Here is a 57671-nt window from a genome sequence, read left to right as displayed (position 1 = left end):
CTTGTGGTATAGAAGATCCAATACGTTCTGATATTTTAGCTACAATTGAAAAATGTCAAAAAGCTTTTATAAAAATTATTATGATAACAGGAGATCATATTCAAACAGCCATTAAAGTCGCTTCAGAATTAAAAATTTTTAATCCTTCTAAAGATTTAGTTATCGAAGGGAAAACATTAGATATTTTAAGCGAAAAAGAATTAGATGATAAATTGACTTCAATTAAAGTTTATGCTAGAACTAATCCTGAACATAAATTAAAAATTATTAAAGCTTGGCAAAAAAAAGGTCAAATTGTTGGAATGATAGGAGATGGTGTTAATGATGCTCCAAGTATTAAAAAAGCTGATATAGGTATTGCAATGGGTATCTCAGGAACTGATATCACTAAAGAATCCTCAGATATTATTTTAACTGATGATAATTTTCAGACTATAACAAATGCTATCGAAGAAGGTAGAAATATTTTCGATAACATAAAAAAAATTATTATCTTTTTATTAAGTTGTAATATTGGAGAAATTATTGTTATTCTATTAAATACTTTGTTTGGAAGTATCTTTTTTAATAAAAATTTTATTATTTTAAATACTTTACAAATTCTTTGGATTAATTTAGTAACCGATTCCTTAGTAGCTATTGCTTTAGGATTAGAATTACCTGAAAAAAATATTATGACAAGAAAACCACGTGTAATTAAAGCATCTTTATTAAATAAAAAAATAATTTGGAAAATTTTAAATGAAGGCATAATTATCGGTTTAGGAGCGTTTATAGCTGCTTTAATAGGATATCAAATAAATAAAAATAATCAACCTAATCAATATGGACAAACTTTTGCTTTCATGGTTTTATCTTTATCTCAATTAATTCATGTATTCAATTTAAGAAGTTTGGATAAATCTATTTTTCGTTTAAGAACCAATTTCTATTTAATAATTTGTTTTATTATTAGTTTATTTTTACAAATAATTATTTTTATAATACCTTTTTTTAGAAAAACTTTTAAATTATCTCCGTCTTTATCTTTTTTAGACGTAATTATTATTTTTGGATTTTCAATAATACCTTTAATTATTGTAGAAATAAAAAAAATAAGGAAAAAAATAATTAACTAATTAACTAAAATAATTTCAAAATTCAATTATTCAAATTAATAACAAAAATATTTTTTAACAATGGCGAGTTACTTTATTTCAAATATTTTAAATATTTATATTATAATTGAATAGTATTATAATTACAAATAAAGGAGTAGTACTCAAGTAGGTTATAAGAGGCGTCCCTGCTAAGGACGTAGTCCAAATATTGGTGCAAGGGTTCGAATCCCTTCTACTCCGCCATTTTTTTAAAAAAATAAAAATTTCATTTTCATAAAATAAAATATAAAAAAATTATTTTGATAATTTTTTTATATTTTATTTTGTATTTGAAGGAATATTAGACAATTTTTTTTAAACTCAACCAAATTTTATATATTAAAATAGATAATTTTTTTTAATATAACAATATACTCAAAATTTCAAAAAGAAAGAAAATATTTTTATGCATATTAAAACAATTAGAACATTTGAAAAAAATCATAAAATATCACATGAACAATGGTTAAAAATTTTCGATGATATCCGTTATACCCCTTCTTCTTTTGATTTACAACCTTGGCGTTTTTTTATAATCGAAAGTGAACAAAATAAAAACAAATTAAAAACAATTTTACAAGGGAATGCAATACAATTAGAAACTAGTTCTGCTATAGTTTTAGTATGCGGTGACTTAAATAAAAAAAATTCAAGTCAATACATTTATAATCAAAAATATTTAAATAAAGAAATAGATAACGAAACAAAAGATATTATCATTCAAAAAATAAAAAACCATTATAATCAAATGAATACTCAAAAATTACAAAATGAAATTTTTTTGGAATGCGGCATTATTTCTTTAAATTTAGTTTTAACAATGCAAAATTTAGGATATAATTCGTGTTTTATGGGAGGTTGTCTTTTTGAAAAAATTAATGATCTCTTCCAAATACCTAATAATTATGCTCCAATCATTTTAATTGCCGTAGGCAAAACTGAAAAAAAAATTATAAAAAAAGAAAAAAAAATTAAGCTAAAACCTAATGAATTAATATCTTTTTTATAAAAATAATATATTCAAAATAAATTTTTTTATATCTATTTAATTAAAAAAAGTATTTACAAAAATAAAAAAAGATCATAATTAGAATTATGATCTTTTTTTCAGATTAATCTTTATTTTCATTATTATTTATTATTAATAATATTGATAGGTTTTTTATAAGCCCAACGCAAAACAATAGGTAAAATAACTAAAATAGAAATAATCAAATTATAAATAAATGCTACAAAAATCAAAAAAGAAAATCTAACTAAAGGACTGAAAGCCATAAAAGGTAAGAAAATATACATATAAACTGCAATGAATGGATTTATATCCCATCCTCCCGTTATATTGAACCAATCAACTTCTTTCAAATGACGTAATGTTTTTGCTGATAATGTGACAGACTTAATATCTGAAGATTTCATTATTGAAATTTCAGAAAATATGAAATTATAACCTGAAGATTTAAGCAACAGCAATAGAAATGAGCTTAAACAAAAGATTGAAAACACTTGAATTATAACGAATAAAAAACCTTCAGCAAAAAAAATTTTAGCAATATTTTGACCATTAGAACCTAAAGCCCTTAAAATACCTATTTTTTTACTTTGTAATTTAGCGCTCATGTTAAAATATAAAAAATTAATTACACAAGGAATTAATAAAAACCCAAAATAAAATCGAAAACTTGTAACAAAACCTAGAAATAATTCAACTTTTTCGAAACCTTCTGCTAATTCGAATGGATAATATTTCGATTGCTCCAATAATGTATTAATATGTTTAATTAAACTTGGAACTTCAAAATATTTATAAGGGATAACATATAAACCCATTATTATGCTTAATAAAATTGTAAAAAAGCCAGTTAAAACTATAGAAAAATATAACAAAGGCTTCTTATTTTGGAAACTTTTTAAAGCATTACTTAAAATAAAAGAAAAAGGTAAACCGATAGAATGAGAATAAAATTTTTGTTGTCCTCGTAAAATTTTGCTTTCATCTGTAGTTATAAAATTATTATCATCAAAAGTCTTTTTTTGAGTTAATTTTTTAATCATATCAGCCGTTAATACTTGGCCTTCCTTTAATTCTTCTTCTTCTGTTGTACTTTTTTCTTTTCGAGTAATATCAGAATGAATTAATCCATTATCTAATTCTATTATACGATCTCCATATTGATAAGCATTTAATTTATCATGAGATACTATAATAACTAATTTTTCCAAAGATAACTCTTTTAATAAATCAAAAATAATTCGACTACTTTCGTGATCAAGATTACCAGTGGGCTCATCAGCAACAATAACATGAGGATTTTTAATCAAAGCACGAGCTATTGCAATTCTTTGTTTTTGACCTCCTGATAATTCATTAATGTTTCTATATAAAAAAGAATCATCTAAATTAACTTTTTTCAAAAAATAACTAACTAAATCAATATCTACTTTTTTGCTTTGTAATTTCAAAGATAAAGAAATATTATCCAATACATGCATATCTTCTAAAAGATTAAATTCTTGGAAAATAAAACCAATCATACCATTTCTATAATTATCTAATAATTTTTGGGATAAATTACTAATATTAATTCCGTTTGTTTCGATAAAACCATAATCAACTTTATCTAAACCAGTTAAAAGATTTAAAAAAGTTGATTTACCTGAACCAGACTTGCCTAAAATAAAACACATACCTTTATCAGGTAAGGTCAAAGAAATATTTTTTAAAGCATGAGTAATAAATTTTTTTTTTGTTATATATCTTTTACTCAAATTAACTATTTTAAACATGATTAACCCTAATTATACTTTTCTCCTATTTTCTAATATAAACAAATTAAACATAAAAAACTTTATATATCTTTTTTATTGTAACATAATACTTAAAAAAAATTATTTTTATTTCAATATTTTTTTAAGTATTATTATATGAAAAAAATACATCAATAAAACATATCTTCTTCTAAAACAGATAAAAAATCCTTATTAGAAGCGTTCAAAATATAATTTTGGATATCAATATTTTTCAAAATTTGTCTTATGCTTTCTTTATTATAAGAAACATTTATAAATTTACTTAAAAATTCTTCTAAATTATCTTCTTTATGAAAGAAATCTCCTTTTAGATTTATTTCTGTTATTTGTCCTTTATCCAAAGATAAAAAAATTTCTAAATTGCCCCAATCAAATCTTTTTTTTAATTTTTTATTATATTGAGGATGTTCTTGAAAAATCCATTCTTTAGAAGAATATTTTTGAGCCATTTTTTCTATTTTTAATATTTCATCAGAAGTTAAACTATATTGTTCATTTGTTAAAGAATTATTTAAATAAGTCATTAATTCTGTTTGAGTCATTCCGTTTAAATATTGTTTTAAATTATCTACTCTTGCAGAAACACTTGAAATACCTTTAGAAATTAATTTCTCATTATCAGGAGTAATACATCTCACCATAGTATTTATATCACAATCGTAAAGAAAAGTACCATGTATAATCATTCCATTTTGATTTTTCATAAAAGCGTTACCTGATACTTTTTTACCATTTAACATAATATCATTTCTTCCGCTTAAATATAAATTAACCCCTAAATTTTTAAAAACTTCAATAATTTTAATTAAATATGGCTTAAAAGTAAAATCTTGGACTCTACAAGAAACAATAATACTAAAAAGAGGAGTTTGAGGATCATTATAAACGCACCCTCCTCCTGTTGGTCTACGAAAAAAATCAATTTTATTTTTACGCACAAAATCTAAATTAATTTCGTTTTCGATAATTTGATTCTTGCCTAAAACTATACCTTTAATTTGCCATTGAAAAAAAAATATTTTATTTTCCTTCAAAAGATTATTTAAAATATATTCTTCAAGAGCAAAATAAAAGTAAGGTTTTAAATCATTAGTCCTATTATGCTTAACTAAAATCATTTTTTTCTTTACTCCTTTTTTATTCAAAAAAATAATTTTGAAAAAGAAAGATAATTTTCTTTTTCAAAAATTTTTTTTCCAAAAAACAAAAATAATCTTTTTAAAAAAATTAAAAAAAGCCCCAAGATTTATTTTTTTTAGTATTTTCTTTAAATAAATCTAATTCTTTAATTTCTTGAATAAGTTTTTTTTGATGACTAGATAATTGAGTAGGAGTTTTTACTTTAACAATAACATAGTGATCTCCTTTACGATAAGAAGTATTTAAATAAGGAACGCCTTTGTTTTTTAATTTGAATTTAGTATGAGTTTGTGTACCTTCTGGTATTTTTAATTCAACTTCGCCATAAATAGTAGGTATATTCAATTCCTTACCTAAAATAGCATCATAAAAATCGATCCAAATAGTTGAAATAATATTTTGCTTCTCTCTTTGAAAAATATCATGAGGTCTAACTTTAAAAGTTATGTATAAATCACTATTTCTAGTATTTAAATGCCCTCCATTGCCTTGTTTGTCAAGTTGCATCGTCATTCCGTCTTCAATTCCTGCAGGAACGGAAATTTTTACTTTTTTAACATTTGAAACTCTTTGTAAACCTTTACATAAAGAACATTTCTTATGAATAGTTTTACCTTGGCCTCTACAGTAAGAACATAACTGTTTTGTAGCAATATTACCTAAAAAAGTTCTTTGATATTTAGTAATATATCCTGTGCCTTGACAATGATAACAAATTTGAATATCTGTGGGGCTTTGAGCGCCCGTACCATTACATTGATGACAATCTTCTTCAAATTCAATTTTAATTTCTTTTTCAGCGCCTAAACAAGCATCTAAAAAATCAATAACATATTCTACATATTTATCTTGAGTTTTATACTTATTATTAGTATTTTTAGTTTGTTTTTCGCCAAAAAAAGTTTCAAAAATATCATTGATACCGCTAAAACCTTGACTACTAAATCCTTGACTAAAACCTTGATTACCAAAATCATTATAATCTTGATGCCCAAAATTATCATAATCACTTCTTTTTTGAGGATTACTTAAAACTTGATAAGCTTCTTGAACTTCTTTAAATTTTTCAGCAGCATTAGATTCTTTAGAAACATCTGGGTGATATTTTTTTACAAGTTTTCTATAAGAAGATTTAATTTCTTCTTCGCTAGCATTACGTGAAACTTGTAAAACATCATAATAATCCTTTTTCATAATAAAACTCCTCTAGCTTTATATTAACTTTTATTCTTTTAATAAAGAAACCAAAAAAAGATAAATCTCTTTTTTTGGTTTCTATTTCGTTAAAAAGAAAATTATTTTTTCTCTTTAAAGTCAGCATCTACTACTTCATCTGGATTAGATTCTGTACTTGGTTCTTGTTTAGAATCATTAGTTCCTGTATTTTCTTTAGATTTTGCTTGAGCTTTTTGATAAGCTTTTAAAGCTATTGCTTGAGCTTCTTTTTCTAAAAGACTATTTTTTTCTTTAATTTCAGAAATATCTTCTTTTTTCAAAGCTTCTTCTAAATTTTTAATTTGTTCTTCCACTTTATCTTTTTCTTCTGGTTTTATTTCATCTTTTAAAGTATCTAAAGATTTTTTAGTTTGGAAAATTAAATTATTTGCTTCATTTATAGTATCAATTTTTTCTTTTTGAATTTTATCAGCTTCTGCATGTTGTTCAGCTTCTTTAATCATTCTTTCGATTTCTTCTTGAGATAAAGAACCACTTCCCGAAATAGTAATTTTTTGTTCTTTGTTAGTGCCTAAATCTTTAGCTTTAACTGAAACAATACCATTTACATCAATATCAAAAGTTACTTCTATTTGTGGCACTCCTCTTTGTGCAGCTGGGATATCATCTAAACGAAAACGCCCTAAAGTTTTATTTTCTTTAGCTAAAGGTCTTTCCCCTTGTAAAACATGAATATCCACTGAAGTTTGATTATCTTCGGCAGTAGAAAAGACTTGTTTAGCTGTTGTCGGAATTGTTGTATTTCTTTCGATTAATTTAGTAAACACATTACCTAAAGTTTCAATTCCTAAAGACAACGGAGTTACATCTAAAAGAACAATATCTTTTACATCACCAGATAAAATACCGCCTTGAATAGCAGCTCCCATAGCAACTACTTCATCAGGGTTAATGCTTTTATTCAAAGCATCTTTATTTAATTCTTTTTTCACTAAATCTTGAACAGCCGGAATTCGAGTTGAACCACCTACTAAAAGAACTTGGTGAATTTGTTCTGGTTTCATATTAGCATCTGCTAAAGCACGTTTTACAGGTATTAAACAACGATCAACTAAATCTTGAGTTAATTCATTAAATTTAGCTCTTGTTAAATTATATTCAAAATGAATAGATTCGCCGATTGAATTACCTTGATCTTGTCTTTGAATCATTGTTAAAAATGGTAAAGAAATTTGAGCAGACATAGCGCTGCTTAATTCTTTCTTAGCGTTTTCAGCAGCACTTTTTAATCTTTGCATTACAGCTTTATCTTTGCTTAAATCTACTAAATGTTCTTTTTTGATTTCTTTTAATAAGAATTCAATAATTTTATTATCGAAATCATCGCCACCTAATAAGTTATCTCCTGCAGTTGATAAAACAGAAAAGTTACCTTCTGCTAAATTCAAAATAGAGACATCAAAAGTACCTCCGCCTAAATCAAAAACTAAAATATTTTGTTCTTTATTAGTTTTATCGATACCATAAGCTAAAGCAGCGGCTGTTGGTTCATTAATAATTCTTTTTACTTCTAAACCAGCAATTTTGCCAGCATCTTTAGTAGCTTGTCTCTGAGCATCATTAAAATAAGCAGGCACAGTAATAATTACATTTTTAACTTCTGCTCCTAAATAATCTTCAGCTTGTTTTTTTAAATTTCTTAAAATCATTGCGCTGATTTCTTGAGGAGTATATTTTTTATCTTTAATATTAACTACAAAATTTTTTTCACCCATATGTCTTTTAATAGATAATACAGTATTTGGGTTAGTTAACATTTGTCTTTTAGCAACTTCTCCAACTAAAATCTCATCATTTCTAAAAGAAACGATCGAAGGAGTAGTTCTTCCGCCTTCAGAATTAATAATAACTTTAGCTTCTTTACCTTCCATAACAGAAACACAAGAATTAGTTGTTCCTAAATCTATTCCAATAATTTTATTTGTTTTCATTTGTTTCATCACTCCATTCATTGATTTTTACCATAACTGGTCTAATAACTAAATCTTTATATAAAAAACCTTTTTGCAAAACTGCTACATTAATACCGTTAGATTGATTTTTGTCTGAAATTTTCTCAACTGCATGATGCAATTTAGGATCAAAAACCTCTCCTAAAGCTTTAATTTCTTGAACACCTTCTTTTTGTAAAATATCTTTTATTTGTTGATAAATCATTTTAAAACCTAACAAAAAATTTTTTAATAAAGGTTCTTTAGGTGACATTTCTAAAACTTTTTCTAATTGTTCTAAAGGAACTAAAAGTTCAGTAATTAAACTAACAGAAGCATACTTTAAAGAATGCATTTTTTCTTTTTGAATTCTTTTTTGAAAATTATCTAAATCAGCTTGATATTTTAATTTTTCATTATTATATGATTCGATTAATTCAGATATTTGTTTTTCTAATTTTTCTTTATCTGTTTCTAATTGATGAATTTTTTGAAAAACATCTTCTTCTTTATTTTTTTGACAATCTGAATTATCTTCTTTGCTGCAAGATCTTTTATCACAAGATTCTTTTTTACAAGATCCTTTTGCCTCTTCTTGAGAACAATTATCTATATCTTTATTTGTTTTGGATTCATCGCCACAACAAAAATTATCTTTTTTAACGTTTTTTTCATTCATATTCCAATGAACTCCTTCATAAATTTATATAAAAAATTATAATTCAAATTTTATTTTTTTCATATAAATGAGATATATGAGCGGATAAATATTCTAAAATAGGTATAATTTCTTGATATTTAATTATATGAGAACTTACAATAGCTATAAAACCTTTTTCATTTTCATTAATATAATAAGGAATAGAAATAAAAATAAATTTTTTATAAGGTATTAAACTAATTTGATTAGCTAATTTACAAATAACTTCTTTTGATTCACAAAAAAAATTACTTAAATTTCCGTTTTTATTAAAAATTTCATAAATATCTTTAATAGTTTCATCTTGTTCTTCATAAGAAGTTAAAAACTTAGAAACACCATAAAAAGAAGTGCTGTTATTTAAAAAATTACGAAAAGCATCCAAAAAAAATTGTATCAATTGTTCTTGATATTGAATATATCTTTTAATTTTAATTTTAAACAGATCGCTTTGAATAATTTGAACAGCTTCATTTAAATATTTATCAACTAATAAATTATTCAAAATATCAATAATTTTTTTGAATTCATCAATTTTGAAATTTTGATACTCATCTGAAAATATATTTTTATGTTGTAAATTACCTTTATTTGTAATTATAAAAATAATAGCTTGTTCTTCATTAACTAAAACTAAATCAATCTTTTTAATTTTACTAGTTTTTAAAATATCAGGTTTTACATTAATAATCGCATGGTTAGTTAAATTACATAATAATTTTAAAACTTCTTGAATAATTTTTTCTTTATTTAAATCTTTTTTTTGAATTATTTTATCTAATAAAGATAAAATTTCCATATTTTCTTGTTTACGAGTTATCAAATTATTAAGATAAAAAATATAACCTTTTAAAGAAGGGATTCTGCCACTTGATTTATGAGTTTTTTTTAAATAACCTTTTTTATCTAATTGCATCATATCATGACGAATAGTAGCACTAGAAAAATTTAAATAAGGTATTTTAGATAATAATTCAGAGCCTATGGGTTTTTTTTCTTTAGAATAATTTTCAACAACAGCTTTTAAAATTAATCTCTCTCGATTCGAAAGCAATTTTGCACCCCTAGTGTTTATTGAGTATTTAAATTAGCAATCTAACATAATGACTGCTAATACTATTCTATTATTTTTTTTTACAAATGTCAATATCAAAATGAAATATTATATAAAAAAAATATAAAAGTAGTTTGAATTAATATATCATTAATAAGCAGAATATTTTTTTTAGATTATAAAAGCTATAAATTATCATTTCTATTTATCATATTCAACATCAAAATTATAATTTCGCAAAATATTAATTTATAAAAAATCTATCTAAATGGCAAAAATATTCTTAAAAATTAAAAAAAATTTAAATATAACTCGATTAGAAATTGGAATAAAAAAATAACTTGAAAAAAATAAATAATATATATTTATTTTTTATAAAAAATATAAAATTATCCCTATTATCTTTTTTTATTATCTTATTATTTTATTATAAATATTTATTTAACCAAAATCAAATTATTCAAAACGATTATAAAAAAAATCAAATTACACTTCAAATAACAGATAAAGATTTAAAAGAAAAAAATAAAATATTAGAAGAAGTGCAAAAAAAAATTCAAAATATTTTCGATGTATCTCAAGAAAAACCATCTTTTGTTATAAAACCTCATAAGTTTAATAAAGGAGATATAGTTTATGCTTTTACTTTAAATACTCTATCTAATATTAAACCTTTTCAAGAAGGAATAATTAGCGCAAACTATAATTTAACTGATACTGATTATTTACCTATTTCTATAAAAGGCAAAAATAATAAAATATTTTTCAATACCAAAGGAGAATTTATAGGAATTTCTTTACCACATCAAGATCCTAACGCCGAAATAAATCATATAATAACCTCTAATTCTATTTTTTATTTCACCCAATGTAAAAAAATACAAGATGAATTAAAATCATCTACTAATAAAAATGTAAATACACCAAATAAATATTATTTTTTCATTGAATTCGATGAAAATATCCAAAAAAATAAATATAAAATTTTTTTAAATCAAGAAGGATTTTTTCTAGGATTATATAATTTAGAAAATCCACAAACTTCTGTAAATTATATTTTAGAATATTTATTATTTACTTATTGTAAACAACAAATAGAAAACAAAATATTAAACACAAAAACATCTGAAATACTAGACGAAACAAATAATCCTATAAATAAACATATACTAAATCTAAATAAAATTACTTTTTTAATTAAAGTAAATTCTTCATTAAATAATATTTTTTTAAATGCAGGTTCTGGTTTTATTTTTTTTGCAGAAGAAATAAAACAAAAAAACAATGACATTATCTATAATTATTATGTTTTAACTAATAGGCATGTTTTACAAATCATTATGAAAAATCCTTCAATTCAAATTGAACTTTTAAATATTTATTTCCATTCAAAAGGAGAATTATTAGGTTTTATAAATAATAATGATTCATATGATGATATCGCTATTTTAACTTTTCAAGATAAAGACCCAAACAAATTTCAAGAAATCCAAACAATTATAAAAAAAGTTTTACCTCCTAAAAAAATCAATGTCGTTCAAGGAGAAACTGTTTATAGTATGGGTTCCCAGATGTCTCACATTCAAGCTCAAAAATTAACTTTTGATGATTTAAAAAATTATTTTTCAAAAATGGATTCATCATCTAATGAAAAATCTTATTTAGAATTTAATTTATTAAAAAAAGGCAATATTGTTTATTTTAATGAAAAAGAAATTGCTTTTGATATTCAAATTGATAATGGTAATAGTGGAGGACCTGTATTTAATATTGATGGCGAAATTATAGGAATGAATAAAAGTGTTCTGACTGATGCTAACGATGTACCAGATAAGATATCTCAATGTATAAATATTGAACATATAAAACAAATATGCAATAAAATCATCAAATTACATAAAAAAAATCCAATTACAAAATTTTTTCAAATATCATCCGAAAATTTTGATTATTTAAAAAATGAATTAAATTCTTTTCTTCCTTTTTCAGAAACAAAAATTTTACCAGGCCAAACTAAAAATAATATTACTATCTCGATTCAAGAATTATTAAATTATTTTAAAAACACAAACACAAAATCCATTAGTTCCCATTTAATAAAAGAAGAAAAAGACATTAAATTAAATATTAAATTAATTATTATTTTTCATAAGCAAGAAGAAATATTTTATTTAAACCCAAAGGAAGAAAAAATTAAAATAATATACAATGAAAACAAAAACGAAATTATTTTTCAAAAAAAGAATCAAAAAAATCTAAGTGAATTTAAATTTTATAACATTAATAATATTCGTTTTCATAATAGTCAAGAACCTTTTTTATCTTTAGAATTAACTTATCCTCATAAAACAAATAACGAGAATAATATAATAAATCAAAAACATAATGTTATGAATTTGCAAAAAATAAAAAATTCTTTAATTATTTGGAAAAAAAACGAAATAATTAGTGGTAATGGCATTATTTTTCAAAAAAAAGCTTTATCCCATGATCGTTTTTTATATTTTGTTTTATCTACTTATACACATTATAATAATAAATTCATTTCAATAATAGAATCAATCAAAAATATTTTTTCCAATGAAGTTGAAATAACTACTTTTTATGATGAAAATTACAAAAAAGAAAAAGGAGAAATAAAAAGTTTTTTATTTGATAACAATAATTTACTTTTATTAAATTTTGAATCTTCTAATCATTATGATATTGTTCCGACTAGGGATGTTCAAAATTTAAATTTAGGAGAAGAAGTCTTTTTTCTAATAAATAATAATAATGATTATTTTCCACAAATGTTTAAAGGTGTCGTAAGTTATAAAACACAAGATTTTTTTCTTTGCGACTCTGTCTTTAATTTAAATCAAAAAAATAAAACTGCTAATCCTAAATTAAATTTTTTATATTTCGACAATGAAGGTCATTTTATAGGAGTGAACAAAGATATTAAAGAAACAAATTTAGATGATGATGTTTTAATAAATTTTAATAAAGTATCTTTATTCAAAAATATAGATATTGTAAATTTACTTCAAAAAGGTAAATTAAAAGAAAGTTTCTCTCTCATTTTTTCTTGTACATTCATTATTATAACCATATTTCTTTTTATTCATTTAGTTGATTTATTTAATAAATTAAAATTAAATTATTCTTAAATAAAAACAAAATATATAAAAAAGATCTAAAACCGAAAGTAACTTTAAAAATCATTTTCGCTATTTCTATAAGTTTATCCAATGCCAACTATCATTAGGATTCAATTCATTTCAGACTATAAGATAAGTAATGTCAATATTTAATATTGACCGATAATATAATATCAAACACATCTATAAAAACGTCTAAAATTTGTTGCAAAAATTAAAATAAAGTTTCAAACATTTTTAAAAAAGTAAAAAAATATTAATCGTTCCAAGATAAAAAAATAATTACTATTATGATGAAAAAAACATATAAAGAAAGAATAAAAAGGTTTGAAAAAAGAAAAAGAGAAAAAATATTTTAAAAATTAAAATTAAAAAAAGGTTTAAATTATCATCATATTTATATTAATTACTTTTTTTTATAAATTAAAAGATTTGATAAAATATTCAATATTTTATCTATGTCTTTATATAAATTGAATTAGTTGAATTTAAAATATGATTTCTTACTTTGTCAATTAATCCGGATTTGGGACTGGAGTTGAATCAACATACTCCGTTTTTGTAACTATTTTCTCAACTGATCTATCAAAACATACTTTATAACCTCTATAGGTCTATTAACATATTTAATTTTTTCTACTGGTTCTTTAATTGCTTTCATTGTTTCTACTGATTTATTATTTTCAATAAAAAAATTCATATATAAAAATATACCAATAAATTACTCCAGTTAAGAAAAAAAGAAAGTTATCAAATAAATTATTTTTTTTCATTTCATTCCTATTTTTTAAAAAGATAATTCTTGTTCTTTTTCTTTATTATTGTTTAAGAAAACAAGTTTTTAAAAAACATCTCTTTCATGATGGTTTTGTCTTCTTGAACGTTTTAGTTATTATAATATGGATAAATTAAACTGAGATTCAACACTGAGATTTGTGTTTCCATTGTGCATATTACAGTCCAGTCTCTATCTAAATCATACAAGCAAATAAAATGTTTGGTTAAGTACACAATTCAATTTATAAAATTTAAAGTCAAATTTTAAGTCAAACTGTTTTTTTTATAATTAATAAAAAAATGGTTTGACTTTTTTTGTTTAAAGAAATTAGTCAAAAACAAAAAGAAAATTTTAAAATGAATAAATATTTATATGATTTTAAAGAAATAATTAATTTTTTAATTCAAAATAATTTTTTTAAGATTTATTTATTTCATCAAAAAAAACCAATTATAACCTTGATCACCAAAATGTATATCTTGATTATGCCGTTCTTTATGAAAAAATGAAGTTTTTCAAAAATGTTAAAAATCCTCCTTTTAAAATTCAAATGGATTTAAAAATGAATAAGAAATATACTTTTGGTCTCCAAAAGAAAATTTTATATCTTAAAGAAGAACCAAAAGTAAATACGATAGTTGATTTAAATAAAAGATTATATCAACAAGTCTTCGAAGAATATTAGTTTTTCGTCATCTTTAATTATGACTTTTAATTAAAATGTCCTTTTTACAATTATAACAAAGAAAAAATGTTATAGAATACCAATCATATTAAATATTAAAAAAGATTGATTTATTTGAAAAGAAAACAAGACAACATTTGATTTTATATTATGATATAGATTAAATAAAAGAGGCAAAAAATGTAATTATCTGATAACGAATTATTTAAAAAAATTATAATAGAAGAAAAAAATTTAAAAAAAATGGAAAAAAGAAAGGAATTTATTAGAACAAAAAAAATTATTGTTGATAGTTTATTTAATTTAATAACTATTCTCAAATAGTTGAATCAATTAAAAATATATTTTTTTATTGAGTTATTTTTTATGTTCACAAACTTCTTTTTATATTAAAAAGTTGGTATTTTATTCTTTTTATAATTATTTGTGTTCATAGTATCATAATTTTTTTATTTTAATTTGTCTTAAATTAGTTAAATTTATTTTTGCCATGAAAAAATTTTTAAAAAAATTTTGAACAAAAAGAAACTATTCTAACAAAATTTTGGAAATTTATGTAATTAGGAAATATTAAAAATATTATTAATGTTGTTAACGAATAAAAAATATATTTAAATCTTTTTTTATAAAGTCCTTTTATTGTTTTTTTTAATTTAAAAATAAAAAAATTTTTGAAATTATATACCTAAATAAAATGTTCGATTCAATAAATTCTATTTGTTTTTCATAATTATCCATTAAATGAAAATATGTTTCTTTTTTATTACATCAATTGATTTAAATATATTCAAAATTTTTATAAATTTTTCTTTCATAAAATGTTTATCTATTTTTGTTTTTTTTGTCTTTTATTTCTTCAATAAATTGAAATAATTTATTTCGTAAAGAATTTACTATAAGAGCTATACCATTTTATCATTATTTAGATAAAGTTTTTGATTCAATTGAAATAAAAAAGTTATAACATATATTAATTCTGTTTCATTATTTTTAATATTGCAAAAATTGATATTAAATATTTCTATATCTAAATAAATTGCTTTATAAATATCTTTTGTATTGCCCCAATTTTTCTTGAGATCTTTTATTAAAACATTTTTGTTTTTTAAAAATTTACGAAATTGATTAATTTTTTTTCCATATCATCCAAACATTTAATTTTTTTTCTATTAAATATATCAAAATTTTTTTAAATTTAATTATGAAAACGAATATTATTTTATAAGTAATTTTATCAATAATTTTGTCTATTTTAGATGTTATAAAAAAACATAATTTTTATCAACAAATAAATAAAAATTATATCTATTATTATTTCTAAGATTAATATTAATTTTTAATATATTCATTATTTATAATCTCTTTTTATGTAAAACGGGCTACACGCCATCAAAAGGAACCGTTTAAAAATTAAATTTGAGGATAAATAAAAAAAATATTTATTTTCAAAATTAAACTATTTATTAATTACTTTTATTCTAGCTGAAAAAATAAATTATCAACAAAAAATAAAAATATTTTTAAAATTTTTATCATTATTTTAAAATAAAGCGCTTTTTTTGTAATAATACAAAAATACTAATTTAGCGACTATTTTCTGTTCTTTAATTTTTTTATTATTTCTGTAAAAAAGAACATAAACACCAATCACACTATAATTTTTTAAAAATACAATTTTAAATTAGCAAATTAATAATTTAATCAGCTAGGAAGAGAGCACATAACGAATTCAAAACTTTTTTTATAAATTCTGTTGCTAAAAAACAATATTATAACCAGCAACTGCAATCAGAATTATTAAAAAATTTAAACAAAATATATATTTTGTTTAAATTTTTTATGTATTTTGTTAATTTTTTTTTCATACTCGCTGTGTAATTTAGGTCTATAATAAATCAATTCTTTTATTTCTTGCGGTAAATATTGTTGATTAACATAATCATTTGGAAAATCATGAGGATATTTATAACCAAAACCAATACCTAATTCACTTGCTGAATTATAACTAGTATCTTGTAAATGTTTTGGTATATTAAAAACATTACCTTTTAGGATATCTTCATAAGCTTTATTAGTTGCTAAATAAGCACTATTTGATTTTTCGCTTAAACACATTTCAATAATTACTAACCCTAAAGGAATACGTCCTTCTGGCAATCCAATTTGACGAAAAGCATCAATTGCTGTTTTTACATGTACAATAATCATTGGATTAGCTAATCCAATATCTTCATAAGCGGTAATTAACATTCTTCTTAATAAAGCTTCATGATCGCCACTGGCTAATAATCTTGCAAAATAATGTAAAGCTGCATCAACATCGCTACCTCGAATAGATTTTTGTAACGCTGATTTTAAATTATGATGTTCATCGTTATTTTTAAAATTTATTAAATTAGCTGATGAAGAAATTTGTTTAATAATTTTTGTTGTAATTTGTTCTTTAGGATATAAATGCAAGCACAGTTCTAACATATTTATAGCAATACGTAAATCTCCGTTAGAAAATTGACAAATTAATAATAAAGAATCTTTTAGAATGTTTAATGGTAATTTTTTATTAATAATCAACTTATTCAAGCCTTTTAACATTTCTTCGATCGTAATTCTTTCTAATTTAATGATATTGGCTCTTGAACGAACGCTTGGATTAATTACAAAATATGGATTTTCAGTAGTACAAGCAAACATAATTAAATGACCGTTTTCTAAGTATTGTAATAAAATATCTTGACGATCTTTATTCATTCTATGAATTTCTTCTACAATAATAATAAATTTTTTAAAATTTAATGCTTTTTGAATAATTTTTTCTAACTTGGTTTTTTTATCAATTGTAGCATTAAAAATATCATATTCAATTTTTAAATCATTAGCTAATGCCTGGGCAAGACTGCTTTTTCCAATACCTGGAACACCATAAAAAATTAAAGAACTGGCATAATTATTTTTTAACATTCTCGAAATAATACCATTTTGATCATTAATAAGATGGCTTTGTCCAATGATATCAGTTATTGTTGACGGGCGTAAAACAAATGCTAATGGTTTTTTAAACATTTTTTTTCCTTTGTATATTCGAATTTTAATTTAAATTTTTTTATAAGTATATTCTATCAAATTTTAATATTAATATTGTAATTATCTGTCCTTTTCTTTTAATGTTGATAAATAATTTGGTTTTCGTTCCTTTGGCTTATTTTTATTCCGTTTTTGTTCCTTTATTTCATTATTATGCTTAACTTTTGGTTTTGGTTTTTTTAGTCGCGTTAATACTTCCAATATAATTAATTATTGATGAAATCTAAGAAGACGGAAGAAAGAGATGTTAATAGCATCATATCTAAAAATAAGAAAAAAATTCAGACACAAAACAAGCAAAATTAATAAAATAATAATTTCCTTTGGCCTCAACCAATTCATTAAACTGTTTTTGGATAATGTTTGTAATATTATTTATCTCCTTTCCTAAATCTTTTTAGGAAAAAACTTTAAAAATCATTGGTGTATTTTTTTTTTTTTTTTTTTTTGATAAAAGACTTGACAAAATATAATTTTTATATTTCAATTAAAAGAAAAGCTGTAATTCTTAGTAAGACATTAAGACATAAGACTTATAAAAGTATAATATATGTTTTATTTTTTTCTTTATTTTAAATTTTTTTGAAAATTTTAAATAAAGAATTTTTTTTTTTTTTGACAATTAATTTTTTTGTCTTAGGATAAGTTTATAAATAAATTTATTAACTAAAAAAACAATTTGTTTTAAAAAAATATAAACACATATAAAATTATATTTTTTTAAACAGAATTGAGTCTTTTTCCTATGGTTCCGTTTCTCTGGAGCTCTTCAATTAGAATTCTTTAGATCGATATAATTTCTATTACGTTTTTATTAATAACTATTTATTGTTCGGCTAATTATAAAATTTTTTTCAAATATTTTCGTATCTGATTGAACTTGTATTTATCATGAATTAAAATTCATAAAAAAAAATTTATTTAAAACAAAACAAAAAATAACTATATGATTTTAAAAAATAAAAGTCCTAACTTTAAAAAGTTAAGTCTTTTAGATATTTTTATTAATAATTTTAACTTATCTAATAAAAAAATTTATTTTTTACCTAAAATAATTTTATTTAACATTTGAATAAATTCTTCATTACGAAGGGTCTCTCTTTTAGTACTTTGATATTTTCTAAAAGTTAGAGTTTCATTATTCATTTCTTTATCACCTATAACTATTTGATAAGGGATTTTATTTTTTTGTGCTTGTCTTATTTTATAACCTAAACTAAAGTCTTTATCATTTAATTCTACTCTAAAATTATTTTTAACTAATAAATCTTTTATTTTTTTAGCATATGATAAATGAATTTGATTATGGACAGGAATCAGAATAACTTGTACTGGAGTAATCCATAAAGGTAAAATACCTTTATTTTTTTCTATTAAATAAGAAATAAATCTTTCTAAAGTAGAAATAATAGCCCTATGAATAACAATAGGAGTATATTCTTTATTATCTCGACCTATATATTTCAAATTAAATTTTTGCGGTAACAAAAAATCTAATTGAATTGTTGATAAAGTTTCTTCATTTTCCAAAGCAGTTAAAACTTGAATATCTAACTTAGGACCATAAAAAGCAGCATCGCCTGGAACTTCTTTATAAGAAATATTATTTTCTTTTAAAATTTCTCGTAAAAAAGTTTCTGATTTATCCCAAATAAGATCATTATCAAAATATTTATCTTTATTTAAGATATCTCTAGTGCTTAAATTAAAATTATATTTTGTGATTTCAAAATCTTTATAAACTTCTAAAATAAATTGAATAATTTGAGTAATTTGTTCTTTGATTTGCTCTTCATGGATAAAAATATGAGCATCGTTCAAAGTCATTTCTCTTGTTCTTTGTAAACCAGATACAGCGCCTGAATGTTCATAACGATGCATCATACCCAATTCTGCAATTTTAATAGGCAAATCTTTATAACTACGTAATTGTTTTTTAAAAATCATCATATGATGGGGACAATTCATGGGCCTTAAAACTAATTTTTCTTCATTAGGTAATTCCATTATAGGAAACATATTTTCTTTATAAAGTTCTAAATGTCCTGAGGTTTGATACAATTTAGTATTAGCTAAAATAGGAGTATAAACATGTTGATAATCATAACTTAATTCTTTATCAGTAATATATCTTTCTATAATACGTCTAATAGTAGCTCCTTTTGGTAACCAAAAAGGCAATCCTAAACCCACTTCTGAAGATAACATAAATAAATTTTGTTCTTTGTTAATATTTTTATGATCTCTTTGTTCTCTATCTTTCAACAAATCTAAATATTGTTTCAAATCTTTCTTATTAAAGAAAGATACTCCATAAATTCTTGTTAAAACAGAATTTTTTATATTTCCTTCAAAATAAGAACCAGATATTTTTAATAACTTAAAATGTTTCATAATATTAGTATTTGTTAAAAGAACGTTATCAAAATTTAAATCTTCGAAATTTTGACAAGAACAAATATTAATAAATTCCTTATCTTTCATTTTTTGAAGTATTTTTAATTTATATTTATTAAAAGCAAATTGTTCATATGCTCCTTTATAAATTATATTTTTCGGAATAATATCTAGTTTTTCTTCAACAATTTGATGCATTACTTTTTCTATATTAGGTAAATCATTATGAGAAAAGTTAATATTTTGGAAATCTACTTCATAATAAAAACCATCTTTATGACATAAACCTTTTACCAAAAGAGCATTAGGATAAATTCTTTGAATAGCTTGAGCCATTAATAAAGTTGTATTATAATTTAAAATCTTCAAACTTTCTTGTCTATCTGATGTAATAACTTCTAAAAAGCCATCTTTTTCTAATTTTGTTCTTAAACCAATTAATTTATTATTAAAATAAGCTGCTATAGGTTTTTGAGAAAATGTCATTTTATTTTGTTGTATAATTTCTAAAATATTAATGCCTTTAGAAAACTTTTGTATCAAATCTTTTTTAAATTGAATATTAATCATTACTTAATATCTGATTCCTTTGTGAATTATGTTAAAAAATGATTTTTTTTATTTCCCTAAACAAAAATTAGAAAATAATTCGTTCAGCAAACGATCTGGCATATTTTTACCTAAAATATTATCCAAAGCATTATAAGCTTCCTTTAAATTAATTGTATGTATATCGATAGGCATTTTTTGATCAATATCTGAAACAACATTTTGTAAAGCTTGAAGAGCAATTTCTATTTGTTTAATATGTCTTGCGTTAGAAAAATAATTAAAATCTTTATCTTGGATATTATCTAATTGAAATTTGTTTAAAATAGTATTTTTTAATTCTTCAATGCCTTCTTGGGTATAATTAGAAACTGAAATAATTTGATCTTTTATTAAAGGTAATTCCATTTGAGAAGGTAAATCAGACTTACTACCGATTATAATCCTAGAATATGTTTTGGTCATATCAAGTAATATTTCGTCATCCTCATTTAAAGAATTGCTCTGATCTAATAATAATATGACTAACTCTGCTTCTTTTAAAAGTTTCTTGGTATTCTGGATTCCTATTTTTTCCAAAGGATCATCAGTTTGACGAATACCAGCTGTATCAATCAAAAATAAAGAAACACCTTTAATATTAACGTATCCATCTACATAATCTCTTGTAGTTCCAGCGATATCAGAGACAATAGCTCTTTCTTCTTTTAAAAGGTTATTCAACAAACTAGATTTACCGACATTAGGGCGTCCAATAATTAAAGTTTTAATACCATTTTGTAAAAAACGATTTTTAGTATAAGAACTTAAAATTTCTTGCATTTGATAAATCAATTTTTGAATTTGAGGTAGAATAATATCGTTAGTCATTTGTTCAATATCTATATATTCAGGGTAATCGATATTAACTTCTATCTGACCTATTATTTTAATAATCTTATCTGATAATTCTTGAACTAATTGAGAATTTTTTTTTTGCAAACCTAAATGAGATAATTTAACAGCATTTTCATTTTGAGCAAAAATTAAATCCATAATGGATTCCGCTTGAACTAAATCTATTTTGCCATTTAAAAAAGATCTTTTAGTAAATTCGCCTGGTCGAGCCAATCTAATATCTAAAGATAAAATTCTCTCTAATAATAATTGAGTTATTAAAATACCTCCATGCCCTTGGACTTCAACAACATTTTCGCCAGTAAAAGAATAAGGCATTTTAAAAATAGAAATTAAAACTTCATCCAAAACATCTTTATTTTTATCCAAAATAAAACCATGATGAATAGTATGAGAAGGTACATTTAATAAATCAATTGTTTTTTTAGAACTCTTAAAAATTTTACTAATATTTTCAATAGCTCCAGGACCGCTAATCCTTATAACGCTAATACTTCCGACTCCTAAAGGAGTGGCGATAGCAGCAATATTATCATAAAAAAACATATATTTGTTATTTGTCCTATCTTCATATGACTAAAAATCAATATTTTCTTATTTTTTGTTCAAATTAAATTTTTTAATAGATTCTTTTATTGATTGAATAACTTGATCAGCTTTATCTTTTGTGTTTACAATAACACCACAAGCTTTTGGGTGACCACCACCACCAAATTTATTAACTATAGAGTTAATTTCTGGACCCCGTGAACGAAGACTAAATTTCCAATTATTATTTTTAAATTGAATAATAAAAGCCCACACAGGACATTTTTCAATATTACTTAAAATATTTATAATTGAGAAAGCCGCTTCTACAGTCAAATTAAATTTTTCCAAAATGTCTTCAGAAAATTTAAAATAAAGAAAACCTTCATCCAAAGTAAAATTATTACAAACATAACCTTGAAATTTCAAAAAATCTAAATTTTTCATATTTATTTTTTGAATAACTTCATTAGGAGTAAAACCATATTTTAATAAATCAGAAGCAAATCTTAAAGTCTCTGAGTTAACTCTGCTGAAACAAAAATTACCTGTATCAGTAACAATACCTGTATAAATCGGTAAAGCACCTTTTTTAGTTAATTTAAAATTATGAAATTCTTTCAAAAAATAAATCATTTCCGAACAAGAAGCGAAATTACTATCTATCCATTCATAATCGCCAATTTTTTCTATAAATAAATGATGATCGATTCTAATAACCATTTTTCCTAATTTATATCTAGGGTCGCTAATAACAGAATTTTGGCCGCAATCAACAATAAAAACTAAAGCCTCTTTATAAATATCATCTGTGATTTTATCCATTTGACCTAAAAAAGATAATTTGGGTTCTTCTTCGCCAACAACATAAACTTTTTTATTAGAAAAATTTTTCAAAATAATATCTTTTAAACCTAATTGAGAACCATAGCAATCTCCATCAGGTCTTATATGACCATGAATAATAATTGTATCAAATTTTTCAATTTGTTCTTTAATAAATTTCATTTTATATAAACTTATTGCCTTTCTTTCAATTTATTTCTCAAATTATTGAATAAAAAATTATATCTTACTTTAATATTAAATAATTTTTTTAATTTATTTCATTTAATTTGTTTGTATCCTTTGAATAGTCTGATTCAATAATTTTTGAATCAATTCTCTTTTATTGGTATCATTCGGTGAGATCTGCAAAACATCTATAAACAAATCAGTAATAATATTTCTAAAAAAATCAGAATTCTCAAAAGTAGAGGTAATAAAAAACTCATTTTCTTTTTCGGGATTTTTTAAAATAAATTCTTTAAAAAACTTTTTTCTAATTTCTTTTACATCATTTGAATAATCACGGTTATCATTTATTTTTCGTTCTATGATTTGTTGTATTTTGTTATCGTTTTTATTAAAGTAATTCTTACGAGTAATATTAAAAAATTTATTGTTTAATAAGAATTTTTCATTTACTTTTGGTAACGCTAAATATTTAGCGAAAAACCAAGAAGCAAATATTTCTTCTTCTTTAGCAGAATAAAATAAATTAACATTAGAACCTTGTAAAATATTTTTATCAACGTCAAATGTAGGTATAGAATGAAAATGAGGAGTAAAATCTTTCATGTTAGATAAAGTATCTAATCTTCTAGTCGATGTAATATAAAAAGCAAAACTTTTATTATTAATTAATGTTTTAATATTTTCTTCACCAGTTAATTTACTTAAAGTTAAATATTTGTTATCATAAAGGTCCTTAAATTTTTCTAATGTATATTTGATTGCATCTTCGTTTAAAAAATCACCTATATCATTTTTACTTATCGGATATTTTATGTTCTTTTGTTTAGCAGAAATTATAAACAAATTAGATTCACTGTCTACTATTATTGGAATAAAATCTTGAGCTTTTTTCTGTTTTAAAATTTGGCATATTTTTTCCATATCTGACCATTGAAGAGATTCTTTCGATAAATAACCATCTTCTTTTACTAATGTTTGAAATTCTTGAAATTCTATTGTATTTGATGATTCGTCTTTTAACTCTTTATATATTTCTTTTAATAAAGAACTATCATAGAACATAATTTCAGTAGTTTTTAAAAAAGGCAGATAATAACGATTGTTTTTATCTACTACAATACCTTCTTCTTCTTTATTGTCTTCTATTTGAATTGGTTCAAAATAACCTTCTAAAAAAGGAAAAGTTTTTAAATTTTGAGCAAATTCTTCATCTACTTCACTAAACTTATTTAAAGGAATGACTTTGCCAGAATTAAAATAAAATCTTGTATGATCAGGATAAGAAACAACTAAATTAGGTTGTTTATCCACAGTTAAAGCATTAGTAACATGTTTAAAAATTTGCCCCCAATTACCTTTATTACTAGCTAAAACTTTAATCCCAGGATATTCTTTTTCAAATTCTGATATAATTTCTTTTAAAATTTGATCTTCTTCGGGATATAAATTGTGCCAAAAAGTAATTTTCACCTTTTCATTTTCTTTTTTGGATTCTTTAAATTTATTTTCATACTTTTGAAAATTTTCTTTATTAATAATACATGAAAAATTACCTATATTATTGTTTTTGGCTTTAACATAGATTATTTCATTAATTATCAAAAGTATAAGAAATAAAAATAAAAAATATCCTGCAAGATATAAATAATTTTTCGTTTTATCCTTTAATACCACTTTTATTTTCACCTGAAATAATATATTTTCTAAAAAAAATAAAAATCAAAATCAAAGGTATATTAATCAATACAGCAACTGCCATTTGAATATTCATTGTATCTATACCTGTTTCAGTATCAAAAGTTTTTCTCGCTGTATTAGTTAATAACTTAGCACCCATCAATTCTGGCCAAGCATAAGCATTCCAAACAGCTACTATTCTGAAAATCATAATGACAATAATAGTAGGTTTAGCAATCGGAACTAATATTTTCCAAAGAAATTTCCAATCACTAGTTCCATCTATTTTAGCAGTATAATATAATTCTTCAGGAATATTTTTAAAAGTTCTTAATAACAACAAAACATGCACTATATTAATTAAATAAGGGACAATACAAGCATAATCAGTTCCGAAAGGAACATCAGAGCCTTTACCATAATCTACCCAACCTAAATTAGAAACAATCCTATAATTAATTATTGTCAAGGTTTCACTAGTTGTCATTAGACCTAAATATAATAATAACATTATAACAATTTTCATTTTAAAATGAAAAATATTACTTAAACCATAAGCAGTTAAAATACAACATAAAGTTCCTAATAAAGTAGAAAAAAAAGTAACTCTCAAAGTATTCCAAAAATAAGGCATAAATTGAAATTGATCCTTAAAGGCCGCTTTATAATTTTTTATAAATTCCAAAGTTTTAGGAAAAGATAAACCATTATCTTTGATAATGTCTGATGTACTTTTAACAGATGTAACAAACATTAAATAAAAGGGTAAAATAAATAAAAAAATAATTAAAAATAAAAATAAAGATCTTAAAAAAGATAAAAAATTAATTTTTTTTATTTTGGTAACTACTATATCATATTTAAAATTAAAGAAAAAATTTTTTATTTTATTCATTAAATTCATTAAAATCTTATAACCTTTTATTAATCTATTTTTTTTCTAGAAATAAGATAACTTATTGTTGTAAATAAAATTGAAATAATAAATAATATCATCGCTGCCGCTGTACCTTTAGAATAAGAATTATGAGTAGTACTAGATAATTGATTATAAATATAACCTACTATCGTTCTTATTTTAAAATTATGATTATCTCCGAATAAACCTACAACAGATTCATATTCTTTAAAAACAGCTAACATTTCTATAATAAATTGATAAAAAATAATAGGAGCGATTAAAGGTAAAGTAATTTTAGTAAAAATACGCCACTTAGAGGTTCCATCAATTTTAGCTGCCTGATAATATGATTTATTAATATCTTGTAAAGCCAAAATAAAAACAAAAATTTTAAATGATACTCTATTCCAAATATTATACAAAACTAAAACAAACATTTTATTAGCATAAGGAGCAGTTGAATTTACCCATTGATAAGGCCCAAATCCAAAAAAACTTATAAAACTATTAAACAAACCACTAGGTTTATTAGAGGAAATACCAAAATTATAATAAAAAAAAATGCTAAAAATCATTCCCATAATAACATTATTAGAAATTAAAGGTAGAAAAAAAAAGGTTTTACAAGTGTTTTTGAAAAAATAATTCTTAACATTATTTAAAGCTAAAGCTATAACTAAAGAGATAATAATTGATAATGGTACCGTTATAAAAACTAACAATAAAGTATTCTTTAAGGCCCATTGGAATTCCATATCTCGAAAGACTGTTCCATAATTATTTATCATTTTTAGTTGAAAAATATCTTTAAATTTATCATATTTAGTAAAAGACATAACAAAAATTTTAGTCAAAGGATAAAAAGTAAAAATAGTTAAAAAAAATAAAGCTGGAGTTAAATAATACCAATATTTATTTTTTTTATGATCTACAATATCAAACATTTTAATAAATCCTATTACCATTTGTTTTATCGAAAATAAAAAATCTATTTTCTACAATATTAAAACGAAATTGTTTTTTATAAACGTTAGATAAATCCAATAATTTTTGTTTATAAGTTGGAATAATAATTTGAAAAGTTTTATAAACAGATTTCGGATGTTTAGCTAGTAAAAATAATTCTCTTCCGATATTTTCTAAAGCAATTCCTTCTATTTGCAAAACACCATTATCCTCAACAACATAACCTTCCGGTCTTATCCCAATATGAACCTCTTTTTGTTTCATATTTTTAAATCGGACGTTGGTTGAAATAACTGCATCACCTATCATTAATTTATCATCCACAATATGTCCATTAAAAAGAGAAATATGAGGAACACCTAAAAAAGATGACACAAACAAATTCACTGGATTTTCATAAATTTGTTTAGGGACGTCTTTTTGTTGAATAATACCTTTATTCATTACATAAATTTTATCACTAATAGACATTGCTTCTTCTTGATCGTGAGTAACAAAAATAGCTGTAATTTTAGTCTTTTTTTGAATTCTTCTAATTTCTTCTCTCATTTTGAAGCGAAGTCTTGTATCTAAATTAGATAAAGGCTCATCTAATAATAAAATTTTAGGATTTTTAATTAAAGCTCTAGCTAAAGATACTCTTTGTTGTTGGCCTCCAGATAATTCAGAAGGTTTTTTATCTAAATAATCTTCGATCGAAGATAAAACAGAAATTCTCTCAACTTCTTGTTGGATTTGTTCATCTGAAAATTTTAAATTTTGTAGAGGAAAAATAATATTTTGACGAACTGTCATATGAGGATACAAAGCATAATTTTGAAAAACTAAACCAATACCTCTTTTTTCTGGTGGTAAATTAGTAACATCTTGACCATCAAATAAAATTTTTCCTTCAGTCACTCTTGATAAACCTGCAATCATATAAAGAATAGTAGATTTACCGCATCCTGAAGGACCTAAAAGACTAACTAATTCTCCAGTAGAAATATTCAAATTAATATTTTTAACTGCATAATATTTATTTTTTTTATTTATAAAAACTTTAGAAACATTATTTAATATTATTCCCATAAATGAAAAATCCTTTGATTATTTTTTTAATTTCTAAATTTAATTTTTCAAAAAGAAGCTTTTTTAGGGATTCTTGGAAACGCTATAACATCTCTAACATTATCTAAACCAGTTAAATAAACTAATAACCTCTCGAAACCCATACCAAAACCTGAATGTATACATCCACCAAAACGACGTAAATCCAAATACCAATTTAATTCTTCTTGAGAAATATTAAATTTTCTCATCTTTTCTTTTAAAATATTAAAATTTTCCTCTCTTTGAGAACCTCCCAATAATTCTCCTATTTTCGGAACTAATAAATCCATAGCAGCTACAGTTTCATTATCAGGATTATTTTTCATATAAAAAGCCTTTATATCAACAGGCCAATCAGTAATAAAAACAGGTGCTCCAAAAAAATTAGTTAAAAATCTTTCATGTTCTGTTGATAAATCTGATCCATATACAGGTTTATTTTCAAATGATGTTTCGCTTTCTAATAAAAATTCAATTGCTTCTTTATATTTAATACGTTTAAACTCTTTCAAATGAACTACTTTTTCTAATCTTTGAATTAAATTAGGCTCTACATTTTGTTCTAAAAATAAAAAATCTTCCTTATTATTTCTCAAACAAAATTCAATAATATATTGAAGCATTTTTTGAGCTATTTTTATATTTTCTGTTAAATCATAAAAAGCCATTTCCGGTTCAATCATCCAAAATTCTGAAATATGCCTAGAAGTATTAGAATTATCAGCTCTAAAAGTAGGACCGAAGGTATAAATTTTTTTAAAAGCTAAAGCCATAGCTTCGCCTTCTAATTGGCCTGTCACAGTTAAAAAAGTAGGCTGTCCGAAAAAATCTTGTTTATAATTTACTTTTTGATTTGTATCTAAAGGTAGTTTATTCAAATCTAAAGTAGTAACTTGAAATAATTCACCAGCGCCTTCACCATCGCTTGTAGTTATAATAGGTGTGTGTGCCCATATAAATCCTTCTTTTTGAAAAAAATCATGAATAGCCATACTAGCCGTATTTCTAATTCTAAAAACAGAACCAAAAAGTTTTGTTCTTAATCTTAAATGTGCTACTTGACGTAAAAAAACTTTAGAATGTTTTTTAGATTGAATCGGATAAGACTCATGATTTAAACCTAAAATAATTATTTTATCAGCTAATAATTCAATAGGTTGAGAGGCTTTAGGATTAATAACTAAATTACCTTCTAAATATAAAGAAACTCCTACTTGTAAATTCTCTTTTATTTCATTAAAATATTTGTCTTGAACGTTCTTATAAACTACTTGCAAGTCTGTTATAAAAGAACCATCATTTAAATCACAAAAAAATAAATTTTTTTGAAAACGACAATTTCTAACCCAACCATTAATAGAAATTTTTCTATTTATGTATAAGTTGTAATTCTTATAAAGATCCTTAATAGAATACATGTTCTCCCTCTTTATAATCTAATTACTATTAATGTTTTAAATAATTTTAAACTTTTGTCAGTTTGAAGTTATTCATTTTAATATCGATAATATTTTAAAATAAAAAATAATAATAAATTCATGTCAAAGTATTTATAAAATTTTCTCAAATTCTAATTTTGAGTACAAATTAATATTTTTTTATTTATATCAATACTATTATAACAATATTTATTTATAATATCTTAAATAAGTTTTTTCATTTTTTGCTATCCAATATTATGAATAAATGTTTATTTTCTTTTTGCCAAAATTAAAAATAAATTTATTTTTATTCTTAAAAACAAATATATAAAACAATTATCGAATAAAAATAAAATTAATTTTTGATTATTTTCATTTTATATTTATAAATTTATTTTGTTATAATGTTTAGGAAATAAAAAAATAATATTTAAACTATAAAAGGCGTATTTCCAAAATTTTTTAAAAAATATTATCACTGTAAATTTAATTTTTTTAGAATATTTTAAAATTATATTATATTTATAATCTTCTGACTAAAATATTAAAGCCAAAATCCAAACTATTTATACTTATTAAGTATTTTTAATAATTTATTTTATGAATAAAAAAACAAATATAAATTATAAAATTTGCTAATATAATTTAATATGTTAAATGAGTTATATTATAAATTTTATAATTTAAGAAAGTATGCATGCGAAAAAAATTTAAAAAAATGAAACAATCTTCATTAAAAAAAATAATTTTTATTTCTTTCCTTTTGTCTATTTCTTTTATTATAGAATTTGTTTTAACCAAAGTGATTTTTGGCCACAGTTGTCAAAACTCTTTAATAAAATTAGAATTATTGCCTCTTATTTTGATAGGTTTTTTTTTTGGTTTTAAATATAGTTTTTATGCTAATTTATTATATATTTGTATACATATTATTTTAGAAAGTAATAATAGTATTCACCAACATAGTTTATTAAAAGAAGGTTATAATAACAACGAAACATTATTAATAATAGGAGTTTTGTTATTTTTATTTATAATTCCTTATTTAGCTTGTTCTCTAATAGGTATTTTTTGTTCTAAAAATTCCAATAACTTTTTTAAAACAAAAAATATTTGGATAAGTTTATCCTTAACAACAATTATTCAAAGTATTTCTTATATTTTGTTTGTTTGTTTGTTTTATAAAAATAAAAATGTTTCACATCATATTTTTGATCATATGATTTCTTATAAAGATTCTATACAAAATTCTTTAAATATAAATCCTGGTTTGTTAATTTTTTTGTATTTCTTTTTCTCAGTTACAATAACTAATATAATTACTGGCATTTGTTTACATTTTATAAAAAGAATTTTTCAAGATAATATAGTTTCTTTTTTATAAATAATTATCTACTATTTTTAGATAATTTAATCTCGGAGCATAAACTAAAACAATATGATGTAAATTTTCTTCAAATATTTTGTAATTAATACTTTTTTTTGAACAATTTTTAATATAATTATTTAAAAATTCTATAGGAAGATAAAAATATTTATTATGAAATTTAAAATGAATAATAAAAAAAGAAATACCATTAAATTGTTTTACATGATTTAAACTATCAATTTGATGTTGAGGTATATTAGATAAAGGAAAACTTGTTTTATGATTAGTTTCTTTCACATCAAAACATAAATATCTACCTCGATAAAGACCTTGATAATCAGGTAAAGAATTTAAACAATAATAAGCTTCAACTATTTTAGCTCTTTTTCTTGAAGAATAATCAACCTTAACAACTTTAATTGGAACTTCATTTTTAAAAATTAAAGCAATTTTATTATCTCGATAAAAATCATTAGTCAAATTAATATCTCTTTCTAAATTACTTCCTAAATTACTTTTATTATTATTTTTAGTTGTATTCTTAAAAACAAATTTTTTAAACATATTTTATTTCTAACTTTCTTTGTTATTCCAATAATATATTAATATTCCGAATTAATATAAAAAAGTTTTAATATGAATATATTATAAAAATTTTTATTCATATTTATTAATATTTATTTTTTTTAAAAATTTTATATGGAGAGTTTTTCATTACATATGCAAGAAATTGAATTTTCAGTCTTAGGTGGAATAGGCGAAAATGGTAAAAATTTATATTTATTAAAAATAAAATCTTCTTATTTTATTTTAGACATGGGTTTAAAATATCCTAATATGTCTATGCACGGAATAGACTCAATAATTCCTGAGTATACTTCTTTAGAAAATGTAAAAAATAAAATTAAAGGTATTTTTATCACTTCAGCTTTCGAAACTCATTGTGGTTCTTTGCCTTACTTAATTAAATATTTTAAAGCGCCTGTTTATGCTTCGGAATTTGTTATAGATATTTTAAAAGCCAATTTAGAAAATAATAACGATAAAAATAAAAATAATGTAAATATTTCTCAAGTAGAATTTAAATCAATAGATGAAAATTCTCAAATTGATTTCGAAGACACAAAAACTGTTTTTTTTAGAGTAGCTCATTTTTTGCCTGAAACTTTAGGTATGGCTTTTGAAACATCACAAGGTTATTTAGTTTATATTAGCGAAATACATTTTTTACAGTCTAAAAATAAAAATTTTCAAACTAATTTTTTAGCTTTATCCAAATTAAATTCAAAAAAAACTCTAGCTTTAATGGTGGCCTCTCAAGGAGCTTTCCATATCACTGAACAAAAAAAAGAAGAAGCTTTAGAATACTCTATCAGTAGCTATTTCGCAAGTATAAAAAACAATATTATTATTTCTTTTTTAATTCCTGATTTATTGAAAATTCAATTAATTATTGATATTGCAGTAGAATTTAATTTAAAAATAGCTTTATTAGGAAGAAAAAATGAAAAAATTGTAGATATAGCTATTCAAAAAGGTTATTTAAAAATTCCTAATGGATTTTTAGTCAATTTAAAAGGAATGAAAGATTATTTAAAATATAAAAATTTAGTAGTCATAATAGTAGGTAAACGATTTGAACCTTTATATCGCTTACAAAGAATGTGCAAAGAAACAGATCGTTTAATGAAATTACATCCCCAAGATAAAATTTTATTATTATCTATTGAAGTAACAGGTATCGATAAAATTCAAAATAAAACTATAGATTATTTAGCCCGTAACGGTTTTGTTGTTGACATCTTAATAAAAGATTTATTAACAGTGTCTTATAATTATGAAGAAAATTTTAAATTAATTTTACATTTATTAAATCCTAAATATCTATTACCAATTATAGGTGAACACCGTCATCAATATCAAATGAAAAAAATTGCCCAAAATTTTAATTTTCCTGCAAATAAAATTTTTATGCTAGAAAATGGGGATAGTTGGAATTATGATTTAAAAAATAATCCTTCTATTAATAAAAAAACTTTCAAAAACTTAGGAGAATTTTTAATTGATGGTACTCCGGTTTTAGAGGGAAACGAATATATTATAAAAGATCGTGAATTACTAGCGAATGATGGTGTTTTGATAATAGCTTGTAACCTAAACCTAAAATTAAAAAAAATTATAGGAAATATAGAATTAATAAGTAAAGGTTTTTTAGATAAAACTAAAATTGTATCTTTTTTATCAGAAATAAAAATACTTTTTGCTAATTTAATTCAAGACTTTTTGACAAATAATAAACAAAATCAATGGAGTGATTTTAAAAATTATTTAAGAGAAGAATTATCAAAATTTATTTTTAAAAAAACACAAAAAAAACCAATCATCATACCCGCTTTAATAACTATTGATAATAAAACCAATAAATAAAATTTAAATAGGAAAGACAAATAGAATGAATTTATTAAATAAAAATAACGAATTAAAAAAATCTGATATGTTTTTTTATGCTTTAGGCGGTTTAGGCGAAGTAGGAAAAAATATGTATATTTTTGAAATCGAACAAAAAATATTTATTACGGATTCAGGTATTTCTTTTTTCGGCGATTCTTTTTTAGGAATCAATTATGTTATTCCAAATTATGAATATCTATTGCAAAACGAACATAGAATCGAAGCCCTTTTTATTACGCATGGTCATGAAGATCATATTGGGGGAATTCCTTTTTTATTAAAAAAAATCAAAATCAATAAAATATTTGTTTCTGGTATAGCTTTCAATTTAATAGAATCAAAGTTAATTGAACACAAATTAAATGAATACACAAAACTTATAACTAAATATAATAATGATTCAGAATTTCAATTCGGCAATACTAAAGTTTCTTTTATAAGAATGAATCATTCTATTCCTGATGCGTTCGGTATAGTCTTTAATAATAAAGATAGAATTATTTTTTATACAGGAGATTTTAAAATTGATAATACACCTATAGGTCCTTTAACAGAATACGATAAACTAACAGAATTAAAGAAAAAAAATATTTTATGTCTTTTATCTGATTCTACTAATGCACAAAATAAAGAAATTATTCAATCAGAAAGTGAAATTAGCAAAACTATTAACAAATTATTTTACAAAATAAAAGGAAGAATTATAATAGTTACTTTTGCTTCTAATTTTTATCGTATCAAACAAATTATTGAAGCTAGTCTTTTAACAAATAGAAAAATTGCTATTTTCGGACGTAGTATGGAAAAAGCTATCGATATAGGAATAAAAAACGGTTATTTAAATATTCCTAAAGATAAAATAATCAACAATAATAATCTAGATAAAAACCCTAATGTTACTTTAATTTGTACCGGATCACAAGGAGAACCTTTAGCAGCTCTTAGCAGAATGGCAAATGGTATTCATAGACAAATAAAATTATTAAAAACAGATACTGTTATTTTTTCTTCTTCTCCGATCCCTGGTAATCAAGATAGTATAAATAAAGTTTTAGATTTACTTTTTAAAATGAATATTGAAGTTATCATTCACGGAGATGTTGTGAATACTCATGCTTCAGGACATGCTGGTCAAAATGATTTAAAATTATTATTAAACCTAGTAAAACCTAAATTTTTTATTCCTGTTCATGGTACACACATTATGTTAGTGACTCATAAAAAATTAGCTATGGAATGTGGCGTTAAAGAAGAAAATATTTGCATTTTAGATAATGGTGATATTGCGAAAATAAATAATGATTATATAGAAAAAACACCTAACCAAATTCCAGTTAGTAATATTTATATTGATGATTCAGGTACAGAAGATCTAAGTAATTACATTTTAAAAGAAAGAAAAATTTTGAGTGAAGAAGGTTTATTTTCTATAATTGTAAGTATTAATTTAAAAAATAAAAAACTTTTGAATAATCCTATGATTTTTTCGCGTGGTTTTATTTATATGAAAAGTAATAAAGAATTAATGAAAAAAACCTCTTGGGAAATTAAAAAAATGATTGAAGAATATTTGAATAAATTTGATAAAATCAATAAAAATCATTTAAAAAAAATAATTATTGATTTTATCACTCCTAAAATTTATGAATTAATTTTAAGAAAACCAATTATTATTCCTATTATTTTAACAACATAATAAAACTTCTTATTTTAAAAAACATTTAAGTTTTTATTATGAATAACTTATATATTTTTTTATATAATATTACTATATGGAATTATTTTTTAGAAAAATAAAATAGGAAAAGAGCTAATGTTTTATCATGAATTTTACAAAAACAACTCATCAAACTAAAGAACCAATTTTATTAAATAATTTTAGTATTGAAGTTCAAAATAGATATATACCAATTCAAAATCAAAAAAAAAGAGAATGGTTTACTAAAGATATCAAATTTACTTTAAATAATGAAAATTTTTATTTTCCAGAATTAATAATTAAATTTGATCATATTGATGAAGATAATCCTGAATTTTTTTTACAACCAGGTCAAATAATTAAAATCATCAAGGGTAAAATAGAATTAAAACAATCTTCTCCAGATATTTATATCTTAACAATTTATAAATTTCAACAAGATGCTGAAAAATAAAAATTAGATTTTTTTATAAGTTTTTTGAATTTAATATAAACTATCTTATTTATAGATGGTTTTATTTTTTATTATTAAAAATACAAACACAATAAATAAGAAAAATTTCCGAAATCATAAAGGTAAATTAAAAAAATGCCTGAATTACCAGAAGTAGAAGTTACTATTAATTATTTAAAGCAAAAAATAATTGATACAAAAATAGAAAAAATACAAATTTTTCATCCGCCTTCATTACAAAGCATTCATAATTTAGAAAACATAAAAGGTAAACATTTTTTAGATATCCAAAGAAAAGGTAAATTTTTATTATTTTTTTTAGAACAAAATTGGGTATTAATAGGTCATTTGAGAATGGAAGGAAAAATATATATTCATTCTTTAAAAGAATGCGATACAATTCATAAATATGAAAATTTTCGCATTTTTTTAAAGAATAATAAAGTTTTTAGATATTATGATTTTAGAAAATTTGGTCGTTTTAATTTATACAAAAAAGAAAAATATTTGGAAGAAAGTGGATTAAATAAATTAGCTTTAGATCCTTTTTTAATAAAAGATATAGATTTTTTTCAAAAAATTAAAAACAAAAAAATAGCAATTAAAAAAATTTTATTAGATCAAAAAATAATTTCAGGCATCGGAAATATTTATGCTAGTGAAATGTTATTTTTAGCAAAAATTCATCCTGAAACATTAGCTAATTCTTTAAATCTAACAAAAATAAAAATTTTATTAGCTAAAGCTAAAGAAATCTTGAATAAAGCGATTTATTATGGGGGCACTTCTATTAGTAGTTTTGAAGCTTTAGGTATAAAAGGTTCTTATCAAAAAAAACTTTTAGTATACAAAAGAGACAAAGAAAATTGTCATATTTGTAAAGAAAAAATTGAAAAAAAGAAAATAGGTAACAGAAGTTCTTATTTTTGCGTCCAATGTCAACAGATATAATTAAAAATTTAAAAATTATAAAGTCAAAAGAGGATTATATTTTTTGTGCAATCATTACAAAAATTTAACATTAAAAATAATTCTATTCTAACAAATGAAGAGCAAAAAACTTTACATTTGTTGTATCAACCTTTAATAGGGGTAGGCGCTTTAAATCTTTATAATACTTTTTATTTTCTAAATCAAAATTTTACTTTAATATTAAATTATAATCATCAATTTTTATTTGATTTATTAAATATCGATGAATTTCTTTTTATCCAATACAAAGAAAAACTTGAAGCAGTAAATATATTACAAACTTTTCAAAATTCAAAACAAGAAAAAATTTATTTTTTACAACCTCCTTTAAATTATATAGATTTTTTTAAAGATCCTATATTTAATCAATATTTATTCAGTGAAATAGGAGAAAACCTTTATGCTCAATTAATAAATTTATTCAATAATGATAAAAATAAAATATCACTAGATAATTACGAAAATATAAGTAAAAATTTTTCAGATATTTATCGTTTTCAAGAAATAAACCTACCTAAAACTATCAATAATAACTTAAAACATTTGAAAAATAATAAATCTTTTGTTTCGTTGCAAAAACATTTTGATTATAAATTATTTATAGAAAAATTGCCACAACGTTTCAAACAACCTTTTTTGTTAGAATTTAAAAGCATCGAATACATTACTAAATTAAGTTTTGTTTATGATATTAATCCTGAAAAAATGGCTACTTTATATCAAGATATTTTTCGTAATAATTATGATGAAAATATAGATTTAAATAATTTAAAAATTACGTTAAACAGAAAATATTTTAAAAAAAATATAATTTTAAAAAATGTGAAAAATATTAATAACGAAGAAAATGAAATGATACTTTATTTAAAAAATACTAATCCAAATAGAATAATACAAAATTTCACTACAAACCATAATATTTATGCTGATTTATGCGATATAACTTTTAAACTTATGGCACAAACTGAAACTGATATCGGAGTGATTAATGCTTTACTTATGTATGTTTTAAAATTAAAAACAAATACAAATAAAAGTTTTGTTCCTAATTTTAATTACTTCAAAACTATTTTAAATTCATGGACCAAAAAAGGTATTATTTCGGCAGAAACAGCTTTTGATTTTTTAATAGAAGAAAAAGAATTCCAAAATGATAAACCTTACAAAAAAAATCGTCCTAAATGGTTAGATGAAGTAAAGGAAGAATTAGGTTTTAATAATTAAAAAAAGGTATCAAAAATATAATGTGTTTGTCAAAAAAATTAGATTTTAATAAAATTAAACATTATGTTCAGCAACATGAGGAAACTAAAAATTTAAAAATAAAAGACGAAGATATCATTACAGTTTATAATTATCTAAAAAACAAAAATAAAAAAAATTCTTTCGGATATCAAATGGTTTTAAAAACAAAACCTTATGTGTCAGTTATATACAAAGAAACTACTGAATCTAAAAAAATTAATTTAGAAAATAATTTATATCAAAAAAATATTTTATTTAATCAAAATTTAAATTTTGATAATATTGAATTAAAAAATTTTCAAACAAACAATTCTATTTCTAAAAAAGAAGTTTTAAAAAAAATTAAAAATATAATTAAAAATTTTTCTCAAATGAACAAAAGCTTATATTTATATGGTAAATTCGGTACAGGAAAAACTTTTATTCTCAAGAGTTTAGCTAAAAGTTTAATTCAAAAAAATATTCCTGTTTTATTTATTTTTATGCCAGATTTAACAAGACAATTCAAAAATACTTGGAATAATAATGATATTTTAGAAAATAAATTAAATTATTTGAAAAATAGTCCTTGTTTAATTTTAGATGATCTAGGTTCTGAAAATATGAATATTTTTTTTAGAGATGATATTTTCTTGCCTCTTTTATATTATCGTTATGAACATAAATTACCTATTTTTTTTAGTAGTAATTTCAATGAAAAACAACTTTTAGAATATTTTGATTCTTATAAAGATTTAAATCATGATATAAAAGCTTTTAAAATAATTAGAATCATTAAACAATTAGCAGATTTCTATAATTTTGATATTTAATAAAATAAAATTTTAAAATAAAAAAACTTTATCTGAATATATAAATTCAAATAAAGTTCTTGTTATTTTATAAGCATGTTATTTATGCAAAAAAAATTTATATTATTAGAATCTAAATTTGAATTAAATGTCAAAATAAATCAATAATTATTTCATATTATATTTTCACACATTTTACTCACTTTAAAACCCCTATGAGAAACATCAAATAATTTAGAGGGTTTTAAAGGGTGTTTACATCTTTGATAATAAATATAAATTTATTATCAAAGAGAGAAAGAAAAATATTTTTCTTTCTCTCTTTGATATAATTAAATATTTTATAAATAAATTTTTTATATTATAAACAAAAAAATTATTTTATTCAATAAAAATTTATAAAATATGATAAAAATATATATTATTTTATATTTTGTCAAATAAAACAGGATTTAAATTAATATAAGGATAATTATTAAATATTCTTGAAACTGCACATTTTTTGTGAGTTAAATCCATAATTTTTTTAATTTCAACAAGAGATAAATCTTTAATACTAAAGAACAAATCAATTTGAAAATAAAAACCTTGTTGATCTTTTAAGGTATTACATAAAATTTTTATTTTAATATTTTGCGACATATCTTTTTTAGTTATATCTAAAATTTTTTTAGCTGTTTTATAAAAACAACAAACTAAAGATAAACTTAAAAGCTCAGAAGGAGAACTATAATCTTCCTCATTATTCATTAATGCAGAAACTAATTTAGTCTTTAAACCGTTTTTTATAATCCCTAAATCTTGAAATTTTGTTTCATAGTAAGCAATAAGTTGAAATTCATTCATTTTAATATCTCCCTAAGATCTTTTTTTTATTTTCAATTTTTTTAAATCCAAAAATCATTCTTTCTATAAATAAATTTTTTTGAAATACGCATCATTAAAAATTAATTTTAAAACATCTAAATTTAAACGACAAATAATTTGTTTATTGTTTTTTTCATTCGTTTTCACTTGAAAGACAATTCTTAAATCTAAAAGTTGTTTAGTAATTTGATGTCCTTTAGTTAGGACGAAATCTTTATTTTTATTTTCTGTAAAAATAGATTGTAAAATTTTTTTTTCTAAATCTCCGCATTTTAATAAATATTGTTTTAATTTTTTTTTTTCATTCAAATTATAAAAAATATTCATGATATAAAAAATACAAGGAGTTAAAAAAACAAACAAATAAATAATATTCATATATTTTATTCACCCATTTTATTTATTTTTAATATTATTCATTATTTGTTTCATTTGTTTTTGACTAGGGCTCCTTCCCATCTGTTTAAATATTTCTTTAATTTGTTTTTCTGTAATAGGAGGATTTTTCTCTAAATATCGTTTAAACCAAAAAAACATTAATACAGCCCCTAATATAAGACCTAAAACTAATCCTATCAGAGCGCTTACCGTTGAACTCATAATATAAATAACCTGTTCCTTTATTTTATAAATAAAATTGTTCAAAAAGTAAAAAATAATCTACTAATTATTATATAAGATTTATATAATAAATAAAAAAATATAATAATATCAAATAAATTATTATGATTTGGATAAAATTTTACGATAATAATTTATCTTTTTATTGCCATATTTTTTTTCTTTAAATAAAAGAAAATTATCTATTTGTAAAGGCAATAAAGTTTTAAAATGAATTTCTAAAATAATCAAACTTTTATCATGAGTGATTTTATGTAAATTTTGAAATAAAACAAAATAAAAATCTGAAAAATAAGGAGGGTCTAAAATAATTAGATCAAAAATTATTTTGTTTTTGCTAAACAACTTCAACATTTTAAAAGCATCATTAAAAAAAACTTTAACTTGTTCTTTATTTAAGTTTAATTTTTTTATATTTTTTTTAATCGTTCGAATAGCTAAAAAAAAATTATCCACTAAATAGACTTGTTTAGCTTTTCTGCTTAAAGCTTCGAAACCATAAGATCCTGAACCAGAAAACAAATCTAAAACAATATTGTCGTGAATAACATTTCTGATTACATCAAATAAAGATTTTCTTAACAAATGTGAAGTACTTCTTGTTTTAATAGAAGGAACAGAACTTAATTTCTGCCCTTTATATTTGCCTGAAATAATATACAACATATTTTTAATTTAGTTTCTTCTTAAAAAATTCTAAAATTTTTAACTGTTCAGGAAAAATTTGAAAATTTTTACTTTTATAATATAAAAAATTAAATTTTAAAAAAAAATAAATAGTCTTATCTAGATTAACTAAAGATAATTGACGTAAATAATCAATATTAGGATAATTTCTATTATGTTCTATCTTATCGCTAATAAAAACTATTTTATCTAATTTAGTCATTTGAAGGCTGCCCCAAACATGTTTTTGTATAGCTTGTATAATTTGTTTATTTTTTATATTAAATTCTTTTTGAATGATAATAGCTGCGCTTAAAGCATGATAAAAAAAAGGAGTTTCTTTATATCTATTAATTTGATTATTATTTAATAAAGATAAATGAAACTCTAATGATTCGTTTTTAGTATAATCATGTAACAAAGCAGCAATTTGTATTTTTTCAATATCTACTTTATATAAACGTGCTAATTGAATAGCTTTTCTATGAACACCTAAAATATGATTTAATCTATTAATATCATTATTAAATTTTTCTTTTACTTTTTGTAAAATTTGTTCTATCAACATATTCATAATATTTCTTTGGTTATTGTTTGATAAAATTTTGAAATTTTTTTTTATATTCTTCTAAATTATTTTTTTTAATTTTTTGAATAAAAGGTTTTTCTATCCAATAACGAGATAATTTAGTGAAAAAAGATTCATTTTGTCTATCTAAAGGTTTAACTAAAACAGAAATAATATTAATTTTATTAGCACTCGCAATATCAGTTCTCAATTGATCGCCTATCATCATAATTTGATTAGGGCTACATTTAACTAATTGCAAAAGTTTTTTAAAACCCCATATTGAAGGTTTTTTATGATACAAATTTAAATATATAAAACTTAAATTATGACATTGCACAATATTTTGTAATTTTTTTAAAGAAGTATTTGAAATAATAAATATTTTAAAATCCTCACTCAATTTTTTTAATAAATTTAAAATATTCGGATTTAATTTGTTTTCTTTAGAACTCAATAAAGTATTATCTAAATCAAAACATAATACTTTAATATTTTTCTTTAAAAAAAAATTATAAGAAATATCGAAAACAGAATCATAATAAAAACAAGGTAAATATTTATTTTTATTTATCATTTATTTTATTCTACTTTTAAAATTTTAACTTTAAAAGTTTTGCCTGTATCTGATTTAATTACAACTTGATCTCCTTCTTTATAACCTTTTAGACTTTGTCCCATCGGGGATTCAATAGAAATTTTATTCATAAAAGGATTTACTTCAAAAATACCTACTAAATAAATAGTTTGTTGTCTCATATCATCTAAAAATTGTAGTGTAACTGTTTTACCAATATGAATTTCTTTATTTTGATCAGAAGCATAAATAATTTTAACATTTTTTAAAATATTTTGAATTTCTAAAATACGAGATTCTATAAAAGATTGCTCATCGCGAGCTGCTCTATAATCAGCATTTTCGCTTAAATCCCCTTGTTCTCTAGCTTCTCTTAATGCTTCTAAATTTTCGTTTCTTTTAACATTTTTAAGATATTCTAATTCCTCTTTTAATTTATCTACTCCTGATTTTGTTAATTCATAATTTTTTGTCTTCATTTTATTTATTCCTTATTTTGATTTTTATAAAAAATTTAATTACTTAAATAAAAAAATTTTTATAAATATTTTTATATTTTTTTTTGAGAAATACTTAAACCATCTCCAATATTTATGAAAAAAGTTTGAAAACTATCATTATTTTGCAAAAACAATTTAAAATCATTAATTTTTTGAATTAAACGTTTGGTACTACGTGAAATTGTTTGATCATTAATATCTAAATTATGAAAATTTAAATTATCACATATAATAAATTTATTTTTATTCAAAAACATATTATATTTTTGAAATAATTTATGATATTGAACTTTAGCAGCATCAATAAAAATTAAATCATATTTTTTTTTAGGCTGATAAAAAAATGCTTCTGACCAAATAAATTCAATATCAAAAACAGTTTTATGAAAAAAATTTAAAGCTAATTTATATTTATTAAAATCTCTTTCTATAGTTTGAACATTATTATTTTCATTACTCATAACAAGAGCGCTATAACCAACACCTGAACCTATTTCTAAAATATTAACTAAATTATTTTCTTTAATTAATTTTTGTAAAAAAAAACAAGTATCATCATGAATAATAGGTATTTTATGCTCAAGAGCATATTTTTTAATTTTTTTTAAATATTTTTCTTTTTCGCTTAACATATATACTAAAAAATCATTTTTCTATTGGCTGTTCATTATTTTTATTATTATAATAATTTAAAAAATTTTGTAAAATAACACTTGCGGCTATTTGATCTTTTATTTTTTTCATTTTTTTATTTTTATTTTTTTTTATATTACATAACTGATATGCTTGTTTAGTGGACAAACGTTCATCCCATAAAATAACTTCTACGCAAGGAATTTTATTTTTTAATCTCTTGCAAAAATCCATACTAATTTGAGCTTTAACACCTATATCATTATTCATATGTTTAGGATAACCTAACACTATTGTCGTGACTTGAAAATTATCAATAATTATCTTTAAAGGATTAATTAATTCTTGATATTGATTAGTGTTGAAAAAAATTGTTTTTAAATTATTTACAATAACACCAGATTCAGAAATAGCAATACCTAATGTTTTCTCTCCTAAATCCAAACCTAAAAAAACTTTTTTTGTCATAACAACGATTTCCAATTATTTTTCAATTCATCAAATTTGTCAATATGATAGCTATATAATTGTCCAAAATTGTTATTTCCTCCGCCTTTGCCATTAATTATCTTATTAACTTTTTTAATAAAATTGCCTACATGAATTAATTTACTTTTACATAAAATAAGAACACTATTTTTCTGTTTATAACATAAACATAAAAATTCTATTTTTAATTTATTAAAGAAATAATCTAATAACATTTTCAACATATTAGAAGTCATTTCATGATTTTCAATTACAATCATTAAATTACTTTCAATTTTTTTAGGAATAAATTTTTCAGAATATTTTATAACCTGTTCATTTGTTTTTTGTAAAATTTGTTTCTTAAATTCGTTTAATGTTTGTCTTAAAAATTGTAAATAATTTTTATAATCTTGAATATATTCATAACTATCTTTATATTTTATTTTAGGCAAACTGGTTTTTGTTTTAAATAAAAAATCTTGAAAATTAAAATTTGTTGTGTTAAGTTCTTTTATTTTATCAAAAATTTGTTTTTCTTCTTGTAAAAAAGGATTAACTTTTTCTTCTAAGGCATCAGAAATATTAGAACCAGATACTGCTTCTATTCTATAAATTCCAGAACCAATATTTTTACAATCTAAAATAACAAAGTTTTTTAAATTAATTGTATTGTTAACGTGTGTTCCAGCGCATAATTGAATAGAAATATCACCGATTTGAACTACTCTCACTTTATCTTGATAAAATTTGTTTTCTATAAAATGAGCTTTTTTTTCTTTAGCTTCCGACAAAAATATTTTTTCAATAGTAACTGGATATTTTTGACTAATCCATTTATTCACTTGATTTTCTATTTTCATTAAATCATCAAAAGATAAATTTTGAAAATGATTAAAATCTAATCTTAAATATTTAAAATTTAAATAAGAACCTCTTTGTTTAACGTGGTCTCCTAAAATTAATTTTAAAGCATCATATAATAAATGAGTCGCTGTATGATTACAAGAAATTTTTTGTCTATTAGAAACATCAATAAAAGCTATTACCTCTTGTCCTTCATAAAACAAATCTTGTAAAGGAACAACAAGAGAATTAAATTGATGTAAAATTTGATTATTAGGTAATTTTAAAACTTTCGAAACATTCCAATTATTAATTTTACCTGTATCAAATATTTGACCGCCCATTTCAGGATAAAAAGGAGTTTTTTCTAAAATAATACCTTCGGCAAAAACTTTTAAAACTTTAGTTTTAACATTAAATTCATTATAGCCTATAAAATAACTTTTTTCTTTGAAATTCAAAAAAAACTCATTTTGTTTATTCATATTATGTTTAATATTTTGAGCGCCACGCGATAATTGTTTTTGTTTTTCTAAATAATATTGAAATTCTAACTCATCAACATGAATATTATTTTGATTTGCATACTCTAAAATCATATCTTTAGGTAAGCCATAAGTATCATAAAGTTTAAAAAAATTTTCGCCTGAAAGACAATTATTATCGATAAATTTGAAAAATAATTTTTGACTTTTTATTAGATTAAATAAAAATTTTTCTTCTTCTGCTTGAATAATATTTTCAATAATCTGTCTTTTAGTTTCTAAATAAGGATAAAATCCTTTCATAATATCAATAACAACAGAAACTAATTTAAATAAAAAAGGTTGTTTAAAACCTAAATTTTGACCTTTTATAAAAGATCTTCTTAAAATTTTTTTTAAAATATATCCTCTACCTTCATTATCTAAAACCACTCCATCAGCAATGCCAAAAACTAAAGTTCTAATATGATCAGCAATAATTCTAAAAATTTCTTTTTTTTCAGAATATTCTGTTTGACTTAAATGACTAATTTTTTGAATGATAGGCATAAAAAGATCAGTTTCGAAATTAGTTTTTGTATTTTGAAAAATACAAGCTAAACGTTCCAAACCTGAACCGGTATCAATATTTTTATTTGGTAATTCAATATAATTTTCTCTATCTTTATCTAATTCACTATTATATTGAGAAAAAACAACATTCCAAATTTCAATAAAACGATCATTTGAAATTTCTTCTTTAATTAATTTCAAACCTCTATTATCATATTCAATACCACGATCAAAAAAAATTTCTGTACAAGGGCCGCAAGGTCCTTCACCAATTTCCCAAAAATTAGTTTTCAAAGAAATTAAATGTTTAGAGCGAATTCCTTTTTTTAACCAAAAATTATATGTTTCTTGATCTTTATAAAAATAAGTAATATAAAAACGATCTTTAGGTAAATTAAACCATTTTTCAGATGTCAACAATTCATAAACTAAGTCTATAGTTTCTTGTTTAAAGTAATCACCTATTGAAAAATTACCTAACATTTCGAAAAAAGTATGATGAATAGCAGTTTTACCTACATTATCAATATCATTAGTCCTTAAACATTTTTGAATGCTTACTATTTTGGGAAAACACGCTTTTTTAGAACCATCAAAATACTTTTTCAAAGGTACTACTCCAGCATTAACCCATAACAAGCTAAGATCAGAAGAATCAGGAATTAAGGAAAATGAATCTTTTAGTTTATGACCTTTAGTAATAAAAAAATCTAACCACATTTGACGAATCTGATTAGCAGTCATTTTTTTCATTGAATAGGTTTTCCTTTTGGATATTTTAAAATATTTTTATCATAATAAAAAATTATAATTTGTTTTAATCTTTTGCTCTTTTTGTTTTATTTTTCTTCATTAAAATTAATTGCCCTTTATAATAAGGACTATTAGAAGTTATACGATGTGATAAAGTGAAATTATTGGTTTCAGGGCAGACAACTAAATTAGGTTTATTTAATTTTTGATGAGTACGTCTTTTTCTTTTTGCAGTTTTACTAGTTCGTCTAAAAGGAACAGCCATATTATTATATTTCCTCTTCTTTTTTTTGTTATCAAATAAAAATTTAAACCAAACTTTTATTTGATAACAAAAGATTTTTTTCTTAAATAAAATAAATATTTACATCAAAATTGAAATAAGTGGCGTTTGAGAAGGGATTCGAACCCCTGACCGACGGCTTAGAAGGCCGTTGCTCTATCCTGCTGAGCTACTCAAACTTTTTTCTAAATCAATTTATATTATACTTGAAATATTATTTTTTTTTCAACTTATTATAACATTTTTTATTTTCTTTATTCCATTGAACGATATACTTTTAAAAATATATAATGAAATTTATCATAAAAATTATAATAATTCAAAATAACAAAATTATTTTTGTTTAACCAATCAATTAAATAATGTATTTTTCCTTGACACCCTAATAAAAAATGTTTATTAATATAAGCAGTTTTATCCAAAATATTAATGATAGTATGAGGGCCCATACCACAAATCAAAGCAAAATCAAAATAATCATTTATATTGTCAAAACCATCACTTAAATAAAAATTAACAGGATAATTTTTTAAATTTTGACGAGCCCTTTCTAAAGGTTGGCTTTTATTATCACAAGCAATACCTTTTTTAATATACTTCAAATCTAATGCTTTTTTTAAAACTAAACCATGATCTGTACCAATATCAGCTACTATATCATAACCCTTTAATAAAGAAGCAATAAAACCAATTCTTTTCATTTTTATTTTTTAGTAATATTATTATATAATAACTTTAATTTGTTTTGTTTAGAAGGACTTCTTAAACGTCTCAAAGCTTTAGCTTCTATTTGACGAATTCTTTCACGAGTAACTCCAAATTTAGCACCTAATTCTTCTAAAGTATAGACATGTCTATCTTCTGTAAGGCCATAACGCATTTTGATAACTTGTTCTTCTTTATCTGTTAAAGTCTCTTCTAAAGATTCGAATAAAGTTTTTTTCAACATCTCTTGTAACATATAGTCATGAGGAGAAATAACATTAGGATCATTAACAAAATCTCCTAAAGAAGAATCATCTTCTTCTCGAGCTGAAGTCTCTAAAGAAATAGTTTCTTTTTCTATCATTTGAATATCAATAATGTCTTTTTTTTCAATATTCATTTCCATAGCTAATTCTTGATTATTTACTTTACGTAAAAGAACTTGTGTCAATTCTCCTACACAACGAGAAATTTTATTCATTGTTTCGATAATATGAACTGGGATTCTAATTGTTCTAGCTTGATCAGCTACAGCTCTTGTAATAGCTTGTCTAATCCACCAAGTAGCATAAGTAGAAAATTTAAAACCTTTAGTATAATCGAACTTATCAACAGCTCTCATTAAGCCCATATTACCTTCTTGAATTAAATCTAAAAATAAAATTTTTCGACCTATATAACGCTTAGCTATCGAAACTACCAAACGATAATTAGCTTCTATCAATTTATTCTTTGATTCTTCTGCTTTTTCTATTATTTCATTTATTTCTTGGATTTCTTCATCAGTTAATTGTATTTCCTTATTATAATGTTTTTCTAATTTTTTTTTGGCTATTAAACTTTCATAAACCGTTTTAGATATAGCTTTTTCTTCTTCTAAAGTTAATAAAGGAATTTGACCAATTTCTTTTAAATACATTTTAACAGGATCATTTACTTTAATAGAATTAGAAACTTTTTCTAATTTTAAAGTTTTTTCTATATTCGATTGATTTTTAAAATTATTATTTATTAAATATAAATTATCAAAAGAATTATTTTTTAATGATTTATTTTTTTTAGAATTCGTTTTGAATTTTTTCTCATAAATCATTAAAAATTTAAATATTTTTATATTAAAAAAATTTTCATCTTTATAAAATTGTTCTAACCATTTAATTTTTTGTTTAAAAGGAGTTATTGTAAATTGATTATGTGTTTGTTCCAATCGAACATGATGATTTTTATAAATTTTCTTAAAAAATTTTCTTAAATTCATATATTTTCCCTTTTTAATAAATTACAAAAATTATTTTTTTATATTCAATAAAAATAAAAAGAAAAGTAATTCTATTTTTTAAAGAATTCTATTTAATTTTTAAAACTGAATTTTTTTGATTATTTATTAATTTTTCTTTACATTTCTTTAATTCATCAAATAATTGATTAATTTTAACAACATCTTCTTCTTTAAGAATTTTTTCTTGAAGAATTTGAATTTCTTTTTTTATTTCTTGTTGTTTTAAAAAATCTTCTTCCATTTCAAAAGGATAAAAAAGACTTTTTAAATAATCTGGATTTTCTATTTTCTTTTTTTGTTGAAAAACAGGATTATTTTCAACTCGAAACAATAAATTATATATTTTAATTGAATCATTTATATTATCTAAAAAAGATTTATAAACATTTTTAAAATTTGAAATATTTATACGGTATTGCAATTTTTCTTCATCTGTTATATATTTGTTATAATATTCTTTTATTTTACGAATTAATTCTATAATATCAAAATGAATAGTGCTATATTTATAACTTTCTTCTAAAACCAAATCAATATATTTTGGATTTAAAAATAATTCGGTTAAAATATTTATTTCTTTTGCATTTTTTTGAATAATGTCTTTTAAAGAAATTTTATCTTGTTTTTGTTTCAATAATTGATTATTTGTTTCTTTTATAGAAATAAAAGATAATAAATTAATTTGGATTTGATACTTTTCATTTATTTTATTTTTAAAATATTGAATAGTGTCTTTATTGTGATATTTTAATAATGATTCAATATTTAATTGAATTTGATCTTTAGTCCAACCTTCTTGCATTAAACGATCTATTTGAATAAAAATATAATTTTTTATTCTTTCTTCTAATTTTTGTTTTAAAAAAATAATGTTATCTTGTTTCGATGAAGTAATATATTGATCTGGATCAAAACCTGAAGGTAAATTTAAAATATTAATCATAAATTTATTCTTATTCAATTCTAAAGCCATTTTTTCAGTAGCTATTTTACCTGCATCATCTTCATCTAAAGCAAGGATAATTTTTGAAGCTATTGATTTTAATGATATCATTTGATTTCGATTCAAATGAGTACCTAAAACAGCAACAGTATTTTTCATACCTATTTTATAAAAAGAAATAACATCAAAAAAACCTTCACATAAAATAACTTCTTTTTGCTCCTGAATATCTTGTTTATGTTCGAAAAAACGATATAATAAATTTTCTTTTTTGCATCGATCACTACTATTAAATAAATATTTTGGTTCTTTTTTATCTTGAGAATATTCAGGAAAAGAACGTCCACAAAAACCAACTATTTTACCTTCTATATTAGTCAAAGGAAACATTAAACGATTACGAAAAAAATCCAAATATTTATTCTGATCATTTATTTGTAGTTGTTTTTGTTGATTATAAAAAATTAAACCTAATTTAAGTAAATCTTCATATTTATAATTCATTTTATCAACTAAATATTTTGCCAAAGCATTATTGCTTTTATGTGAATAACCTAAACCAAATTCTTTAATTAATTCTTTATTTAGTTTTCTTTCTTTTAATAAATAATTTATTAAAGGGTGATCTTCATATTCTTTTTTGTCTAATAAAAATAATAAAGAATCTTGATAAAATTTATAAACTGATTTTAAAATCGAATCTAAAAGATTCTCGAAGGAAAATTTTTTTTCAGGTAAAACTAAATTAAATAATTCAGCTAACTGTTGAATTGCCTCTGATGCCGAAATATTTTTAAACTGGCTATAAAACTTAATAGGAGAACCACCTTTATGACAACTCATACATAAAGCAATATTTTTTTCAATAGAAACAGAAAAAGAAGGAGTTTTTTCCTTATGAAAAGGACATAAACCAAAAAAATTTTTCCCACTTTTTTTTAAAAAAATACCATTTTTATTTACTAATTCATAAATAGAAATTTCTTTATTTAATCTATTAATTAAATCTTTATTTATATCAATCATAAAATTCAATTTCTATATTCAAAAAAACAACCCTCTGTTTTATTTTAAAAATAATTTAAAAAAATATTTTTTTTTGAACATATTTTATAATTTCTTCGATTTTAAATCTTTTTTGTGATAAAGTATCTCTTTCTCTTATAGTGACTGTATCATCTATTAAACTTTGTTCGTCTATAGTACAACAAAAGGGTGTCCCTATCATATCTTGTCTTCTATATCTTTTACCTATACTTTGATTTTCATCATAACAGACTTCAAAAAAAGAAGATAATTTTTTATATAATTCTTTAGCCTTCAAACTATGTTTACCTTTAATTAAAGGTAAAACAGCTAATTTATAAGGAGATAAAAAAGGATGTAATTTTAAAATCAATCTTGTAGTACCATTTTCTAATTTCTCGTTCATCAAACAATTAATTATAAGAGCTAAAAAAATTCTTTCAACGCCTAAAGAAGGTTCAATAACAAAAGGCCAATATTTTTCTTTAGTCACGGCATCAAAATATTGTAAATCTTTTTTAGAATATTTTTGATGTTGTTTCAAATCAAAATCATTTCTTGACGAAATGCCCCATAATTCATCAAATCCCCAAGGAAAATGAAATAAAATATCTGTAGTAGCATTGGCATAATGACTCAAATCATCAATTTCATAATCTTTCATTTTTAAATAATGAGAAGAAAAACCTAATTGTAAAAGAAAATTATAAGCGTAATTTTTCCAAAAAACAAACCATTCATAATAGTCTTTAGGATGGCAAAAAAATTCTAATTCCATTTGTTCAAATTCACAAGTACGAAAAATAAAATTACCAGGAGTAATTTCATTACGAAAAGATTTACCAATTTGACCAACTCCAAAAGGAATCTTTTTTCTAGTAGAATGTAAAATATTTTTAAAATTAACGAAAATACCTTGACAAGTCTCTGGTCTTAAATATAAAAGAGAAGAATTTTCGATAACAACTCCTTGATGAGTCTGAAATAATAAATTAAATTTTTTGACAGATGCCCAATTTTTAGTACCTAAAATTTCATTTTGGATTAAATATTCAGTCATCTCATCAAAATTTAATTTATTCACATTAATTTGAGGATTATGTTCTTTAATTAATTTATCAGCTCTATAACGTTTATTATTATCTTTATTTTCAGCTAAAGGATCTATAAAAGAAGATAAATGCCCTGAAGCTTCCCAAATTTTTGGATTCATTATAATAGAACTATCTAGTAAAACATTATTCTCAGTTTCTTGTATGAACTTTTTTATCCAAGCTCTTTTAATATTTTGTTTTAATAAACTACCTAAAACACCATAATCAAAACTATTAGCTAAACCATTATAAATTTCACTACCTGGAAAAACAAAACCATTTTGTTTCATAAAATTTATAATGTCTTTAAAAGAAATATTATTTATTTTATTTTCTGACATAAACTTATAACCAATTTTAATTTTTATCATTTGTTTTCAGGATATTACATCAAACAAAAATTTTCCTTTATTTTTCATTTTAGGATCTACTTTAACCCATAAATTTAAAGAAATTTTCTTTTTTAAAAAACGACGAATATCTTTTTGAGCAGCAAGTCTAATTTTTTTTAATTTAGTTCCATTAGAACCAATCAAAATTTTTCTTTGACTAATTTTCGGTACTGAAATCAAAATATCCATTTGAATAGAAAAATCTTCATTATTTATAATATTATCTAAAACAACTGAACAAACATGAGGCAACTCTTTATCTGAATAATAAAAAATTTTTTCTCTTATAAATTCTAATATTAATTCTTCTTTAGATAAATTAGTAGTAAAACTTTTAGAAAAATAAGGAGGTCTTTTATCCAATAAAGATAAAATATTTTCTTTTAAAATATTTAAATTTTGTTTTTTTATACTGGATAAAGGAATAACTGCATCAAAAGTAAAATGTTTTAAATAACTTAAAATAATTTTATCAATAGAAGTTTTTTTTGTAAAAAGATCAATTTTTGTAATAACCAAAATAATGTTTTTATTATATTTTTGAAAAAAAGTTAAAATCTCTTTATCTTCTGTTCGACATTCATCATTAACAAGAAATAAAATAACTTTAACATCTTCAATATTTTTTAAAGTAACAAAGTTAACTTTAGAAATTAAAATTTTTTTTCTTTGATATATCAAACCTGGATTATCTACAAAAATTATTTGTGAATTTGGATCATTATAAATGCCTAAAATTTTGTGTTTCGTAGTGTTAGGTTTATCACTTGCAATAGAAACTTTTTGATTTAATAAAGAATTTAATAAGGTAGATTTACCTACATTAGCTTTTCCTATCATAGAAACAAAACCTGATTTAAACACTACAAACCCCTTTTCCAAAAAATAAATTTACAAAAATAAATAAAAAAATTAAATATTATGTTTTTTTAAAATATTTTCTTGTATATCAATCATTTCTTGTAAAGATTCTTCAGTATCATCATTATACCCTTTTAAATGAAGATAACCATGAAGAGCCAAAAAAGAAACTTCTCTATCTAAACTATGTTTATTTTTTTGAGCTTGTTCAGAAGCCTTTGTTAAAGAAATAAAAATATCGCCTAAATCATTATCATAATTATCATTAGGAAAAGTTAAAACATCAGTAGGATAGTTTTTTTGACGATAATAAAAATTCATTTTTTGCATTTCATTATTACTAATAAAAATAACATTAATTTTATTTTGATCCTCAATAAAAGAAAAAATTTTTATCAAAAGTTTGTTCAAATTTATAGTCTTTTGTTTTGTTTCATTATATATTTCAACAATCATTATTATGAATATAATCTTTTCTTTAAAAATATTTTTAATTTTTTTAATTCTTTTATTTATGCCTAAATTTATTTAAATATAAAACATTCTTTCTTTTAAAAATAAAAAACACCTTATAAAAATTAGGTGAATCTTTTTGTTTAAACTTAATATTTTTTATTTTTAGCTAATCTTCTGCGATTTTTTCTTTCTGTGCTCGGTTTTACGTAATATTCTTTTTTACGAGCTCTAGCTAAATTCCCTGATTTAGAAACATCACGTTTAAAACGGCGTAAAGTTTCATCAAAAGTTTCTTCTTTTTGCACAATAGTTTTTATCATTAAATCAACTCCTTTTTGTAATAATTAATAAATTTAATCATCAAAAAATAACAAAAAAACATTTTAACATATTATCTCTGAATTATTAATACATTATACTTATTATTATAACACAATAATAAATATAATGTATTTTTTTATAAAATTTTTATATTTTTTGAAATTATTTCGAGCCAAATGTTTGTTTTAAATAAAAATAAGAAAAAATAAAATAAATAAAAACTAAACATAAAATTAAACGATTTAAAAAAACTTGAGAACTATCAGGTCTATGATTACCATATTGTTCTGAAAAAATATCTATCATACTTTTTTCTATAGTAAATAAAACGCCTATAATTATAAAAATACAATTAATATATATATATAAAGAATAATTAGATAGTGTTATTGGCAATTCCATTATTATAATAATCTCCTTTTATCTAATTAATTAAAACTTTGTCAAAAACATCGTTTGCATGTTCAATAGCAATAATTTCAATTTTTTGTTTTACTTCTTCCGGAACTTCATCTAAATCTTTTAAATTATCTTTAGGAATAAAAATAGTATTCAAGCCGCTTCTATCAGCTGCAATAGCTTTTTCTTTTAAACCGCCTATTTGTAAAATAGAACCAGTTAAAGTGATTTCTCCGGTCATACCAACATCTTGTCTCACGCATTTCTTTTTGATAGCTGATAAAACAGAAGTAGCTATAGTAACGCCAGCTGAAGGACCATCTTTAGGAATAGCTCCTTCTACAAAATGAATATGAAAATCATTATTATCAAAAATACTATAGTCAATACCTAACTTTTCAGCATTAGATTTTAAAAAACTAAAAGAAGTTATTGCGCTTTCTTCTAAAACTTTACCTAAATAACCAGTTAAAACTAATTTACCAGTTCCTTTATAATGAGTCACTTCGATAGGTAAAATATCGCCGCCAAAAGAAGTATAAACTAAACCATTCACTACTCCAATTTGATTTTTATTATTAGCTAATAAATGCTGAAAAACGATTTTACCTAAAAAATGTTCAATATTATTGATATCTATTTTAACTTGTTTAATTTTATTAATTAAAATTTCTTTAACTGTTTTTCTGACTAAAGTAGCAATTTTTTTATTTAAATTTCTTACTCCAGCTTCTTTAGTATAATGTCTAATCAAATAAAGAATTGCTTCTCTATCTATCGAAAAATGTTCTTTATTTAATCCATGTTCTTCTAATAATTTAGGTATTAAATGTTCTATTGCGATAATTACTTTATCTTGTTCTGTGTAAGAACTTAATTCTATAATTTCTAAACGATCTCTTAAAGGTGCAGAAATATTGCTTAAATCATTGGCTGTTGTTATAAATAATACTTCAGATAAATCAAAAGGTTCTGATAAATAAAGATCTACAAAATTTTTGTTTTGTTTAGGATCTAAAACTTCTAATAAAGAAGCACCTGGATCATGTTGAAGATTATTAACTAATTTATCAATTTCATCTAATAAAAACACTGGATTCATAACACCAACGTCTTTTAAACCATTTAAAATACGTCCTGGCATTGCTCCAACATAAGTTTTTCTATGACCTTTTATTTCACTTTCTTCTTGCAAACCACCTAAAGATTGTTTAACAAATTTACGACCTAAAGATTCAGCAATGGAAATAGCTAAAGTAGTTTTTCCGACGCCAGGAGGACCTACCAAACAAATAATAGTTTGGGGATTTTTACGAGTCATTATTTTAACAGCTGAATATTCTATAATTCTTTCTTTGACTTTTTTTAAACCATAATGATTTTTTTCTAAAACCAATTCAATTTTTTTCAAATCATTAATATCTTTGCTTATTTTACCCCAAGGCAAGGCAATAATAAAATCTAAATAATTACGAATAACAAAAGAATCAGCTAAAGCAGAAGAAATAGATTGATAACGAGAAAGCTCTTGTAAAGCTTTTTTCTTTATATTTTTAGGCATTTTAGAAGTATTAATTTTTTTTCTTATTTCTTCTATTTCTTCCTCTTTTTTAACTTTATCGCCTAATTCATTTTGAATAGCACGCATTTTTTCTCTTAAATAAAATTCTTTTTGGTTTTCATCAATACTACGTTTAACTTCGGAATTAATTTTATTTTCTAAATCTATTAAATCTAATTTAATTTCGATATCTTGTAAAATATAAATAAGTCTTTTATTTAAATGAGTTTCTTTTAAATATTTATATTTATATTTTTCTTCAATTTTTAAAGCAAAAATAATTAAATCTGCAGCTTTTTCAGTTGTAATGCCATCTTTTATTTGTTCTAAAAAAGTATTTTCTGATATTAACAAAAGTTGATTTATATTAAGGGCTATTCTCTCCATTATTAGTTTAATAAGAGATTTTTCTTCTTTTAAATCGCCGAAAACAATTGGTACTTCTTTATATTTAGCAAAATATAAATCTTTATTTTTAGATATGTCTTGTATCTTAGCTCTTTTAATAATTCGAAATTTAACTTTATAAAGATCATCACTAATTTTAATAGAAACTAAAATTTTAGCTATAACGCCATATTTTTCTATATCAGATATTTTAGGATATTCTTGTAATAGATTTTTTTGTAATAAAATAATAACATAAGGACATTTATTATTTTCGGTCCATTTCACAGCATTAATAGAAAAAGTTCTACCTATTTCAAGTCTTATATCATTAAAAGGGATCGGCACAATATCTCTAACAATAATAGCCGGTAAATCAATAGGAATTATTTCGTTGTCCAATTCTTTTTCTTTATTATTTTTAATAGTCATATGTTTTTACATCCTTTTATGCAAAATTTTAAAAATTCCGTTTCATTAAATAATTTTTTTCAAAATTATTGAATATTATTTTTTATATTTTGTTTTAATAAAAAAATAATAGTTTTTTGCCTTATTAAATTATCTTTCACATGTTTTATAAAAGTTTCGTTTTCTTTTAATTTTTCTATATCTAATTTATATTGATTACTAATTGCTTTATAATTTTCTTCTAATTCATTTTGAGATACTTGAATTTGTTCTTTATTACCTATTTCGTCTAATAAAAATTCCGTTTTCAACATTTGTAAAGCTTGTTCATTAAGTTCTTCTAAAAATTTTTTTTCTGTTTGATTAATTTGAGACAAATATTTCTCTAAAGTTATATTTTGAGTTTTTAATTGTTCTTCGAAATCTTTTTTTAAATTTTGAACTTCCTCATTAACTAAAAATTGAGGAATTTCTAAAACAGAATTTTTAATTAAAAAATCTAAAATCTCCTCTTTTTGTTTGTTTTCTATTTCGTTTTTTTTCTGATTAATCAATTCTTCTTTTAATTTTATTTTAAAATCTTGAACATTATTAATATTAGGTAATTTAATATTTTGAACTAATTCATCATTTAAAACAACGCTTTTTTTTCTTTTAATTTCATGTAACAAAACTTTAAAAACAACTTCTTTATCAGCGAGTTCAATTTTTGCATAATCATGAGGAAATTTAACAATAATATCTTTTTCTTCATTTTTTTTTAATCCTATCATGCCTTCTTCAAATCCAGGAATAAATTTATTAGAACCGATTTCTAAAGTATAATTGGTCGCTGAACCTCCTTCAAATAATTGATTATTTAAATAACCTGTAAAATCAAAAACAACGATATCGCCTAATTCTATAGATGAATCATTACCTTTGACTTCTAAAATAGGATTATTTTCTAATAAAACATTTATTTTTTGTTGAACTTCTTCTTCTGTTACTTCTAAATTATATTTTTTTAAAATAATATCTTTATAATTACACATTTGGATTTGAGGCTTTAAAACAAATTCTAACCCAAAATTAAAAAAATCTTTTTTTTTCATTAAATCTTCTAATTTAAAATCAATAACTTTTGGACGCCCTATAAAATTATATTCTTCATTATTATTTTGAAATATTTCTTTTAATTTTTCTTGAATTAAAACTTCAAAAGCATCTTTATATAAAGATTGAGGATCAAAATGTTTTTCAAATATATTTCTTGTAACAAAACCTTTTCTAAAACCTTTAATTTCTACTTTATGTTTTATTTTATCAAAAATTTTATCTACCAAAATCTCAAAGTCATCTTTATTTATTTGAAAATGATATTGAATAAAATTATTATTTATTTTTTTAATTTCCATACTAATTACCTAGTTTTTTTCTGAATATTTTTTATAAAAATCTTTATATTTATAATTATTTTTTTAAAAAAATCCAAAAATAATTAATCAAATTTAAAATATATATACTTTAATAAATTGAAATAATAAATTATATAACATAAAAAATATTATAACACAACAAAAAGTACTTACCCTTATAATTATATACATATAATTAGTTATTTCTATTCATATAATTATAAATTACAATGTTATAAATAAGTTGAAATGTTTTTTTATACCTAAAAGAATTTCTTTCCATTTTATTTATATTAAAATCTAAAATGTAAAAATAATTTTTTTTTAAATATAACAATAATATAGTTTCTTTATTAGTACTTTAATTTAAATTATTACTATTAATTATTTCCAAACAAAATCGATACATCTTATCAAAGCATACCCTTACACACAATAATTAAAAGATAAATGGTTATCACAAAGGTTGGGTTGGGTTGAGTACCATTTAAAATGGTAC

At 21.9% G+C, this 57671-nt stretch carries 49 protein-coding genes and 2 tRNA genes (1 of these 51 running past the window's edge); 12 read left to right on the top strand and 39 right to left on the bottom strand.

The features are described 5' to 3' along the window. The 3 genes from M8044_RS00620 to M8044_RS00610 all read left to right on the top strand — a co-directional run. Positions 1 to 1118 carry the 3' end of a cation-translocating P-type ATPase gene (locus M8044_RS00620; protein WP_273585143.1) on the top strand. 1630 nt of this gene lie to the left of the window's left edge, so 1118 of the gene's 2748 nt are visible here — the last part of the coding sequence; its start codon lies off the left edge, out of view; it ends in the stop codon at positions 1116 to 1118. 133 nt (positions 1119 to 1251) lie between these two features. Further along, positions 1252 to 1343, top strand: a tRNA-Ser gene (locus M8044_RS00615). 202 nt (positions 1344 to 1545) lie between these two features. Then, entirely contained in the window at positions 1546 to 2148 is a 603-nt protein-coding gene (locus M8044_RS00610) for a nitroreductase family protein (RefSeq protein ID WP_273585142.1), read from the top strand. A 122-nt stretch (positions 2149 to 2270) separates the two neighbouring features. On the opposite strand, the gene M8044_RS00605 is transcribed toward M8044_RS00610, so the two are convergent. The 6 genes from M8044_RS00605 to hrcA all read right to left on the bottom strand — a co-directional run bounded on the left by M8044_RS00605 (position 2271) and on the right by hrcA (position 10008). After that, entirely contained in the window at positions 2271 to 3923 is a 1653-nt protein-coding gene (locus M8044_RS00605) for an ABC transporter ATP-binding protein (protein ID WP_273585141.1), read from the bottom strand. Positions 3924 to 4075: 152 nt separating this feature from the next. Continuing rightward, the gene (locus M8044_RS00600; RefSeq protein WP_273585140.1) at positions 4076 to 5065 is read right to left on the bottom strand and encodes a lipoate--protein ligase; all 990 of its coding nucleotides are present in this window, start codon (positions 5063 to 5065) and stop codon (positions 4076 to 4078) included. Positions 5066 to 5174: 109 nt separating this feature from the next. Further along, positions 5175 to 6281, bottom strand: coding sequence for a molecular chaperone DnaJ (gene dnaJ, locus M8044_RS00595; RefSeq protein ID WP_273585139.1), 1107 nt, complete (start codon positions 6279 to 6281; stop codon positions 5175 to 5177). 101 nt (positions 6282 to 6382) lie between these two features. Then, positions 6383 to 8275: a molecular chaperone DnaK gene (gene dnaK / locus M8044_RS00590; RefSeq protein ID WP_273585138.1), complete on the bottom strand. Its 1893-nt coding sequence runs from the start codon at positions 8273 to 8275 to the stop codon at positions 6383 to 6385. Then, positions 8241 to 8933: a nucleotide exchange factor GrpE gene (locus tag M8044_RS00585; protein ID WP_273585137.1), complete on the bottom strand. Its 693-nt coding sequence runs from the start codon at positions 8931 to 8933 to the stop codon at positions 8241 to 8243. Before M8044_RS00585 ends, dnaK begins: the two co-directional genes overlap by 35 nt. Positions 8934 to 8976: 43 nt before the next feature. After that, entirely contained in the window at positions 8977 to 10008 is a 1032-nt protein-coding gene (hrcA, locus tag M8044_RS00580; RefSeq protein WP_273585136.1) for a heat-inducible transcriptional repressor HrcA, read from the bottom strand. 341 nt (positions 10009 to 10349) lie between these two features. On the opposite strand from hrcA, the gene M8044_RS00575 reads away from it, so the two are divergent. Further along, positions 10350 to 13160, top strand: coding sequence for a S1 family peptidase (locus M8044_RS00575; RefSeq protein WP_273585135.1), 2811 nt, complete (start codon positions 10350 to 10352; stop codon positions 13158 to 13160). Positions 13161 to 13716: 556 nt separating this feature from the next. On the opposite strand, the gene M8044_RS00570 is transcribed toward M8044_RS00575, so the two are convergent. After that, on the bottom strand, positions 13717 to 13851 hold the full coding sequence (locus M8044_RS00570; protein ID WP_273585134.1) for a hypothetical protein: 135 nt from the start codon (positions 13849 to 13851) through the stop codon (positions 13717 to 13719). Positions 13852 to 14434: 583 nt separating this feature from the next. Between M8044_RS00570 and M8044_RS00565 the strand changes: the two genes are divergently transcribed. After that, the gene (locus M8044_RS00565) at positions 14435 to 14614 is read left to right on the top strand and encodes a hypothetical protein (RefSeq protein WP_273585133.1); all 180 of its coding nucleotides are present in this window, start codon (positions 14435 to 14437) and stop codon (positions 14612 to 14614) included. A 1806-nt stretch (positions 14615 to 16420) separates the two neighbouring features. Here M8044_RS00565 and M8044_RS00560 read toward each other — a convergent pair. The 9 genes from M8044_RS00560 to asnS form a co-directional block, all read right to left on the bottom strand. Further along, complete coding sequence (locus M8044_RS00560) at positions 16421 to 17674, bottom strand: replication-associated recombination protein A (protein WP_273585132.1); 1254 nt, start codon at positions 17672 to 17674, stop codon at positions 16421 to 16423. Positions 17675 to 18730: 1056 nt separating this feature from the next. Further along, entirely contained in the window at positions 18731 to 20662 is a 1932-nt protein-coding gene (gene thrS / locus M8044_RS00555) for a threonine--tRNA ligase (RefSeq protein ID WP_273585131.1), read from the bottom strand. A 48-nt stretch (positions 20663 to 20710) separates the two neighbouring features. Next, entirely contained in the window at positions 20711 to 22084 is a 1374-nt protein-coding gene (mnmE, locus tag M8044_RS00550) for a tRNA uridine-5-carboxymethylaminomethyl(34) synthesis GTPase MnmE (RefSeq protein WP_273585130.1), read from the bottom strand. A 48-nt stretch (positions 22085 to 22132) separates the two neighbouring features. Further along, the gene (locus M8044_RS00545) at positions 22133 to 23074 is read right to left on the bottom strand and encodes a DHH family phosphoesterase (RefSeq protein WP_273585129.1); all 942 of its coding nucleotides are present in this window, start codon (positions 23072 to 23074) and stop codon (positions 22133 to 22135) included. Positions 23075 to 23176: 102 nt separating this feature from the next. Continuing rightward, positions 23177 to 24769: an ABC transporter substrate-binding protein gene (locus tag M8044_RS00540; RefSeq protein ID WP_273585128.1), complete on the bottom strand. Its 1593-nt coding sequence runs from the start codon at positions 24767 to 24769 to the stop codon at positions 23177 to 23179. Beyond that, complete coding sequence (locus M8044_RS00535) at positions 24741 to 25664, bottom strand: carbohydrate ABC transporter permease (protein WP_273585127.1); 924 nt, start codon at positions 25662 to 25664, stop codon at positions 24741 to 24743. Before M8044_RS00535 ends, M8044_RS00540 begins: the two co-directional genes overlap by 29 nt. A 20-nt stretch (positions 25665 to 25684) precedes the next feature. Beyond that, positions 25685 to 26605, bottom strand: coding sequence for a carbohydrate ABC transporter permease (locus tag M8044_RS00530; protein WP_273585126.1), 921 nt, complete (start codon positions 26603 to 26605; stop codon positions 25685 to 25687). A gap of 1 nt (position 26606) precedes the next feature. Then, positions 26607 to 27698 (bottom strand): ABC transporter ATP-binding protein, encoded by a 1092-nt coding sequence (locus M8044_RS00525; RefSeq protein WP_273585125.1) that lies wholly within the window; start codon positions 27696 to 27698, stop codon positions 26607 to 26609. 47 nt (positions 27699 to 27745) lie between these two features. Continuing rightward, positions 27746 to 29137, bottom strand: a complete 1392-nt coding sequence (gene asnS, locus M8044_RS00520) for an asparagine--tRNA ligase (protein WP_273585124.1) — start codon at positions 29135 to 29137, stop codon at positions 27746 to 27748. Between the two features lie 700 nt (positions 29138 to 29837). On the opposite strand from asnS, the gene M8044_RS00515 reads away from it, so the two are divergent. Continuing rightward, positions 29838 to 30524: a hypothetical protein gene (locus tag M8044_RS00515; RefSeq protein ID WP_273585123.1), complete on the top strand. Its 687-nt coding sequence runs from the start codon at positions 29838 to 29840 to the stop codon at positions 30522 to 30524. Here the strand turns inward: M8044_RS00515 and recU are convergent. Next, positions 30519 to 31073: a Holliday junction resolvase RecU gene (gene recU / locus M8044_RS00510; protein ID WP_273585122.1), complete on the bottom strand. Its 555-nt coding sequence runs from the start codon at positions 31071 to 31073 to the stop codon at positions 30519 to 30521. The genes M8044_RS00515 and recU overlap by 6 nt on opposite strands. 156 nt (positions 31074 to 31229) lie before the next feature. On the opposite strand from recU, the gene M8044_RS00505 reads away from it, so the two are divergent. The 6 genes from M8044_RS00505 to M8044_RS00480 all read left to right on the top strand — a co-directional run bounded on the left by M8044_RS00505 (position 31230) and on the right by M8044_RS00480 (position 38142). Further along, complete coding sequence (locus M8044_RS00505; RefSeq protein WP_273585121.1) at positions 31230 to 32936, top strand: ribonuclease J; 1707 nt, start codon at positions 31230 to 31232, stop codon at positions 32934 to 32936. Positions 32937 to 32961: 25 nt separating this feature from the next. Further along, entirely contained in the window at positions 32962 to 34656 is a 1695-nt protein-coding gene (locus tag M8044_RS00500; protein WP_273585120.1) for a ribonuclease J, read from the top strand. Positions 34657 to 34783: 127 nt separating this feature from the next. Next, entirely contained in the window at positions 34784 to 35113 is a 330-nt protein-coding gene (locus M8044_RS00495; protein WP_273585119.1) for a hypothetical protein, read from the top strand. Between the two features lie 135 nt (positions 35114 to 35248). Then, positions 35249 to 36064, top strand: a complete 816-nt coding sequence (gene mutM, locus M8044_RS00490; RefSeq protein ID WP_273585118.1) for a DNA-formamidopyrimidine glycosylase — start codon at positions 35249 to 35251, stop codon at positions 36062 to 36064. Between the two features lie 45 nt (positions 36065 to 36109). Continuing rightward, positions 36110 to 37309: a DnaD domain protein gene (locus M8044_RS02585; protein WP_273585117.1), complete on the top strand. Its 1200-nt coding sequence runs from the start codon at positions 36110 to 36112 to the stop codon at positions 37307 to 37309. 20 nt (positions 37310 to 37329) lie between these two features. Beyond that, entirely contained in the window at positions 37330 to 38142 is an 813-nt protein-coding gene (locus tag M8044_RS00480) for an ATP-binding protein (protein ID WP_273585116.1), read from the top strand. Between the two features lie 405 nt (positions 38143 to 38547). Here M8044_RS00480 and M8044_RS00475 read toward each other — a convergent pair whose 3' ends face one another. The 22 genes from M8044_RS00475 to tig form a co-directional block, all read right to left on the bottom strand. After that, positions 38548 to 38967: an OsmC family protein gene (locus tag M8044_RS00475; RefSeq protein WP_273585115.1), complete on the bottom strand. Its 420-nt coding sequence runs from the start codon at positions 38965 to 38967 to the stop codon at positions 38548 to 38550. Positions 38968 to 39030: 63 nt separating this feature from the next. Continuing rightward, positions 39031 to 39366: a hypothetical protein gene (locus M8044_RS00470; RefSeq protein ID WP_273585114.1), complete on the bottom strand. Its 336-nt coding sequence runs from the start codon at positions 39364 to 39366 to the stop codon at positions 39031 to 39033. Positions 39367 to 39384: 18 nt separating this feature from the next. After that, positions 39385 to 39588 (bottom strand): YneF family protein, encoded by a 204-nt coding sequence (locus M8044_RS00465; protein ID WP_273585113.1) that lies wholly within the window; start codon positions 39586 to 39588, stop codon positions 39385 to 39387. Positions 39589 to 39711: 123 nt separating this feature from the next. Next, positions 39712 to 40275, bottom strand: coding sequence for a 16S rRNA (guanine(966)-N(2))-methyltransferase RsmD (rsmD, locus tag M8044_RS00460; RefSeq protein WP_273585112.1), 564 nt, complete (start codon positions 40273 to 40275; stop codon positions 39712 to 39714). Between the two features lie 4 nt (positions 40276 to 40279). Further along, complete coding sequence (gene yqeK / locus M8044_RS00455; protein ID WP_273585111.1) at positions 40280 to 40843, bottom strand: bis(5'-nucleosyl)-tetraphosphatase (symmetrical) YqeK; 564 nt, start codon at positions 40841 to 40843, stop codon at positions 40280 to 40282. 19 nt (positions 40844 to 40862) lie between these two features. After that, on the bottom strand, positions 40863 to 41420 hold the full coding sequence (locus M8044_RS00450) for a YqeG family HAD IIIA-type phosphatase (RefSeq protein ID WP_273585110.1): 558 nt from the start codon (positions 41418 to 41420) through the stop codon (positions 40863 to 40865). 5 nt (positions 41421 to 41425) lie between these two features. Continuing rightward, a complete protein-coding gene (greA, locus tag M8044_RS00445) occupies positions 41426 to 41899 on the bottom strand; it encodes a transcription elongation factor GreA (RefSeq protein WP_273585109.1) in 474 nt (157 codons plus the stop codon). A 71-nt stretch (positions 41900 to 41970) separates the two neighbouring features. Next, positions 41971 to 42552: an O-methyltransferase gene (locus M8044_RS00440; RefSeq protein WP_273585108.1), complete on the bottom strand. Its 582-nt coding sequence runs from the start codon at positions 42550 to 42552 to the stop codon at positions 41971 to 41973. A 13-nt stretch (positions 42553 to 42565) separates the two neighbouring features. Then, complete coding sequence (gene ruvX / locus M8044_RS00435) at positions 42566 to 43021, bottom strand: Holliday junction resolvase RuvX (protein WP_273585107.1); 456 nt, start codon at positions 43019 to 43021, stop codon at positions 42566 to 42568. Next, positions 43018 to 45657, bottom strand: a complete 2640-nt coding sequence (alaS, locus tag M8044_RS00430; RefSeq protein WP_273585106.1) for an alanine--tRNA ligase — start codon at positions 45655 to 45657, stop codon at positions 43018 to 43020. Before alaS ends, ruvX begins: the two co-directional genes overlap by 4 nt. Before the next feature lie 64 nt (positions 45658 to 45721). Beyond that, positions 45722 to 45922: a 50S ribosomal protein L32 gene (gene rpmF / locus M8044_RS00425; protein WP_273585105.1), complete on the bottom strand. Its 201-nt coding sequence runs from the start codon at positions 45920 to 45922 to the stop codon at positions 45722 to 45724. A gap of 120 nt (positions 45923 to 46042) precedes the next feature. Beyond that, positions 46043 to 46119 (bottom strand) — tRNA-Arg (locus M8044_RS00420). Between the two features lie 75 nt (positions 46120 to 46194). Next, complete coding sequence (locus M8044_RS00415; protein ID WP_273585104.1) at positions 46195 to 46641, bottom strand: tRNA (adenine(22)-N(1))-methyltransferase TrmK; 447 nt, start codon at positions 46639 to 46641, stop codon at positions 46195 to 46197. A 2-nt stretch (positions 46642 to 46643) separates the two neighbouring features. Beyond that, on the bottom strand, positions 46644 to 47903 hold the full coding sequence (locus tag M8044_RS00410; protein ID WP_273585103.1) for a sigma-70 family RNA polymerase sigma factor: 1260 nt from the start codon (positions 47901 to 47903) through the stop codon (positions 46644 to 46646). 88 nt (positions 47904 to 47991) lie between these two features. Further along, positions 47992 to 49893, bottom strand: coding sequence for a DNA primase (gene dnaG / locus M8044_RS00405; protein ID WP_273585102.1), 1902 nt, complete (start codon positions 49891 to 49893; stop codon positions 47992 to 47994). A 55-nt stretch (positions 49894 to 49948) separates the two neighbouring features. Beyond that, positions 49949 to 51358, bottom strand: a complete 1410-nt coding sequence (locus M8044_RS00400; protein WP_273585101.1) for a glycine--tRNA ligase — start codon at positions 51356 to 51358, stop codon at positions 49949 to 49951. 6 nt (positions 51359 to 51364) lie between these two features. Continuing rightward, on the bottom strand, positions 51365 to 52243 hold the full coding sequence (era, locus tag M8044_RS00395) for a GTPase Era (protein WP_273585100.1): 879 nt from the start codon (positions 52241 to 52243) through the stop codon (positions 51365 to 51367). 48 nt (positions 52244 to 52291) lie between these two features. After that, a complete protein-coding gene (ybeY, locus tag M8044_RS00390) occupies positions 52292 to 52696 on the bottom strand; it encodes an rRNA maturation RNase YbeY (protein ID WP_273585099.1) in 405 nt (134 codons plus the stop codon). Positions 52697 to 52842: 146 nt separating this feature from the next. Then, on the bottom strand, positions 52843 to 53016 hold the full coding sequence (gene rpsU, locus M8044_RS00385; RefSeq protein WP_273585098.1) for a 30S ribosomal protein S21: 174 nt from the start codon (positions 53014 to 53016) through the stop codon (positions 52843 to 52845). 163 nt (positions 53017 to 53179) lie between these two features. Then, entirely contained in the window at positions 53180 to 53419 is a 240-nt protein-coding gene (locus tag M8044_RS00380; protein WP_273585097.1) for a hypothetical protein, read from the bottom strand. A gap of 22 nt (positions 53420 to 53441) precedes the next feature. Then, positions 53442 to 55796, bottom strand: coding sequence for an endopeptidase La (gene lon, locus M8044_RS00375; protein ID WP_273585096.1), 2355 nt, complete (start codon positions 55794 to 55796; stop codon positions 53442 to 53444). Between the two features lie 65 nt (positions 55797 to 55861). Next, a complete protein-coding gene (gene tig, locus M8044_RS00370) occupies positions 55862 to 57172 on the bottom strand; it encodes a trigger factor (protein WP_273585095.1) in 1311 nt (436 codons plus the stop codon). Positions 57173 to 57671 lie beyond the last annotated feature (499 nt).

The organism is Columbia Basin potato purple top phytoplasma, assembly GCF_028595955.1.
In the GTDB taxonomy this organism is placed as follows: Bacteria; Bacillota_I; Bacilli_A; order Acholeplasmatales; family Acholeplasmataceae; genus Phytoplasma.
This window is presented reverse-complemented; position numbering and strand designations above follow the sequence as displayed.

Coding starts and splice junctions, on each gene's coding strand:
- dnaG (WP_273585102.1), bottom strand. CDS start 49,893: ATGATTGATATAAATAAAGATTTAATTAATAGATTAAATAAAGAAATT.
- M8044_RS00500 (WP_273585120.1), top strand. CDS start 32,962: ATGAATTTATTAAATAAAAATAACGAATTAAAAAAATCTGATATGTTT.
- M8044_RS00505 (WP_273585121.1), top strand. CDS start 31,230: ATGCAAGAAATTGAATTTTCAGTCTTAGGTGGAATAGGCGAAAATGGT.
- M8044_RS00415 (WP_273585104.1), bottom strand. CDS start 46,641: ATGAAAAGAATTGGTTTTATTGCTTCTTTATTAAAGGGTTATGATATA.
- M8044_RS00605 (WP_273585141.1), bottom strand. CDS start 3,923: ATGTTTAAAATAGTTAATTTGAGTAAAAGATATATAACAAAAAAAAAA.
- mnmE (WP_273585130.1), bottom strand. CDS start 22,084: ATGTTTTTTTATGATAATATTGCTGCTATCGCCACTCCTTTAGGAGTC.
- tig (WP_273585095.1), bottom strand. CDS start 57,172: ATGGAAATTAAAAAAATAAATAATAATTTTATTCAATATCATTTTCAA.
- recU (WP_273585122.1), bottom strand. CDS start 31,073: ATGTTTAAAAAATTTGTTTTTAAGAATACAACTAAAAATAATAATAAA.
- mutM (WP_273585118.1), top strand. CDS start 35,249: ATGCCTGAATTACCAGAAGTAGAAGTTACTATTAATTATTTAAAGCAA.
- M8044_RS00570 (WP_273585134.1), bottom strand. CDS start 13,851: ATGAATTTTTTTATTGAAAATAATAAATCAGTAGAAACAATGAAAGCA.
- alaS (WP_273585106.1), bottom strand. CDS start 45,657: ATGAAAAAAATGACTGCTAATCAGATTCGTCAAATGTGGTTAGATTTT.
- yqeK (WP_273585111.1), bottom strand. CDS start 40,843: ATGTTGATAGAACAAATTTTACAAAAAGTAAAAGAAAAATTTAATAAT.
- M8044_RS00525 (WP_273585125.1), bottom strand. CDS start 27,698: ATGGGAATAATATTAAATAATGTTTCTAAAGTTTTTATAAATAAAAAA.
- M8044_RS00585 (WP_273585137.1), bottom strand. CDS start 8,933: ATGAATGAAAAAAACGTTAAAAAAGATAATTTTTGTTGTGGCGATGAA.
- M8044_RS00495 (WP_273585119.1), top strand. CDS start 34,784: ATGAATTTTACAAAAACAACTCATCAAACTAAAGAACCAATTTTATTA.
- lon (WP_273585096.1), bottom strand. CDS start 55,796: ATGACTATTAAAAATAATAAAGAAAAAGAATTGGACAACGAAATAATT.
- M8044_RS00400 (WP_273585101.1), bottom strand. CDS start 51,358: ATGATAAAAATTAAAATTGGTTATAAGTTTATGTCAGAAAATAAAATA.
- thrS (WP_273585131.1), bottom strand. CDS start 20,662: ATGATTAATATTCAATTTAAAAAAGATTTGATACAAAAGTTTTCTAAA.
- M8044_RS00480 (WP_273585116.1), top strand. CDS start 37,330: ATGTGTTTGTCAAAAAAATTAGATTTTAATAAAATTAAACATTATGTT.
- M8044_RS00440 (WP_273585108.1), bottom strand. CDS start 42,552: ATGTTAAGCGAAAAAGAAAAATATTTAAAAAAAATTAAAAAATATGCT.
- M8044_RS00475 (WP_273585115.1), bottom strand. CDS start 38,967: ATGAATGAATTTCAACTTATTGCTTACTATGAAACAAAATTTCAAGAT.
- M8044_RS00565 (WP_273585133.1), top strand. CDS start 14,435: ATGAAGTTTTTCAAAAATGTTAAAAATCCTCCTTTTAAAATTCAAATG.
- M8044_RS00545 (WP_273585129.1), bottom strand. CDS start 23,074: ATGAAATTTATTAAAGAACAAATTGAAAAATTTGATACAATTATTATT.
- rsmD (WP_273585112.1), bottom strand. CDS start 40,275: ATGTTGTATATTATTTCAGGCAAATATAAAGGGCAGAAATTAAGTTCT.
- M8044_RS00600 (WP_273585140.1), bottom strand. CDS start 5,065: ATGATTTTAGTTAAGCATAATAGGACTAATGATTTAAAACCTTACTTT.
- M8044_RS00410 (WP_273585103.1), bottom strand. CDS start 47,903: ATGAATTTAAGAAAATTTTTTAAGAAAATTTATAAAAATCATCATGTT.
- M8044_RS00535 (WP_273585127.1), bottom strand. CDS start 25,664: ATGAATTTAATGAATAAAATAAAAAATTTTTTCTTTAATTTTAAATAT.
- M8044_RS00560 (WP_273585132.1), bottom strand. CDS start 17,674: ATGTTTAAAAAACCATTAGCATTTGTTTTACGCCCGTCAACAATAACT.
- M8044_RS00515 (WP_273585123.1), top strand. CDS start 29,838: ATGCGAAAAAAATTTAAAAAAATGAAACAATCTTCATTAAAAAAAATA.
- M8044_RS00470 (WP_273585114.1), bottom strand. CDS start 39,366: ATGAATATTATTTATTTGTTTGTTTTTTTAACTCCTTGTATTTTTTAT.
- ruvX (WP_273585107.1), bottom strand. CDS start 43,021: ATGACAAAAAAAGTTTTTTTAGGTTTGGATTTAGGAGAGAAAACATTA.
- M8044_RS00380 (WP_273585097.1), bottom strand. CDS start 53,419: ATGGAATTGCCAATAACACTATCTAATTATTCTTTATATATATATATT.
- dnaK (WP_273585138.1), bottom strand. CDS start 8,275: ATGAATGGAGTGATGAAACAAATGAAAACAAATAAAATTATTGGAATA.
- M8044_RS00530 (WP_273585126.1), bottom strand. CDS start 26,605: ATGTTTGATATTGTAGATCATAAAAAAAATAAATATTGGTATTATTTA.
- rpsU (WP_273585098.1), bottom strand. CDS start 53,016: ATGATAAAAACTATTGTGCAAAAAGAAGAAACTTTTGATGAAACTTTA.
- M8044_RS00610 (WP_273585142.1), top strand. CDS start 1,546: ATGCATATTAAAACAATTAGAACATTTGAAAAAAATCATAAAATATCA.
- ybeY (WP_273585099.1), bottom strand. CDS start 52,696: ATGATTGTTGAAATATATAATGAAACAAAACAAAAGACTATAAATTTG.
- M8044_RS00465 (WP_273585113.1), bottom strand. CDS start 39,588: ATGAGTTCAACGGTAAGCGCTCTGATAGGATTAGTTTTAGGTCTTATA.
- dnaJ (WP_273585139.1), bottom strand. CDS start 6,281: ATGAAAAAGGATTATTATGATGTTTTACAAGTTTCACGTAATGCTAGC.
- M8044_RS00450 (WP_273585110.1), bottom strand. CDS start 41,420: ATGATAAATAAAAATAAATATTTACCTTGTTTTTATTATGATTCTGTT.
- asnS (WP_273585124.1), bottom strand. CDS start 29,137: ATGTATTCTATTAAGGATCTTTATAAGAATTACAACTTATACATAAAT.
- greA (WP_273585109.1), bottom strand. CDS start 41,899: ATGAAGACAAAAAATTATGAATTAACAAAATCAGGAGTAGATAAATTA.
- rpmF (WP_273585105.1), bottom strand. CDS start 45,922: ATGGCTGTTCCTTTTAGACGAACTAGTAAAACTGCAAAAAGAAAAAGA.